The following is a 56,897-nucleotide window of genomic DNA, read 5'->3' on the forward strand; positions in this document are numbered from 1 at the left end:
GGCGCTGTCCGCGGCCCTGATGGCGACGCTGCGCGAAGCCGTCGGCGAGGCGGCGCGGCGGCAGGCCGTCATCGTCCAGGAGCACGTGGGCGACGACGGGCTGGTCGAGCAGGTCCTCGAAACCCAGGCCGAGGCGTTCGGAACCAGCGTCGGGGAACTGCGGTCGAAGCTGGCGGAAGAGACCGCGCGGCGGGAGCCGCCGGCCGCCCCCGAGGACTTCTCGGAGGACCGGGTGCTGCGGAAGGCCGACGCCCCGGAGCCGCCGGCGGCCCCGCCGGCGAGCGGCGGGTCCGCGGGCGACACCTTCCTGCGCACCCTGTACGGCGAGGAGGACTGATGCCCGACGGTGCCGGTGGTTACCAGGTGCGGGTGGACGCGCTGCGCACCTATGCCGGGGTGCTCGGCGAGTACCGCGAGCAGAGCGCGAAGTTCACCGAGAAGGTCGGCCAGGCCGACGTCGGGGACAAGTCCTGGGGCGTGGTGGGCCTGTTCACCAAGCACGGGTACGACGAGACGCTGCACGAGCTGCGGGACCTGCTCGCGTCGATGGCCGACGGCCTGACCTCGGCGCAGGAGAAGTTCACCGACGCGGCGCGCGTCTACCAGGGCGCCGAAGACGATCACCAGGCCTTCTTCGGGCAGGTGGAAGTCCTGCTCGACGGCCCGAAGAAGCCATAGGGGGGCAAGGAAATGGCGGAGTTCCAGGACATCGCGAGCGGTGTCACGGTCAAGCCGGACGACCCGGACACCGTGCTCGGGGTGAACGTCGGCAACGCGGTCCAGGCAACGCCCTTCGTAGGCAGCGCAGTGACCGTCGGCAAGGACGCCGTCTCGGTGGTCAAGGCCGTCGCCGCGCCGCACCCCGACGGCGCGGACATCACGCTCGGGCTCGGCGCGATCGCCACCGACACGACGAGCTTCATCCAGTCGAGCGCGAGCACGATCACCGACATCGCCACCGACCCGCTCGGCTGGCTCGTCGGGCAGGGACTGAACTTCCTGATGAGCGCCGTCCAGCCGATCCAGGACGCGGTCCACTTCGTCAGCGGCGACGGGCCCGCGCTCGGCGTCGCCGCGGAGAACTTCGCCGCGATCGCGACCGGTCTGGACCAGCTGGCGAAGAACTTCGCCGAGGTCGCCGACTCGTCGCTGCGGCAGTGGCAGGGCGACGCGGGGGACGCGGCACGCCGGTCGCTCGGCGAGTTCGCGCACGGCATCGGCGGCGTCTCCGCGAAGTCCGGTGACATGGCGCGGATGCTGCAGCTGAGCAGCATGCTGATGACCTTCGTCGAAGACCTGATCAAGGCGATCCTGACCGAGCTGATCACCTGGCTGATCATGATCTGGGTGCCGGCGCTGGCCGCCGCGGTGCCCACCTGCGGGGCGTCGGTCGCGACGGCCGGCACGGCGTCCGAGGTCAAGCTCGGCACCACCACCGCGAAGACGACGCAGAAGGTGTCGAAGGTCCGCGAGCTGCTGCAGAAGATCCTCGCCTGGCTGCAGAAGATGAAGGCCGAGCTGGCCGCGTCGAAGCTCGGCCAGGTGTTCGCCGGCTCCGACACCGGCAAGGCGCTCGCGAAGATCACCAAGGGCAACGAAGGCCAGACGCTGCTCGAGAAGACCATGGGTGAGAACGGCATGCTCGGCAAGCGCTGGGCCAAGGCCTGGGAGAACCCGGTCAAGGACGCGGCGGGCAACATCCAGTACACGCCGACGATCCTGAAGACCGGGGCCACCGAGGTCCTGAAGAAGGGCGGCGAGGCCGCGGTCAAGGGTGTGCTCGGGTTCGACCCGGCCAACCCCGGCGACAACCCGGCCAAGACGCTCAACGACCACCTCGGCAAGCTCACCAGCCACGTCAAGAACGCCAAGAAGGCCAGCGACTACGGCGAAACGGGCCGGGATCAGCCGGACGACGAGACCCGCGCGGACCTGGACTTCTGACGATGCAGCTCGCCGGTGGCAGTACTGGAGCGGTGATCCTCGGGATCGCCCTCGTCGTGGTGGTGATCGCGGCCGTCGCCGGGCTCTGGTGGCGGTCGCGGACGAAATCCTTGGAGAACCGGAAAGAACACTGGTTCAAGGCCTTCGCGGCCGAGCGCGGAGGCACGTTCCACAGTGGCGTCCCGGGTGAGGAGAGCGCGGCGCCGACGTTCGGCGTCGTCCACCCGACCGGCCGGCCACTGACGGACTGGCCGAGGGAGACCTGGGTCGAGTTCCGCCACCGCGACCGGCCGGTGCTCGGGATCGACGACCAGGAGCCCTACCGGCACTTCGACGACCACACCTACCTGCGCGACACGCACGTCACCCAGGTGCGGGTGCCGGAGTGCCCGGAGCTGCGGATCGTGCCCGGCAAGGCGATGACCATGCCGACGCTGCCGCCGGACTCCCGGCTCGAGGGCGAACTCGCCCGCTGGCTGACGGCGAACCCGCGGTTCGCGCAACGGGACGTCGTCGTCGAACACGGCTCGGCACGTACCTGGGGCCAGGGCTGCGCGACACGGCAGAACCTCGCGGCCGAGGCCGACTACCTCGTCGACCTGGCCGAAAGCCTGCCCGCGGCGCTGTGGGTCAGCGGCGGCGGGACGTCAGGTGCGTGAGCCCGGCCGACAGCGCGAACACCAGGCCGAGGCCGACGACGTACGGTCCGGCGAGCAACGCGAACCCGGCGCCGATGTTGGCGTCGGGTTCGTCGGACGTGGCCCGGAAGCCGATCGCGCCCACCGACAGCAGGACGGCGCCCAGCGTGATCAGCAGGACGGCCACCACTGTGAGGCGCTTCGTGACAGACGTCATGTCCCCATGGTGCCCGGGGTCGGCCGCGCCCGCTGAATTCGGTGGACAGCTTCCCCAGGATGGGGTGGTGGAGTGGAACATCATCGAGGTCCCTGTCACCGACCCGGACGCCATCGCGATCATGCATGAATACATGGACGAAGTCGCTTCGCGGTACTACGGGCGGCCGGCGACCGAGGCCGAGCTCGAGAGCGCGCTGGCCGACGAGCCGGGCACGGACCTGGTCGCGCCGACCGGGGCGTTCCTGCTCGGCCGGCGGGACGGCGTGCTCGCGGGCTGCGTCGGCACCCGCGTCGTCGAGCCGGGGATCAGCGAGCTGACGAAGATGTACGTCAAGCCCGCCCACCGCGGCTCGGGTGCCGCCCCCCGGCTGGTCGCGGCCGCGGAGGACGCGGCCCGGCGGCTCGGCGCACGGCTCATGCGCCTCGACACCCGCGACGACCTCGTCGAGGCCAGGGCCCTCTACGCGCGCACCGGGTACACCGAGGTGGCGCCGTTCAACGACGACAAGTACGCCGAGCACTGGTTCGAGAAGGCCCTCAGCTGAGCCGTCCGGTGCCGGCGGCGACCTCGCCGGGCGCCGGCTTCTGCGACGGCACCTGCGCGTTCTGTCCGAAATGGACGACCTCGCCGGGGCTGCCCGCGAAGCGAGTGCCGCGGCGCCGGTCACCACCTTTCGCCGCCGGCCCGGGCGCGACGGGTTGATCGCACCGTTCTCCCTGTTCTTCTCAGCGGCTGTCAGTTAGCGGAAATGGGCACGCTGAATCACCGGTTCGTCAAGGAACCGTTGGGGTGCAATGGAAAACGTCGTCAGCCAGCGACGTCACGGTTGGTCATAATGGTGCAGCCCCGGCGCCTTAACGCCGGGGCTGCTCGTTGTTTATTCATTACGGAATCCCGGGAACTCCGGATCAGAGTTTGCTGCCGCAGTCCGAGCAGAACATCGCGCCGGCCTTGTTGGTCTCGCTGCCGCAGCCGCCGCAGCGCACCTTCAGCGCCAGCGCCGTGCCGCACGACTGGCAGAACTTGCCGCCCTCGGCCTTGAGGCCGCAGCCCGGGCAGGACACCTTCGCGCGGGTGTCGATGTCGAGGCCGGACGTCCAGTCCTTCTCGCGGGCCCGGTCCCAGATCTGGTCGCGCTGCGCCGAAGCCTGCGCGCGCGAGATCTCCTCGGCGACGCTCGGCGAGCAGCGCAGGCACTGCCCGATCTCCTCGTTCCAGCACTGGTCCTGGCACATCCAGTCGCCGCAGCCGCGGCACTGCCGGAAGCTCGGGGTGATCTCCTTGACCGCCGCGGCCAGCGCGCGGTCCTTGGCGGGCGAGTTCGTCGCGCGGTCGTAGCGCCACTGGTCGGCCGAGTTGCTCAGGTCTCGCAGCGTCCCGCCGAAGAACGAGCCGACAGTGCGAAGCACGCTTCGCCCGGTTTCCATGTTGTCGCGCTGGAACGCGGAACGGAAACCGTTCCCGCAGCGTTCACAGCGGAACTCGAACTGGTACCCCTGCGTGTTCGAGAGGTCCGAGAAGTTGTCCGTGAAGGGCACAGAGTCAGCCACAGCCCATCTTCCCCAGCCGGCCGTGCTCACGGTGACGGAAGATTTGCCGACAACGGCTCGGCTACCGGACGTCACGACGCCGCGGGGCCAGCAAAGCCAGTGGCAGCAAGGCAAGGACACCGCCGACCACCGCCACCAAACCGTAGCCACCCCCCGAAAACAGCTGTCCCGACCCCAAACCGGCCAAAGCGGACGCGGACCAGACCACCGCGTCGACGGCTCCCTGCACCCGGCTGCGCGTCTCCGGCGCGAGGTCGCGGCTCAGCTGCGCGCTGCCGCCGACGAACACCAGGTTCCAGCCGTACCCGAGGAGGAACAACGCCACGGGCAGCCCGGTCGTGTGCGCTGTCGGGGCCGCGATCGCGGTCGCCGAAGCGAGCGCCAGCAGACCGAGGCCCGCGTTGATCGTCACGCGCGGGCCCCAGCGGTCGGCGATCCGGCCGCTCAGCGGCGCCAGCGCGAACATGCCGACCAGGTGCGCGCTCAGCACCCAGCCGACGACGTCGAGGCCGTGCCCGTGGTCCTGCAGCTGCAACGGCGTCATCGTCATCACCGCGACCATCGCCAGCTGCGCGGCGACCATCGCGGCGAGAGGCTTCAGCACCGCGGGCGAGCGCACCGGCCCGCCGGCGCCGAACACCGCGGGCCGTTGCGGAAGCCGCTCCGGGACACCGCGCGGGAGGAACATCGCCGCCAACGCCGCGGCCGCCGTGGCGAACACCGCGACGGCGACCGGCCCCGACAGCGACGGCCAGCCGAACCGCGTCACGACGTTCGCCGCCGGCGCCATCAACGCCGGGCCGACGAGCGCGCCGACCGTGCCCGCCCAGACGACGGTCGAGAGCGCGCGGCCCCGGCGTTCCTCCGGGTACAGGTCCGCGGCGACGTAACGGGAGAGCTGCGCGCCGCCGTTGCCGACGCCGACCAGCAGAATCCCCAGCAGCAACGGGACCAAGGACGTCGTCAGGGCGCCGGCGAACGCGATCAGCGCACCGGCCGCCGCGACGCCGTAGCCCGCCCCCAGGACGCGGCGACGGCCCTGCGCCGGGAGCAGCAGTCCCGCGCCGAGCGCGCCGGCCGCCGTCCCGAGCACACTCGCGACGCTCGGCAGGCCGCTCCACCCCGGACCGCTGCCCGCGGCGACGATCAGCGTCGCCGCGGTGCTCAGCCCGACCGTGGCCGTGTTGAGCAGCGCCACGCCGGTGAACAGCGCCGCCATCGAGCGAGTCCGGCCGGTCGTTGTCAAAGTCCCCATGACCTGCAACTTTAGGGATTCCCGGCCGCCGTTCGAAGGGGCGGTCAACGGCAATTCGGTCGCTGCGGCCGTGGTTCGGAAGGAAGATGGGCCCCATGACCTTTCGTTCGGAAAAGCCGCTGGACGACGTCGACTGGCGGCTGCTCGAAGCGCTGCAGGCGGACGGGAGGTTGTCGTTCAAGGAACTGGGCCGGCGGATCAACCTGTCGGCGCCGGCGGTGGCCGAGCGGGTGCGCCGGCTCGAGGAGACCGGGGTGATCACGGGCTACCGCGCCGACGTCGACGCGCGGCGCGCGGGCCAGCCGCTGCAGGCGTTCGTCGAAATGCGGTGCGCGCTGAGCCGCTGCCTGCTGAAGACGTCGAAGTCCGAGGACTACCCGGAAGTCGTCGAAATCCACCGCCTCAGCGGCGACCACTGCACGATGCTGAAGGTGCGGACGGCGTCCCTGGAGCACTTCGAAGGCCTGCTGGAGCGGCTGGGCACACACGGCGAGCTGCGGTCGTCGGTGGTGCTGTCGACGCAGTACGAGGGCCGGCCGGTGCAGCCGCCGACCGACGACTTCCTCCGCGCGACGACGTCGGAAGGCTGGGTCTCCCCCTGAGCGGCGGCTGATCGCGAGGCGATTTCCTGCTACACGTGCGGTATGCCGATTTCCGCCCGGATACGCACCTTCGCCGTCACCCTCGCCGCCCTGACCGCCATCACCGTCCCCACCCCGGCCCAAGCGACGTCGCGCTCGTTCGTCGCCCTGTCCGACGTCGCGCCGTCGATCCTCCAGGACATCCGCTACGCCACCCGGCACAACTTCGTCGGCCAGCGGGTCGACGGGTACCTCGAACCCACCTGCATCCTGACCCGGCAGGCCGCCGAAGGCCTGCGTGCGGCCCAGGCGCAGCTGCGGCAACGGGGCTACACGCTCAAGGTCTACGACTGCTACCGCCCGCAGCGCGCCGTCGACCACTTCGTGCGGTGGGCGAAGGACCTCACCGACGAGAAGATGAAGGCCGAGTTCTACCCGAACGTCGCGAAGGACCGGCTCTTCGCCGACGGCTACATCGCCGAGAAGTCCGGGCACAGCCGCGGCAGCACCATGGATCTGACGCTCGTCAAGATCCCGCCGCGGCCCCAGCGGCCCTACTTCCCGGGCGAACCGCTGAGGCCGTGCTTCGCGCCGCAGGACCGGCGCTTCCCCGACAACATGGTCGACATGGGCACCGGGTACGACTGCTTCGACCCGCTGGCGCACACCGACAACCCGGCGATCACCGGCATCGAGCGGCAGAACCGCGACCTGCTCCGGACCACCCTGATCGCGGCGGGCTTCCACAACCTGCCCGAGGAGTGGTGGCACTACACCCTGGACAACGAGCCGTTCCCGGACACGTATTTCGACTTCCCGGTGAGCCGCCACGCTCTTCCGTGAACGACGAGCGCCCCCGGTCCACTGTGGACCGGGGGCGCCACGCGTCACCGCGCGCAGTCAGCGGGGTCGACGGGCACCACCGGCGGTGGTGCGTCCCCCTCCTCGGCGGCGATCCCGTCAGGAAGTACAGCCGGTAAGCGGTCCGGGAGCCACGCCCTCGAACAGGAAGTGGCCGTTCTCGTCACTGGTCCGCCGGCCGGTGACCGGGCAGTGCCGGTCGGACACCAGCACGACCTCGGTGCCGGCCGGCCCCCGCGTCATCTCGCCCCGGTCGTCGACGACTCCGATGGTGCCCTCGACGACGGCCTCGGCGCCCGGCACGGCGGCTTCCGCGCGGGCTTCGGCGTGGTTCTCGATGTCCACTTCGCTGTACCCGAAGTCGCAGGCGGCCACGACCTTGCCGCGGTCGAAGGACGCCTGCGGCACCGTCTCGGACACGTCGAACGTCCGGGTCTCCCCGGCGGCGATCGTCACGCCGCGGTTCCACTCGAGAGCACCCCAGCCGGGACCGGTGCCGTTCAGCATGTAGCCGTCACCGACGCGGTTGCACGCGGCCACGATGCCGGTCAGCGGGGTCGAGCCCGAGTTGGCCAGCGTCACGGTGAGGTGCGCCAGGTCGCCCGGCTGGTAGCTGTCCTGGGTGACCTCCAGCGACGCGGTCAAGGCGCCGTTCAACGGCGGCGCGCCGCGGACGAGCAGGTCCGGGGTGTCCGGGGCGATCCGGACGGTCTGCCACCGGACCAGCCAGCCGTCGACGACGGCACCGCCCAGGGTGTAGTCCCCCGCCGGGAGGTCGAAGGTGAACTTCCCTTCGGCGTCGCTCGTGGCCGTGTAGTTCCTGGTGCCGGTGACGTACCGCAGGGTGAGCTCGGCGCCGGCGAGCGGCTCGCCGCCGTCGAGGACACCGTTGCCGTTCCGGTCCGCGTAGAAGACGCCCGTCGCGCGGCCTGGCACCCTCGTGACCGGCACCCGGGAGTCGAACGACCCGACCCCGAAGCCGGTCCCGTCGAACACGGTGCCGCGCAGGGCCGTCGTGGTCTGCTCGGGGTCCCGGACCTGCCCGGAAACCGTCAGCTCGAACGACTGACCGGACTCGATCGTCACTCCCGGCCGGTTCTGGAACGCGCCCCAGCCGCCGTAGGGAACGAACAGGTCGATCCGGTCCGAGGCCGCTCCCGCCGGAACCGCGAACACACTGGTCGACGACGCCATCGCCGTGACGAGCACGGCGAGCAGAACCACCTCTCTTCGCCACAGCGGGCAAAAGGGGAACAGCCTTCGCGGCCGATTGGCCGGTTCCGGACACAACGGGAAAGGCCCCCGCCGGAAACCCGGCGAGGGCCTTTCTCGTGACTCAGCTTCAGCGGAAGTCGCGGCCGAAGTCGTAGTCGTCCAGCGGAACCGCGGCACCGGTGCCCGTACCGAACACGTCCGGGGTGTAGTAACCGTCGTCGTAGGACGGGATCGCGTACGCCGCGACCCGGGCCTCTTCCGTCGGCTGCACCTGGATGTTGCGGTACTTGTTGATGCCCGTACCGGCCGGGATCAGCTTACCGATGATCACGTTCTCCTTGAGGCCCACGAGCCGGTCCGAGCGGCCGTTGATGGCCGCGTCGGTCAGGACGCGCGTGGTCTCCTGGAACGACGCCGCCGACAGCCACGAGTCCGTGGTGAGCGACGCCTTCGTGATCCCCATCAGCACCGGACGGCCCGAAGCCGGCTCGCCGCCTTCGGAGACCGTCGAACGGTTGCGTGCCTCGAACTTGGTCCGCTCGGGCAGCTCGCCCGGCAGGAAGTCCGTGCCACCCGAATCGATGACCGTCACCCGGCGCAGCATCTGCCGGACGATGACCTCGATGTGCTTGTCGTGGATCGACACACCCTGGGCCCGGTACACCTTCTGGACCTCGTCGGTGAGGTGCATCTGCGCCTCACGCGGGCCCATCACGCGCAGGACCTCGTGCGGGTCCGGGGTGCCCTCGAGCAGCTGCTGCCCGACGTTGACGTGGTCACCGTCGCCCAGCGGGCCGTTCGGGGTGTTCGCGAGCCGCTGACGCTTGGACAGCTTGTCGAAGACGATCTCTTCGCCGCCGTCGTCCGGGATCAGCGTGATCTTCCAGAACCGCTCGCTCTCCTCGATGCGCACACGGCCATCGACGTCGGCGATCGGCGCCTTGCCCTTCGGGACGCGGGCCTCGAACAGCTCGGTGACACGCGGCAGACCGGTCGTGATGTCGTCACCGGCCACACCACCCTGGTGGAACGTACGCATCGTCAGCTGCGTACCCGGCTCACCGATCGACTGGGCCGCGACGATACCCACGGCCTCGCCGACGTCGACGAGCAGACCCGTCGCCATCGAGCGGCCGTAGCAGGTCGCGCAGACACCGACGGCCGACTCGCAGGTCAGGACCGAGCGGACCTTGACCTTCGAGATGCCGCTGGAGATCAGCTTGTCCAGTGCCGGGTCGCCGATGTCGTCCGCCGCGTTCAGCACGACGTTGCCCTTGGCGTCCACCGCGTCCGTCGCGAGGTTCCGCGCGTACACCGACGTCTCGACGTGCTGGTCGCGCAGCACCTTGCCGTCGCCGATGTCCTCGCCGATCGGCATCATGATGCCGCGGGTCGTGCCGCAGTCGACCTCGCGGACGATGACGTCCTGCGAGACGTCCACCAGACGCCGGGTCAGGTAACCCGAGTCGGCGGTCCGCAGCGCCGTGTCCGCCAGGCCCTTCCGGGCACCGTGCGTCGCGATGAAGTACTCCGCCACCGACAGGCCTTCACGGAAGTTGGCCTTGATCGGACGCGGGATGTACTCACCCTTCGGGTTCGACACCAGACCACGCATGCCGGCCAGCGACCGGACCTGCGTCATGTTGCCCGCCGCGCCCGACTTCACGATCATGGCGATCGGGTTGTCGTCCGGCAGCGCCGTCTCCATGATCTTGTGGACCTCTTCGGTGGCCTGCGTCCACACCTTGACGAGCTCGTTGTTGCGCTCGGTGTGCGACAGCTGACCACGCTGGTAGCGCTTCTCCACCTGGGAGGCCTTGCCCTCGTACTCGTCGAGGATGGCCTTCTTGCCCACCGGGGTGAGCACGTCCGAGATGGCGACGGTGACGCCCGAGCGAGTCGCCCAGTAGAAACCGGCGTCCTTGAGCCGGTCCAGGGTCTGCGCGACCTGCGTCATCGAGTAGCGCTCGGCGAGGTCGTTCACGATCGCGGCCTGCCGCTTCTTCGGCATCGGCTCGTTGATGAACGGGTAGTCCGCCGGCAGCAGCTCGTTGAACAGGACCCGGCCGAGCGTGGTCTCGGCGAGCCACATCTTGCCCGGCTCCCAGCCCTTCTCCGCGAGCCGCGCCTCGTCGGCCTTCGCCGGCTGACGGTCGGTGACGCGGATCTTGATCGGGGCGTGCAGGCTCAGCGCCTTGCGGTCGAAGGCCATGATGGCCTCGGCCGGCGACGAGTACGCGTTGCCCGCGCCCTCGGCGTTCTCGGTGAGGCGGGTCAGGTGGAACAGACCCGTCACCATGTCCAGCCGCGGCATGGCGAGCGGACGGCCCGACGCCGGCGACAGGATGTTGTTCGCCGACAGCATCAGGATCCGGGCCTCGGCCTGCGCCTCGGCCGACAGCGGCAGGTGCACCGCCATCTGGTCACCGTCGAAGTCCGCGTTGAACGCCTCGCAGACCAGCGGGTGCAGCTGGATGGCCTTGCCCTCGACCAGCTGCGGCTCGAAGGCCTGGATGCCGAGGCGGTGCAGGGTCGGTGCGCGGTTCAGCATCACCGGGTGACCGGTGATGACCTCTTCCAGCACGTCCCACACCTGCGGGCGCGAGCGCTCCACCATCCGCTTGGCGGACTTGATGTTCTGCGCGTGGTTCAGGTCGACCAGCCGCTTCATGACGAACGGCTTGAACAGCTCGAGCGCCATGTCCTTCGGCAGACCGCACTGGTGCAGCTTCAGCTGCGGGCCGACGATGATGACCGAACGGCCCGAGTAGTCCACGCGCTTGCCGAGCAGGTTCTGGCGGAACCGGCCCTGCTTGCCCTTGAGGAGGTCCGACAGCGACTTCAGCGGCCGGTTGCCCGGGCCGGTGACCGGACGCCCGCGGCGGCCGTTGTCGAACAGCGCGTCGACGGCCTCCTGCAGCATCCGCTTCTCGTTGTTGACGATGATCTCGGGCGCGCCGAGGTCGATCAGCCGCTTGAGGCGGTTGTTGCGGTTGATCACGCGGCGGTACAGGTCGTTCAGGTCCGACGTCGCGAACCGGCCACCGTCGAGCTGCACCATCGGGCGCAGGTCCGGCGGGATGACCGGGACGGCGTCGAGCACCATGCCGCGCGGGTCGTTGCCGGTCGCCTGGAAGGCCGCGACGACCTTGAGCCGCTTCAGCGCGCGGAGCTTCTTCTGCCCCTTGCCGTTGCGGATGGTGTCGCGCAGGTTGTCGGCCTCGGCCGCGACGTCGAACTCGGCGGCCAGCTTCTGGATGGCCTCCGCGCCCATGCCGCCGGTGAAGTATTCGCCGTAGCGGTCGACGAGCTCGCGGTAGAGCAGCTCGTCGGCGATCAGCTGACGGGTGTCGAGCTTCGTGAAGGTCGTCCAGACCTCTTCGAGGCGGTCCAGCTCGCGACCGGCGCGGTCACGCAGCTGACGCATCTCGCGCTCGCCGCCTTCCTTGACCTTGCGGCGGACGTCGGACTTGGCGCCCTCCGCCTCCAGCTCGGCCAGGTCGGCTTCCAGCTTCTGGGCGCGGGACTCGATGTCCGCGTCACGCTTGGTCTCGAGGTTCTTGCGCTCGACGCCGATCTCGTTCTCGAGGGTCGGCAGGTCGTTGTGGCGCAGCTCCGTGTTCACGCCAGTGATGACGTAAGCAGCGAAGTAGATGATCTTCTCGAGGTCCTTCGGCGCCAGGTCCAGCAGGTAGCCCAGGCGGGACGGAACACCCTTGAAGTACCAGATGTGGGTGACCGGGGCGGCCAGCTCGATGTGGCCCATCCGCTCGCGGCGCACCTTGGCGCGGGTCACCTCGACGCCGCAGCGCTCACAGATGATGCCCTTGAAGCGGACGCGCTTGTACTTGCCGCAGTAGCACTCCCAGTCCCGGGTCGGGCCGAAGATCTTCTCGCAGAAGAGGCCGTCCTTCTCGGGCTTGAGCGTGCGGTAGTTGATGGTCTCCGGCTTCTTCACCTCACCGAAGGACCACTGGCGGATGTCGTCAGCGGTGGCAAGGCCGATGCGGAGCTCATCGAAGAAATTGACGTCCAGCACGTCTTTGCATCCCCTTGGGGTTGATTCGACTAGAGGGGTTGGCGGGCGAGCTGGGACCTGTGTCCTCCTTGGGAGGCAGGTCCCAGCTCAGCTCGCGATCAGTGCACGACGTCGTCCACCGAGGGCGACTCGTTGCGGGACAGGTTGATGCCGAGGTTGGCCGCGGCGCGCTCGAGGTCCTCGTCGTCGGAGTCGCGCATCTCGATGGCCGCACCGTCGCTGGAGAGCACCTCGACGTTCAGGCACAGCGACTGGAGCTCCTTGAGGAGCACCTTGAACGACTCCGGGATGCCCGGCTCGGGGATGTTCTCCCCCTTGACGATGGCCTCGTACACCTTGACGCGGCCGACCACGTCGTCCGACTTGATCGTCAGCAGCTCCTGCAGCGTGTAGGCAGCGCCGTACGCCTGCATCGCCCAGCACTCCATCTCACCGAAGCGCTGGCCACCGAACTGCGCCTTACCACCCAGCGGCTGCTGCGTGATCATCGAGTACGGACCGGTGGAACGGGCGTGGATCTTGTCGTCGACCAGGTGGTGCAGCTTCAGGATGTACATGTAGCCGACCGCGACCGGGTACGGGTACGGCTCGCCGGAGCGGCCGTCGAACAGCGTGGCCTTGCCGTTCTCCTTGACCATGCGCTCGCCGTCACGGTTCGGCTTGGTCGCCCCGAGCAGCCCGGTGAGCTCCTCTTCCTTCGCGCCGTCGAACACCGGGGTCGCGGTGTTCGTGCCGGGCGCGACGTCGTAGAGCTCCTCGTTGAGGTTCTTCGCCCAATCCGGGTTGCCCTTGATCTCCCAGCCCTGCGAGGCCAGCCAGCCCAGGTGCAGCTCGAGGATCTGGCCGATGTTCATCCGTCGCGGCACACCGTGCGTGTTCAGGATGATGTCGACGGGCGTGCCGTCCTCCATGAACGGCATGTCCTCGGCCGGCAGGATCTTGCCGATGACGCCCTTGTTGCCGTGGCGCCCGGCGAGCTTGTCGCCCGGCTGGATCTTGCGCTTCTGGGCCACGTAGACGCGGACCAGCTCGTTGACACCCGGGGGCAGCTCGTCGTCGTCCTCGCGCGAGAACACGCGGATGCCGATGACCTTGCCGGTCTCGCCGTGCGGCACCTTCAGCGAGGTGTCGCGGACTTCGCGGGCCTTCTCACCGAAGATCGCGCGGAGCAGGCGCTCTTCCGGCGTCAGCTCGGTCTCGCCCTTCGGCGTGACCTTGCCGACGAGGATGTCGCCGTCACGGACCTCGGCACCGATGCGGATGATGCCGCGCTCGTCGAGGTCCGCGAGGACCTCTTCGGAGACGTTCGGGATGTCCCGGGTGATCTCCTCGGCGCCCAGCTTCGTGTCGCGGGCGTCGATCTCGTGCTCCTCGATGTGGATCGACGTGAGCACGTCGTCCTGCACCAGGCGCTCCGAGAGGATGATCGCGTCCTCGTAGTTGTGGCCCTCCCACGGCATGACCGCGACGAGCAGGTTCTTGCCGAGCGCCATCTCACCGTTCTCGGTGGACGGACCGTCGGCGATGACCTGACCCTGCTCGACCCGGTCACCCTCGTTGACGATCGGGCGGTGGTTGAAGCAGGTGCCGTGGTTCGAGCGGCGGAACTTGTACAGTCCGTAGCTCTTCCGCGTGCCGTCGTCGTGCATGATCGTGATCAGGTCCGCCGAGAGCTCCTCGATGACACCCGACTGCTCGGCGACGAGCACGTCACCGGCGTCGACCGCGGCACGCAGCTCCACCCCGGTGCCGACGTACGGCGCCTGGTTGCGGAGCAGCGGCACGGCCTGGCGCTGCATGTTCGCACCCATCAGGGCGCGGTTCGCGTCGTCGTGCTCGAGGAACGGGATCATCGCCGTCGCGACCGAGACCATCTGCCGCGGCGAGACGTCCATGTAGTCGATGTCGAGCGGGTCGATCAGCTCGACCTCGCCGCCCTTGCGGCGGGCCATGACCCGGTCTTCGACGTAGGTGCCGTCTTCGGTGATCGGTGCGTTGGCCTGCGCCTTGACGTACCGGTCCTCCTCGTCCGCGGTCAGGTAGTCGACCTGGTCGGTGACCCGGCCCTCGACGACCTTGCGGTACGGCGTCTCGATGAAGCCGAACGGGTTGACCCGCGCGTAGGAGCAGAGCGAGCCGATCAGGCCGATGTTCGGGCCTTCCGGCGTCTCGATCGGGCACATCCGGCCGTAGTGCGACGGGTGGACGTCCCGGACCTCCATGCCGGCGCGCTCACGGGACAGACCACCCGGGCCGAGGGCCGACAGGCGACGCTTGTGCGTCAGGCCCGACAGCGGGTTGTTCTGGTCCATGAACTGCGACAGCTGCGAGGTGCCGAAGAACTCCTTGATCGCCGCGCCGATCGGGCGGATGTTGATCAGGGTCTGCGGGGTGATCGCCTCGACGTCCTGCGTGGTCATGCGCTCACGCACGACCCGCTCGGTGCGCGACAGGCCGACCCGGATCTGGTTCTGGATCAGCTCGCCGACGGTGCGCAGGCGACGGTTGCCGAAGTGGTCGATGTCGTCGGTCTCGACCGGGATCTCGGTGCCGTTGTCGGCGTCCATCCGGTCCTCGCCGGCGTGCAGCCGGACCAGGTACTCGATGGTCGTGACGATGTCCTCTTCGGTCAGCGTCCCGGTGTCGTAGGGCGTCGACAGGCCGAGCTTCTTGTTGACCTTGTACCGGCCGACCTTGGCCAGGTCGTAGCGCTTCGCCTTGAAGAACAGGTTCTCCAGCAGGGTCTGCGCGCTCTCCTTCGTCGGCGGCTCGCCCGGGCGCAGCTTGCGGTAGATGTCGAGCAGGGCCTCGTCGGTGCCGGCCGTGTGGTCCTTCTCGAGGGTCGCCAGCAGCGTCTCCGAGAAGGAGAAGCGCTCGCGGATCGCCTCGGTGGTCCAGCCGAGCGCCTTCAGCAGCACGGTGACCGGCTGGCGGCGCTTGCGGTCGATCCGGACGCCGACGGTGTCGCGCTTGTCGACGTCGAACTCGAGCCACGCGCCGCGGCTCGGGATCACGCGGACGCTGAAGACGTCCTTGTCGGTCGTCTTGTCGACGTCCTTCGAGTAGTAGACGCCGGGCGAGCGGACCAGCTGGGACACGACGACACGCTCGGTGCCGTTGATGATGAAGGTGCCCTTGTCGGTCATCACCGGGAAGTCGCCCAGGAAGACCGTCTGGCTCTTGATCTCGCCCGTGTTGTTGTTGACGAACTCCGCCGTGACGAACAGCGGGGCCGCGTACGTCATGTCCTTGTCCTTGCACTCCTCGATCGAGGCCTTGACCTCGTCGAAGCGCGGAGCGGAGAAGGACAGGGACATCGAGCCGGAGAAGTCCTCGATCGGGGAGATCTCGTTGAGGACCTCTTCGAGGCCGCCGACCGGGTTTTCTTCACCTTCTTCGACACGGCGTTCGAACCACGCTTCGTCCCCGGTGAACCACTGGAACGACTGGATCTGGACGTCGAGCAGGTTGGGGGTGTTGAGCGGTTCGCGAATCTTTGCGAAGGAAACCCGCTTGGGCGCGCCGGGGATTCCCGTGGACTCCGAGCGAGATTCAGCCGAGGTGGTCGCAGCAGTGGCCTGGTTCGCGGGAGAGACTGCCAAGATGCGTCCTTCCGGGGACAATGAGCGGTGACGGCCGCCATAGCAACAGCTATCAGCGACTGTCAAGGGTGCCGTGTGCCCACTATCCTAACTACCGGCTCCGGGCAGCCTGAAAGAGGGCAGCGCAAAGAGGCAGTCTAGCCCGAACGGCGCGGTCTGTCCAGGGGGCGCTCCCGATGGGGCCCAGCCTGCTTCGCGACGTCTTCAGGTATGCCTCCAGGCGAGCCGGTGGTCCCTCCCGCAAGGGCTTCCGGTTTCGCCGTTCGGGAGTAAGCGTGAACCCACCGGGCGCGAGAGTCAAGATGCCACACGGGGGTCCCGCCGGTTGGCGCAGCGTGGAAGTAGGTCTGCGGAGCGTGAGCGGCCGAATATCCTCCCAGTTACCGGCGAGTAGCGCCACCACTAGGGGCTGGACCTGGGGATTTACCACGATCTTCGGGCACGCGGCTGGTGTTCCGGACCACTTCGGACGGCCCCGGGTTCCCCCATCGGCGGCGTGTCGCGGCCGTTCCGGTGAGCGGTCCGGACACGGCGCGGGCGACGTCACACCCGCACCAGGCGCCCCGCCCGCCACGGCGCCGCCGGACGCTGATGGGCGCCGCCGAGGCTCCCCGCGCGGTCCGGTGGTCTTGCTCGGAGGGCGCCGGTGCCGACGGGTCGTGGGAGGCCGCTCAGGCCCTGCTTCGGCGGGCCGGCTCGGGTCGTCCGAAGCCCGCCGTTCTCCGGGGATGAGGCGAGCGGTCGTACCGGCCCGGTCAACGGGGCCTGCCGCCGTCGGGGAAGCGGCTCGCCGGCCCGCTCGGGTGGGTCGGACCGCGCCGCACAACACCCGCTTTCCGGTCTTCGGCGAGCACGCTCGCCCGCTGTCCGGCAGGAAGCACCGGACGCCTTGCCCTCGGTCGGGCGGTTGGGCGGTCGCTCGGGCGGGTGGGCGGGTGACGGCTCGCCTGCCATCCAGAGGCAGGGCGAGCTGTCAGCCAAGTCGCGCCGGCCTGTTCGGCAGGGCCCCACGCCGCACGCCGGCCCTCCACGTGACGGCGAGCACCCCCTGCCACCACCGGGCGCTCAGTCCTACCCGCCCGCCTCTACCGCGGCTCACACACCCGGACACCAGGTCTCCGAGACCGGCCCGCGGCTCGCGGAGCCGCACGGGGCACCACACACACAAGCCCGTCGATGGAAGCCGCCGACCGTGGGGCGCTCAGTCCTGCCGGGCGAGGCCGGCCCACTCCGGCAGCGGCTCGCACGCCTCCAGCCACTGGTCCGGGATCGGCGTCCCGTCCGCGGCCAGGACGCCGCCCACGATGGCGGCCACCGTGTCGACGTCCTCGGCTACCTGGGCCGCCGTCCAGAGGGCGTCGGTGAAGTTGTCGCCGAAGCGCGCCGCGATCCACAGGGCCAGCGGGACCGTGTCGTGCGCGGCCATCTCGCGGCCGGTGCCGAGCTTGGCGGCGGCGTCGCGGGCGTCGGAGAACTTCAGGGCCAGCGTCAGCCCGTCGCGGACGCGGCCGGGCGGGACGAGCGGGATCACCCCGTCCAGCAGGTCCGCGCCGGCCAATCCGGGAGACGCCGCCCGCAGCGCGGCCGCCGCCGCGACGGCCACCGCGCCCGCCACCCCCTCGAAGTGCGAGTGCGTGACCACCGCGGACAGCTCGGCTTGGCGCAGCGCCTGCGGCAGGTTGTCGCAGAACCACGCGCCCAGCGGCGCCACGCGCATCGCGCCGCCGCTGCCCCAGGAGCCGTGGCCGTCCTGCTCGGCGACCTCCGGCCACGGCTGCCCGTCCTTGATCCGGTTCAGGCGCCACTCCGCCCCGGGACCGTAGCCGCGGCCGGGGTCGAAGTGCGCCGCGAACCCGGCGGCCAGTTCGTCCTGCTCGATGTGGCCGCGCCGGGTCAGGACGGCGAAGATCGAACACGCCATCTCGGTGTCGTCGGTCCAGTTCCACGGCGCGGCCGGCAGTCGCCGGCCGGCGACGTCCGGGTGGTCGCCGGGCAGAAGAATCTGCGCACCGAAGGCGTCACCGACGGCGAGGCCGACGAGACTGGCGTGCGCCTGCTCGAATCCCATCGGCCCACCGTAGCGGCGGGACTACCGCCCGCTGACCACCGGCGGCGCCGCGAAATCGACGAGCGGCACCGCCCGTCGCCCGGCGGCTTACTTGGTCGGCGACGGCGAAGCGGGCGGCGACGCCGGGGCCGAGGACGGCGCCTGGGTGGCCGCGGGGACCTTGGGCGCGTTGTACGTGTCCATGTCCGTGATCTTCCACTTGTCGCCCTGGAGCTGGGCGTTCAGGTGGAGCTGCGCGGTGCCCGCGGTCGTCTTCTTGGTGTCCGTGCGGGTCGAGGTCTGGTCGACGAAGACCATCACCTTCGCCAAGTCGTCGTTGAGCATGATCACCGCGGCGCGGGTGACCTTGCACGTGACGATCATCTTCTGGGCCGGCGCGAGCCGCTTCACCTCGCCCATCAGCGAGTTGTACTTGTTCCGGACGTCGTCGTTGGCGAGCAGGTCGTTCGCCGCGTCCTCGGTCTTCTTGATGTTGTTGAAGTCGTAGGAGAACAGGGACTCGGCCGCCTTCGAGACGGCGTCCTTCACCTGCGCGGTCTTCGCGACGTCCAGCAGCGCGGTGTTGCTGGTCGCGTTCGAGACCTGGACTTCCTCCGACTTGAACCAGTACGCCAGCCCGCCCAGGATCAGCGCGACGAGCACCAGCGCGCCGGCCACGAGGTACGGCTGCTGCGTCCGGGACTTCGCGGGCCCCGCCGGCTGGTCGCCGGACTCCTCGGGCACCTCTTCGACCTCGGTCGGCTTCGCGATCCCGGTGTCACGCTTCTTCCGCCGCGGCGCCGGGCGGGCCGGCTCGGCCTCGACCGGGGCGTCCGCGGGAGCCGTCTCCGGCTCACCCGTGAGCGCGTCGACCTTCGGGTCCTCGTCGGTGCCGATCGCGGCGAACACCGCGGTGTCCTCGGCGGGCGTCGGGTCGATCCGCCCGCCGGCCGCTTCGAACGGCTCCTCGGCGGGGGGCTTCGCGACGGGCCGGGGCAGCGGCCGCGGTGCCGGACGCGGGCGCGGCTTGCGCGTCTCGGCCGGCGGCGAAGCGGACGACGCAGCGGGCGCGGCGGGCGGGGTGGCCGGCGGCACGGCGGGGAGCTGACCGGTCCGCTCGGCGGGCGACTCGTCCGTCGAGGGCTTGCGCAGCCCGGCCACGCGGGGCCGGCGCACCGGCGGGGTGCTGCGGGGCGGCTGACGGCGGGAGGGGGGCACTACGAAGCTCCTTCTGAGTGACGCTCTACTGGCCGGCCGCGACGAGGGGGACGCTGTCGATGCCGGACAGCTTCCAGTCCTCGCCCACACGGGTCATCGACACTTCGAGGCGCAGCGGCTTCGCGCTGCTCTTGTCCCCCTGCGTGACGGTCGTGGCGATCGCGGCGAGGAAGCTGGCCTTGCCTTCGTGGTCGTCGAGCTCCTCGACGGCGATGTCCTGGACGTCCGTGGTGACCTTGGTCTTGGCGTCCGAGAGAGCCTTGCGGAACGTCGGCGCCGACTGGTCGATCTGCTGCGACATCGTGGCGTCCGAGACCGACTTCTGCCGGGCGAAGAAGCCGTCCAGGTCCTGGTAGTCGACCTCGGTGTAGGCCTTCAGCGCGTTGGTGCCCGCCTTGACGACGGCTTCGCGCGAGGCGGCCAGGCCGGCGTTGGAGTCGGACGCGGCCGCCCACCACTGGATCCCGAAGAGCGCGGCGGCGATCAGCGCGGCCAGGGCCAGTGCCGCGGCCCCGAGCACCAGGATCCGCGAAGAGGATTCGTTCGGCGCCACCACCGGCGACGCCCCGGATTCCTCTTCGGGTTCCGCCACCGCGACGGCGGTCCGCTCGTCCGAACTCATAACGCTCCAGGGTAGGTAACGGTCATCAAATCCGCGTCAGGCGAGCCCGAGCAGCGAACCCAGGCTGTTCAGGCTGACGCCGGGGCTGCCCACGATGCCGGGCACGCCCCGGGTGTTCCGCTCCTCGGCCAGCTCCTCGGCCGGCCGGTTCGCGTTCGCCGCGACGTCGCTGTTGCTCGGCGCGACCGGGACCCCGCCGTACGGCGCGTTCTGCGCGCCGCGCACGTTGATCGGGCTGCCCTTCGGTTCGGCACAGTACGCGTCTTCCTTCGCCGGCTTCGCCGAAAGGTCGGCCCCGGTCCGGTACTGCTGGTAAGGGATGTAGCCCTTGGTGCACGCCGGCGGGTTGAAGAGGTTGAGCACCAGCCCGAGGTGCGCGGTGCCGTCGCCGGGCGCGACGCTGCTGGCCGCGCCGGCCAGCGCCGGGTAGGTCACCAGGCCCTGTTCGATGCCGTCCAGCCGGGTCACGGTCAGGTTGGCCGTGGTGAGCAGGTTCGCCGTCAGCGCGCCGAGGCCGGGCCCCGACTCCTGCAGCACCTGGCTGATCTGCGTCGCCACCTGCGGCGTGATGCCGATGAGCTTGCGCAGGTCGCCGTCGGAGTTCTTCAGCGTGCCGGTCAGCTGGTTGAGGCTCTTGCTGAACGACGCGAAGTTCGCCGCCTCGTCGTTCTGCGTGTCGAGCACCTGGCCGCCGGCGTCGAGCAGCTGGATCGTCTGCGGCAGGTACTGCTGAGCCGTCGTGGTGAAGCTGCGCGCGGTGTCGAGCAGCTTCTGCAGGTCGCCGCCGGTGCCGCGGAACGCGTCGTAGGACTCGTCGACGACGGTGCGCAGCGAGTCGACCGGGACCGACGCCGCGAGCGAGTCGAGGTCGCCGATCAGCCGGTCGGTGCTGACCGGGGTGGTCGTCTTGGTCGCCGGGATCACCGAGCCGCCCGCGAGGTACGGGCCTTTGTCGGCCTTCGGCCGCAGGTCGACGTACTGCTCGCCGACGGCCGAGCGGTTGGCGACGACGGCGTCGAGGTCCGCGGGGACCTGCGGCGCCGACGGGTCGATGTTGAGGTCGGCCTCCAGCCCGGTCTGGGTGAGCCGCAGCTCCCCCACCCGGCCGACGTTGAAGCCGCGGTAGGTCACCTCGGCGTTGGTGAAGATGCCGCCCGACTCGTTGAGCTCGAGCTTCACCGTGTAACCGCTGTTGCCGAACACCGTGCCGAGCCCGGCGAACCGGATCAGCGCGTACACGATCGCGGCGATGGAGATGATCGCGAACGCGACCAGCTGGAACCTCGTCCTGCGCACCAGCATCAGCCGTTACCTCCCGACAGGAGACCGAAGAGCCCGGACAGGCCGGACGTCTTCCCGGGTTGACCCGACTGACCGCTTTCACCCGGGATGGGCAGCGGTGGCGGCTGGTTGGCGGGCGTGCCGTCCACCCCGCCGGTCAGGCCCGGGAGCGGGAGCTGGCCGTTGAGGATGTTCTGCCGGCTGTTGCCCAGGTTGCTGACGATGGTCTGCAGGTTCAGGTCGACCTTGGCGTAGAGGTTGAAGTAGTCGCCCTTGACGCCGTTGACGGCCTGGTCGCTGAACGGGAACGTCAGCAGGATCTGCAGCGCCTTCGGCAGGTCGTTGCCCGCCTCGCCGAGCTTCTGCAGCGTCGGCGTCAGCGCCTTCAGGTCGGCGACGAGGTCCTTCTGCGACGCGTTCACCGTCTCGGTGGCGACGCCGGAGAGGTTGTCCAGCGCGTTGAGCATGGTGACGAGCTGGCCGCGCTGCGACTCGAGCACACCGAGGCCGGGCCCGAGGTTGTCGACCGCGCCGACCAGCTTGTCCTTCTGGTCGTTGAGCGTCGAAGAGAGCCGGTTCAGCCCGTCGATGGCCCGGGTGATGTTCTTCGACTGGTTGTCCAGGTTGGTGACCAGCAGGTTCGCGTTGTCCAGCAGCGCCTTGATGTCCGGCTCGCGGCCCGACGTGGCGTTGTTGAGCTCCTTGGTGATGGTGTTGAGCTGGTCGACACCACCGCCGTTGAGCAGCAGGGACAACGCGCCGAGCAGCTCTTCGACCTCGACGCTGCGGTTCGTCCGGGCCAGCGGGATCGTCGCGTTGTCGGCGAGCTTGCCCTGGGCCTGGTCGTCACCGGGCGACGCGAGCTCGACGTACTTCTCGCCGAGCAGGCTGGACTGCTTCACGTTGGCCAGCGCGTTGGCCGGCAGCTTGACGTCGCCGTTGACCTTGAGGGTCACCAGCGCGTGCCAGCCGTCCTTGGTGAGGCCGACGTTCTCGACCTGCCCGATCGGCACCTCGTTGACCTTCACGCCCGCCTTCGGCGTCAGGTCGAGGACGTCCCGGAACTCGACGTTCACCGTGTACGGGTGGTCGCCGAGGTCGGCGCCGCCGGGCAGCGGCAGGTCGTAGATGCCCTTGAACGAGCAGCCGGTGAGCACCAGCGCAGACGCCGTCACCAGCGCTCCGACGGTCAGCAGCTTCCTCACTGGCCACCTCCGTAGAGCTGCCCGGCGATGGGCAGCGGCAAGGGCGGCAGCTGACCGGACTGCAGGGCCTGCAGGGTCTGCGCCAGGGACGGCAGCGGGATCACCTTGTCGACCACGCCGGCGATGTTCTCGCAGGCGTTGCCGAGCACGTCCGGGATGCTGTTGGTGCCGACCTGCTTGAGCAGCCGGCAGATCATCACCAGCGGCGGCTGGGTCAGCTCGTTGAGGTTCGGCCGGGCGTCGAGCGTGCCGGCCGCGCCGTTGTAGGTGTTGACCAGGTTGCTCAGGCCGACCGGCGCGACGTCGAGGATCTCGGCGAGCGAGCTGCGCTGGTCGACGAGCACGTTGGTGATCCCGGCCAGTTTGTCCACATTGGACTTGAGCCGGTCGTGGTTCTGGTCGATGAACGCCTGCACCGAGGTGAGCGTGGTGCCCAGCTGCTGCACGGTCGCGGCCAGGTTGTCCTTTTCGGACGCCAGGTAGCCGCTGACGTCGGCGAGCTGGCCCTCGAAGTTGCGGACCTGGCCGTCGGAGTCGGCCAGCGACTGCGAGAACTTGCCGAGGTTCTCGACCGTGGAGAACAGGTCGTCCTTGTTGCCGGCCAGCGTGCCGGCCGCCTGGCCGAGCTTGGTGATCGTGTCGTGCAGGGCCTGGCCGTTGCCGTCGACGTTGGCCGCCGCGGTGTTCAGCAGGTTCGACAGCGACCCCTGCTTGTTGACGCCGTTCGGGCCGAGGGTCTCGCTGACCTTGGCCAGGCTGGCGGCGAGCTGGTCGACCTCGAGCGGCACCTCGGTGCGGTCGAGGCCGATGACCGCGCCGTCGGAGATCCGCGGGCCGCCGGTGTAGGCCGGGGCCAGCTGGACGTAGCGGTCCGAAACCAGCGACGGCGCCACGATCAGCGCCTTGGCGTCGGCCGGGACGGCGACCGAGCGGTCGTACTCGAACTCGACCTTCACCTGGTTGCCCATGGGCTGGATCTTGGTGACCGTGCCCATGTCGACGCCGAGCATCCGCACGCTGTTGCCCTCGTACAGGCCGACGGTGCCGGCGAAGTACGCGGTCAGGTGGTTGCGGCCGGCGTCCTTGAGCGTCCACCAGATCCCGCCGGCGACGACGAGCGCGAGGACGATCGCGATGGTGAAGGCCCGGGTCAGGGACTGGCCGAAGCGGGTGTCACTCATTTCGTGTAGCACCCCTCTTCGTTGAGCGGACCGAACGACGGCAGGACCAGGCCGCAGATGTAGTTGTCGAACCAGCGGCCGTTGCCGATGGTGTTGGTGAAGACGCGGATGAACGGCGCGAACTTCGCGATGCCCTGGCCCAGCGCGTCCTGGTTGCGCTGCAGCATCGACGTCAGCTGGTCGAGCTGGGTGAGCACCGGGTCCAGCTGCTTGCCGTTGTCGTCGATCAGGCCCTGCAGCTGCGTCGCGAGTTCGCGGGAGCCGTTGAGCAGCGCCGTGATCGCGTCCTCGCGCTTGGCCAGCTCGCCGAGCAGCGCGTTGCCGTCGGTGAGCAGCTTCTGCACCTCGGCGTCGCGGTCGACCAGCGTCTGCGACACCTCGCGGGTGTTGGCCAGCAGGTTCGACAGCTGGCTGTCGCGCGAGGCGATCGTGTCGGACAGCTTCGACAGCCCCGACAGCGCGCCCTTCACGTCCTGCGGCGTGTTGGCGAAGGTCCCCGAGATGGTGTCGAAGCTCTGCGCCAGCTGCTTGGTGTCGATGTCGTCGACGGTCTGCGAAAGCCCGCGGAAGGCGTCGAGGACGTCGTAGGGGGCCATCGTGCGGTCGCGCGGGATGGCGGCGCCCGGGTTCAGCGCGCCCTCCCCCTGCGGGTCCAGCGACAGGTACTTCTGGCCGAGCAGCGTCTTGATCTTGATCGCGGCACTGGTCCGGTCGCCCAGCCAGGCGTCCTTGACCTTGAACGAGACCTTCACCGACGCGCCGTCGAGCTCGATGTCGCTGATCTTGCCGACCTTGACGCCGGCGATCCGGACGTCGTTGTCGGTCTGCAGCCCGGACGCCTCGCTGAACTCGGCGGTGTAGGTCGTGCCCCCGCCGATCACCGGCAGGTCCTCGGAGTTCAGCGCGGCGATGAACGCGAGCGCGAGGACGGCGATGCCGACCAGCGCGATCGGGACGGGGTTGCGCTTCTGGAAGGACTTCATCCCGTGCACCTCGCCCGGTTGAGCGGCACCAGCGGGATCGGGACGTTGTTGATCAGTGGCGGCAAGCTGACGCTCCCGGAGAACTCGCAGGCGTAGAAGTTGAACCAGGAGCCGTAGTCCGCGGTGCGGGTCAGCGTGCTGACCTTCTCCGGCAGGAACTGGATGAAGTGCTCCAGCTCCGGCTCGTTCTTGTTGAGCTTGTCGGTCAGCGTGCCCAGCGCGCTGATGTCGTTCTTCAGCGGTTCGCGGACCTCGCCGAGCAGACCGGACGTCGTCTGGGCCAGGTTGCCGAGGCTCTCGATCGCGTCGCCGATCGGCTTGCGGTCCGCGGCCAGCCCGGACACCAGCTGCTGCAGCTTCACGATCAGGTCGTTGAGCTGCGGGGTGTGCGCGTTGACCGTGTCGAGCACCGAGTTGAGGTTGTCGATGACCTGGCCGATGACCTGGTCCTTGTCGGCGATCGTGGTGGCCAGCGACGCGGTGTGCGACAGCAGGCTCTCCACGGTGCCGCCCTCACCCTGCAGGACCTGGATGACCTCGTAGGACAGCTTGTTGACGTCGTCCGGGTTGAGCGCGGTGAACAGCGGCTTGAAGCCGTTGAACAGCTCGGTCAGGTCCAGCGCCGGCTGCGTCCGCTCCAGCGGGATGGTGCCGCCGGGGCCGAGCGTCTTGCCGGAGCTGTCGGCACCCTCGCCGAGCGAGACGTAGCGCTGGCCGACCAGGTTGCGGAACTTGATCTGCGCGGTCACCCCGGCGGGCAGCTGCCGGCCGGCGTCGACCTCGAACTCGACCTCGGCCTGGCGCTTGTCGACGATCTTGACGTCCTTGACCTGCCCGACCCGGACGCCGGCGATGCGGACGTCGTCGTTGGGCAGCAGGAGCGTCGCGTCGGTGAAGCGCGCCTTGTAGGCGTTGGTGCTGGTCGTGTTGATGTTGGCGATGCTGATCCCGAGGATCGTCGTGAACAGCACGGTGACGACCACGAAGACGCCGAGCTTGATCAGCGGTGCGAGCAGACCCCTCATTTGACCGTCACCTCCGCGCCGCGGTAGAGCGGGCCGACGAGCAGCGCGCTCCAGCTGGGGACGTCCGCGGCGTTCATGCCGAGCTGCGGGCCCAGCAGGTCGGCCAGGAAGCCCTGCTCCGCCGTCGAGTAGGCCAGATTGCCGCCGGAGCCGTTGCCGCCGGTCGCGTCGGCCTTGAAGTTGGCCGGGTTGAGGCCCTCACCGACGGTCTTCGGGGCGGTCTGGTGCTTCGTGCCGTCCTGGAAGGCGCCGTCCGGCGGCTCCGAGGGGAACGGGTTCGGCAGCTTGTCCGAGTCGTAGCACCGCGGGCCGCGCTTGTCGTCGAACCGCGGCTCTTCCTTGCCCGCCTCGTACGGCGCGCGCGGCACGACGACCTCGATCGTCGCGTGCAGGCCGGGCTGGTTGGTGCCCTTGCCCAGCGCCTGGTCGATCAGCGGGACGTTCTTGGCCATCTGGGAGATCACGCAGGGGTACTCCGGCGCGTACTTCGCCAGCAGCTCGGCCGTCGGCCGGGCGGTGGAGGCGAGGGAGATGATGTTGTCCTTGTTGTTCTGCAGGAACGTCTGCAGGTCCACGGAAGCCTGGGTCAGGGTGCCGTAGAGGTTCGACAGGTTCTGCTGCTGGTCGACCACCGTGCGGGTGGTCGTGCTCAGGTTGTCGAGGCTCTGCACCAGGTCCGGCGCCGAGTCCTTGAGGTGGTCGGAGAACTCCGCGAGTGCCTTGAGGTTGTGCTGCAGCTCCGGCTCGTGCGGGTTCAGCTCGCCGATGTAGCTGCCCAGCTGCGTCAGCGTGTCGCCGAGCTGGTCGCCGCGGCCGGACAGCGCGGTCGAGATCGCGGTGAGCGTCGCCGACAGCTTCTGCGGCTGGACCGCCTGCAGCACCGGGAGCAGGTGCGAGAACGCCTGCTCCAGCTCGACCGCGCTCGACGTCCGGTCCTGCGGGATGACGTCGCCGGTGGCCAGCGTCTTCGACGACGGCTTGGCCGGGATCTCCAGCGAGACGAAGCGCTCACCGAAGAGCGTCTTCGGCAGGAACCGGGCCGAGACGTTCTCCGGGATCAGCTTCGCCGACTCGGGGTTCAGGGCGAGCGTCAGCTCCGCGCCGTCGGCGGTGGCCGAGATGTCCTTGACCGAGCCGACGATCAGCCCGCGGACCTTGACGTCGGACTGCTGGATCAGCTGGTTGCCGATCTTGTCGGCCTGCAGCTTCACCGTGACGAACGAGGTGAACGCCTTGTCGTAGAGCGCGATCGAAAGCGCCACGCCGCCGACCATCACGGCGACCAGGAGCAGGCCGAGCAGCCTGCGTCGCAACGTGGTCATCCCGCGATCCTTACCGTGACGTCGGTTCCCCAGATGGCGAACCCGATGAAGAAGTTCATGATCGAGACCGTGACGATCGAGAGCCGGACCGCCTTGCCCACCGCGACGCCGACACCGGCCGGGCCGCCGGTCGCCCGGTACCCGAAGTAGCAGTGCGACAGGATGATCAGGACGCTGAAGAGCAGCACCTTGATGAACGAATAGAGCACGTCCTGCGGTGGCAGGAAGAGATCGAAGTAATGGTCGTAAGTACCGGCCGACTGGTTGTAGATGTAGATCACGACCAGTCTCGACGCGAGGTACGAGCTCAGCAGCCCGATGATGTAGAGCGGGATGACCGCGACGAACCCGGCGATGATCCGGGTCGTCACCAGGTACGGCAGGCTCGGCACGCCCATCACCTCGAGCGCGTCGATCTCCTCGGAGATCCGCATCGCGCCGAGCTGCGCGGTGAACCCGGCGCCGACCGTCGCGCTCAAGGCGAGCCCGGCGACCAGCGGCGCGATCTCGCGGGTGTTGAAGAACGCCGTCAGGAAGCCGGTGAAGGCCGACGTCCCGATGGAGTTCAGCGCCGAGTAGCCCTGGAGGCCGACGAGGACACCGGTGAACAGCGTCAGGCCGACCATCACGCCGACCGTGCCGCCGATGACCGCCAGCGAGCCGGAGCCGAAGCTCACCTCGGCCAGCAGCCGGAGCACTTCCTTGGTGTAGCGGCGCAGGGTCCGCGGCGTCCACAGCAGCGCGCGGCCGTAGAACGACATCTGGTCACCCAAGGTGTCCAGTGTCTGGAGGGGTCGGTTGGCGACGCGTTTCGCGCCCTGGAGGAACGTCATGGCGCTAGTCCAGCTTTCCGGGCACGATCTGCAGGTAGATCAGGGTGATCACGAAGTTCACGACGAACAGCATCAGGAACGTGATGACCACCGACTGGTTCACCGCGTCCCCGACGCCCTTGGGGCCGCCGGAGGGGTTCAGACCCCGGTAGGACGCGACGACGGCGGCGATGAACCCGAAGATCAGCGCCTTCAGTTCACCGACCCACAGGTCGGGCAGCTGGGCCAGGGCCGAGAAGCTCGCCAGGTACGCACCCGGCGTCCCGCCCTGCAGCACGACGTTGAAGAAGTAGCCGCCCAGCACGCCGATGACGCTGACCATGCCGTTGAGCAGCAGCGCGACGAGCATCATCGCGAGGGTGCGCGGCACGATCAGCCGCTGCACCGCGGAGACGCCCAGCACCTCCATCGCGGCGATCTCTTCGCGGATGGTGCGCGCCCCGATGTCAGCACAGACGGCGGAGCCGCCCGCGCCCGCCACCAGCAGCGCGGTGACCAGCGGACTGGCCTGCTGCACGGTGGCGAGCACGGAGCCCGCGCCGGTGTAGGACTGCGCGCCCAGCTGGCGGGCGAGCGAACCGAACTGCAGCGAGATGACCGCGCCGAAGGGGATGGCCACCAGGGCCGTCGGCAGGATCGTCACACTCGCGATGAACCAGGCCTGCTGGATGAACTCCCGCAGCTGGAACGGGCGCTGGAAGATGCCACGAACGATGTCGAGGCCGAGGGCGAACAGGTTCCCGGTTTCGCGGAGGATGCCGATCCCGGGGATCTTCGCCTGTGAAGCGGGAGAACTCACCTGCCACCTGGCCCGTTGTTCGGCGGCGGTGGCATCCGGTGCGAGCCACCGGGTCTCGGCTGCTGGCCGCCGGGGATCCGGGCCACCTGCTCGGCGGGCAGCTGGCCGTGGTGCTGGTCCGGCACGCCGTCACCCTGGCGCGCGCCGGCCGGGACCTGCTGCTGTTGCTGCTGCTGGGCCCGGGCCACCTGCCGCGGGCTGACGCCGTAGTGGCGCTGCTCCTCGGGGCTCAGCGAAGCGATGATGCCCTGCTGCGCGGCGTCCGGCAGCCGGTGCATGATCTCCATGACCCGGTCCTTGCGGCGGACCGCGCCCATCCGCTGCGGCACTCCCGGCGTCGTCTGCATCTGCGGCGGCACACCCGAGATGTCCTCGACGCCACCGGCGTGGTGCCCGGCGTCGAACATCGCCTGCTCGGCGGCCATCTGCGCGGAGTCCTTCTCCTCGGACATGCCGATCGGACCCTGCATCTTGCCGTTGAGGAACTGCTTGACGACCGGCTCTTCGCTGGTCAGCAGCACCTCGCGCGGGCCGAACATGACCAGTTCCTTGCGGAAGAGCATGCCCAGGTTGTCCGGCACGGTCCGGGCCAGGTTGATGTTGTGCGTGACGATCAGGAACGTCGCGTCGATCTGCGCGTTGACGTCGAGGAACAGCTGCGAGATGTAGGTGGTGCGGACCGGGTCGAGGCCGGAGTCCGGCTCGTCGACCAGGATGATCTCGGGGTCCAGCACGAGGGCGCGGGCCAGGCCGGCGCGCTTGCGCATCCCGCCGGAGATCTCGCCCGGCAGCTTCTTGTCGGCGCCGGCGAGACCGGTCATCTCGAGCTTCTCGCGGACGATCTGCCGGATCTCGGTCTCGGACTTCTTCGTGTGCTCCCGCAGCGGGAACGCGACGTTGTCGTAGAGGTTCATCGAGCCGAACAGCGCGCCGTCCTGGAAGAGGACGCCGAAGAGCTTCCGGATCTCGTAGAGCTTGTGCTCGGAGCAGGTGACGATGTCCACCCCGTTGATCACGCAGCGGCCGCGGTCGGGCTTGAGCAGCCCGATCATCGACTTGAGGAACACCGACTTGCCGGTTCCCGACGGACCGAGCATCGCCGACACTTCGCCCGGAGGCAGCGTCAACGTGACGTCCCGCCAGATGGCCTGCTTACCGAAGGACTTCGTCAGACCTTCGATGACCACCTCGGCACCCATCGCACCTCCAGGAGCTGTTCCGCGTCATTGCGCCCGCTGCCACACCCATGCCACCCACGTCGGCGGCGGGTGCGGGCCTGGCACCCCATGAACCCGCGTCAACCAGGTGCAACGAGCTGAGTGCGAACAGGTTACTCACGAGTTTTCTTTTCTGGCCAGCCCCGACGGCATCGTCATCCCGCCGTGATCGGCAACAGGCAGCAACTTAGTCCACGGATTGCGTGGTCGCAGGGCAACCGAACCCCGAACCCACGATTTAGGGACCCGGGGGCCGAACGGACACCACTCCTAGGGGATCCGACACGAAAGGGGCGGGCACCCGGTGGGTGCCCGCCCCTTCACGAGGTGGTGCAAGGCGCTTGCGCGCCCGGGATCACTTGATGGAGATCTTGGCGCCCGCAGCCTCGAGCTTCTCCTTGGCGGCCTCGGCGGCCTCCTTGTCGACCTTCTCCAGGAGGGCCTTGGGAGCGGCCTCGACCAGCTCCTTGGCCTCCTTCAGGCCCAGACCCGAGACGACCTCACGGACGACCTTGATGACCTGGATCTTCTTGTCGCCCGCGCCCTCGAGGATGACGTCGAACTCGTCCTGCTCCTCGACCGGGGCGGCAGCGGCGGCGGCGGGGCCGGCCATGACGGCGGCCGGCGCGGCGGCGGTGACGTCGAAGGTCTCCTCGAACTCCTTCACGAACTCGGACAGCTCGAGGAGGGTGAGCTCCTTGAAGGCGTCGATCAGCTCGGCGGTGCTCAGCTTCGCCATGATGGCTTCCTCTCAGAAAAACGAACTAAAAAACGTTCGGGGTGGGGGGTGGATCAGCTCTCGGCGGGTGCTTCGGCTGCTTCGGTACCGGTGGCGTTGCGCTGCTTCTCCTCCAGCGCGGCAGCCAGGCGGGCGACCTGGGACGCCGGCGCCTGGAACAGCGCGGCGGCCTGGGACAGCTTCGCCTTGAACGCGCCCGCCGCCTTGGCGAGCAGGACCTCACGGCTGTCGAGATCGGCGATCTTGTTGATCTCGTCCACGGACAGCGCTTTGCCGTCCATGTAGCCGCCCTTGATCACAAGCGCGTTGTTGTCCTTCGCGAAGTCGCGAAGCGCCTTGGCGGCGTCGACAGCTTCACCCTCGACGAAGGCAATGGCGGTCGCGCCGACGAACAGGTCTTCGAGCCCCGTGACGCCGGCGTCCTCAGCGGCACGCTTGACGAGGGTGTTCTTAGCGACCCGGTACTTGGCACTGGTGCCGAGAGCGCGGCGCAGCTGGGACAGCTGGGACACGGAGAGGCCGGTGTACTGGGTAACGACGGTGGCCGAGCTGTTGCGGAAGCTCTCCGCGATCTCGGCGACGGCCGCCACCTTGTCGGGCTTCGCCATGGTCGCCTCCTCTCTTGGCTAGTGTTTCCACTGGCCCGAAGAGCCCCCGAAACGACGAAACGCCCTCGCGCAACAGGCGCGGGGCGTTGTACGGCACACAAAGTGCCGAGCCTCGTTCCTCCTGCGCGGGCCGCCCGGCAATGCGGGGCCTTCGTTCCTCGTGTCCGTGGGGGCACTCGGATAACCAGCGGTCTTCGGTAGAACCGTGGACAACTATACCTGGTGGGTTCGACGGCCGTTGTCCGCCCCCTCCCCTGACCTGCGTTTAGGGCGGCTGGGGGTTCCTTCGTGAGCTTCGGCGGGCATCATGGTCACGTGGCGGAGCAGCGTGATGACGGAAAGCCGGGCGCGGAAGTCGAACCGGCGGGCTCGAACACGCCCGCCACTCCGCCTTCTCCGCCACCGATCGACCAGGCGGAGCTGGAGCAGTTCCGCCAGTTCCAGCAGTTCCAGGACTACCTGCGATTCACCCAGACCCAGCAGGGCAACCAGCCTGCCCCAGCCCAGGGGGCGGGGCAGGTCCAGCCGTATTCGGCCACGCAGTATTCGGGCGGCGGCCAGCCACCGCTGCCGCCGGGCCCGTCACGTGAGGTCGTCCCGGCCGAGCGCCACCCACGGCGTCCCGCACCGAAGTGGCTGACGTGGCTGGGCAAGAAGGTCATCGCCTGGGTGCTGGCGTTCGTGGTGCTGGCGGTGGCCGGAACGTGGCTGTACAACCACTTCTTCCCCAGCGACGCGGGAAAGACGTCAGCGGAACTCGCCCAAGAGGGCGGCGGGACCTACCACACGAACCACATCTACTCGACGAACCCTTACGAGGCTGTGCGGTTCGTTTACCACAACATCGCCCAAGGCCGCGTGGACGACGCGTGCGGCCGCTTCCAGAACGAGGGCCAGCACGACATCCAGACCCAGTTCGCCCAGGACATCGCCCAGACGTTCCGCCAGAACGCCGCCCAGACCGACTGCAAGAAGGCCGTCGAGTTCCTCTCGTCCCAGGTGACGAACAAGAACGACTACGCCGAGTCGTTGCCGTCGTATGTTTCGGAACCTCTGCCGGGCAACACCGTCACCATCGATTCCTGCACCTTCGACATCAAAGCCGGCCCCGCGCTGGGGGTCTTCACGGTCACGAAGGTCGAGAAGGACCAGTGGCTGATCACCGGCCACGCCATCGGCCCGGCGAAGTGCAGCGGCGTCCCCTCCACGACCACGCCCACGGGCTGAAGCCGGATCGTCTCAGCGCGGGTGCGGGGCCGACAGGAACGACACCAGGGCCTCCGAGAACGCCGGGGCCATGACTGCCGTCATGTGGTCGCCTGGGATGCGGACCAGGCGTGCTCCCGCGATCGCCGCCGCCAGGCGTTCCGGCTCTGCGGCCAGGACGTCCTGGTCGCCCGCCAGCACCAGCGTCGGGACGCCGATTGCCGACACGTCCACGACTCCCTCGCGTGACGCCAGTGCCACCGCCGCCAGGGCCTGGCGGTCGCCGCCGACCGCGTCGGCCAGGAGGCGGAACGGGACTCCGGATGGCGGGACCGTTGTCGGGTCTTCCGCCAGCAGTGCCGAGGCGATCTCCGCCGGCTTCACCACGCGGAGGTCGACGCCGCCGAAGTCGACGATGCCTGAGCCCACGCCCCCCGTTGCCAGGCGGCGGATGCGTTTGTCCGCCGCCGTTGCGGCCAGGGCGATGATCGCGCCCATCGAGTAGCCGACCATCGAGACCTCGTCGAGGGCCAGCTCGTCCAGCAGCGCGGAGACGTCGCGGGCCATCGTGGCTTCGGTGTAGCGGGACTCGTCGTGCGGCTTCTCGGAACGGCCGTGGCCGCGGGCGTCGAGGGAGATGACCGTGAAGCCGGCCTTGCGCAGGGCGGCGACGACGCCGGTGGCGATCCAGTTCGCGTTCGTGTCGGCGGCGAAACCGTGCTGCAGCAGCACCGGGCGGGCGGCTTGGGCGGCACCGTCGCCCTCCCACACGGTGTAGTTCAGCTGGAGCCCGTCGAACGACGCGAATGTCGGCATGACGTCCATAAGACACGAAAAAAGGGCGCCCCCGCAGCAAGCGGGGGCGCCCTTTCCGGTGATGTCCGACTCAGACGTTCGCGTCCTCGGAGAGGAGGTTGCGGGTCCGCAGCGGGTCGACCGGGATGCCCGGGCCCATCGTCGTGGTGAAGGTGACCTTCTTCAGGTAACGGCCCTTCGCCGACGACGGCTTGGCGCGGAGGATCTCGTCCAGCGCCGCCGCGTAGTTCTCGACCAGCTTCTCGGTGTCGAAAGAAGCCTTGCCGATCACCAGGTGCAGGTTGGCCTGCTTGTCGACGCGGAAGTTGATCTTACCGCCCTTGATGTCCTGGATCGCCTTCGTGACCGCCGGGGTCACGGTGCCCGTCTTCGGGTTCGGCATCAGGCCACGCGGGCCGAGGATCCGGGCGATGCGGCCCACCTTGGCCATCTGGTCCGGCGTCGCGATCGCGGCGTCGAAGTCGAGCCAGCCACCCTGGATGCGCTCGATCAGCTCGTCGGTGCCGACCGCGTCGGCGCCGGCGGCTTCGGCCTCGGCGGCCTTGTCGCCGACGGCGAAGACGATGACGCGGGCGGTCTTACCGGTGCCGTGCGGCAGGTTCACGGTGCCGCGGACCATCTGGTCGGCCTTGCGCGGGTCCACACCGAGACGCATCGCGACCTCGACGGTCGCGTCCATCTTGGTCTTGGAGGTTTCCTTCGCCAGCTTCGCGGCGTCGAGAGGCGCGTACAGCCGCGCCTTGTCGATCAGCTCCGCAGCCTGGCGGTAAGCCTTGCTGTGCTTGGTCATGCTTCTGTCCTTAACTTCTCAAAACGGATCAGTGTGGTGACGAGCCGCACCGGGCTCTCCCACGGGGCGCGAAATCGCGCCGGTTTCTGGACCGAGCGATTCGATCGGCCCCTCGGGCCGAGCGGATCGGGAGGGAAGAAATCGGCTTCAGGCGATTTCGCCGCCTCGACGGAGTCGAGGCAGAAGACTCAGACGACCGTGATGCCCATGGAACGGGCGGTGCCGGCGATGATCTTCGCCGCCTGGTCGATGTCGTGCGCGTTGAGGTCGGTCTCCTTGGTCTTGGCGATCTCGCGGACCTGGTCCCAAGTGACCTTGGCGACCTTGGTCTTGTGCGGCTCGCCGGAGCCCTTCTCGACACCAGCGGCCTTGAGCAGCAGGCGCGCGGCCGGCGGCGTCTTCAGCTTGAAGTCGAACGACCGGTCTTCGTACACGGAGATCTCGACCGGGACGACGTCCCCACGCTGCGACTCGGTCGCGGCGTTGTAGGCCTTGCAGAACTCCATGATGTTGACGCCGTGCTGGCCCAGAGCCGGGCCGACCGGCGGAGCGGGGTTGGCCGCGCCCGCCTTGATCTGCAGCTTGATGATCGCCGCAAGCTTCTTCTTCTTGGGTGGCATTTCTTTTCCTGTCCTGTACTACGTTCCCCGCGTACCTGCCGTGGACGTGGGGACTGCGACCGCGCGGCGGTCGTCAGATCTTGGAGACCTGCGTGAACGACAGCTCGACCGGGGTCTCCCGGCCGAAGATCGACACCAGGACCTTCAGCTTCTGCCCGTCGACGTTGACCTCGGAGATCGTCGCCGGCAGGGTCGCGAACGGGCCGTCCATGACCGTGACCGACTCGCCGATCTCGAAGTCGACCTCGACGGCCGGGCCGCCGAGCGGAGCCGCGGACGTACCGGACTCGCCCTTGCCGCCCTTCGCCGGGGCTTCCTTCTCGACGCGCGGGGCGAGGAACTTCAGCACCTCGTCCACGGTCAGCGGCGATGGCCGCGAAGTGGCGCCGACGAACCCGGTGACACCCGGCGTGTTGCGCACCGCGCTCCACGAGGCGTCGTTCAGGTCCATCCGGACCAGGATGTAGCCGGGCAGCACCTTGCGCTGCACCTGCTTGCGCTGGCCGTTCTTGATCTCGGTGACCTCTTCGGTCGGGACCTCGATCTGGAAGATGTAGTCCTCGACGTCCAGCGTCGTGGTCCGGGTCTCGAGGTTGGTCTTCACCTTGTTCTCGTACCCGGCGTAGGAGTGCACGACGTACCACTCGCCCGGCGCGGCCACCAGCTCGGCGCGCAACGTGGCGACCGGGTCGTCGTCCGCCGCGGCGGGCTCGGCCTCGGTGTCGTCCGAGGCCACCTCGCCGGCGTCGGAGTCTCCGGCGTCGTCGGAGTCAGTGGCGTCTTCGGCGTCTTCCTCGGAGGCGGCTTCGTCGACCTCTTCGGCTTCGGGCACGTCGACGGGCTCCAAGTGCGCGGACTCCTCGTCACCGAGTGCCGCGTGCACCTGCTCGTCGGAAAGCTCGGTCAGCTCCTGACCGGCTGTTGTGCCGTTGTCGGAGGTCACGTTCCGTCCTCTCAGTTGATCATTGCCGGGGTCAGGCCGGGACCTGAAGCCCCATCGGCGCGCGCCGGGGCGCGTCAGCCGAATACGTGGCCGATGCCCCACTTGAACAGCAGGTCCAGGCCACTCACCAGGGCCACCATGAACACCACGAAGACCAGCACGACCGCGGTGTAGGTGACCATCTGCTTGCGGTTGGGCCAGATGACCTTGCGCAGCTCCGCCCACACCTCGCGGATGAAGCGCACCAGCCGCGCGAACACGGAGGCCTTCTTCGGCTTCTGGTCCCGCTTGGGAGTCGCGGCGCCCTTCGCGTCGGGGGCGGTCTTCTCCCCCGACTTCCCGGCCGGCCGGGTCTTGTCGTCCGCACGTGCCGCGGACTTGCCCGCCGGACGAGCGGTCTGGCGGCGTTCACGCCTGGCTGCGGCTGTGACCGGGCGGGACTGGCTCTCGGGCTTGGACCCGGTGCCGTCCTGCTCCTGCTCGCCGCCGCTGGCGTCGCTGTCGCTCACGACCACTCCTTCGCTCCACCAGTTCCGTTACGCAGGGGTGACAGGACTTGAACCTGCAACCTGCGGTTTTGGAGACCGCTGCTCTGCCAATTGAGCTACACCCCTGTGAGGTCCCGATCGCTCGGGGCCCCGTGGACGCCTTCCAGCATCCCCACCATCCAGGCGGGGATGACCGTAGTGCTTTCCAAGTCCCGAAGTCTACGGCAAGCCTCACGGGAGCCCGCAACCGCGCCCCCCGATCGACCGCCGAACCCCGGTCGGCCAGCGGAAAACCTCCCGCCGACCTGGTGATCATGCCAGGATGTCCGCCATGACGAGCAACCCGGTGAGCGGGACACGACTCGGGCTCGCCCTGCCCCAGTACGGCGCACTCGCCGATCCCGCCGCCGTCGCGCGCTTCGCCGTCGCCGCGGAGGACCTCGGCTTCGGGTCACTGTGGGTCGGCGACCGGATCCTGACGCCGCTCGAGCCGTCGGACCTCTACCCGGGCGGCGGGACGCCGGAGCACCCGTACCCGGAGGAGTTCAAGACCTTCGCCGACCCCTTCACGACGCTGGCGACGGCGGCGGCGGTGACGCGCACGGTCCGCTTGGGGATGAGCGCCCTGACCGGGCCCGTCTATTCCCCCGTCCTGCTCGCCAGGGCGCTGACCTCGCTCGACCTCGCCAGTTCGGGACGGCTGGACGTCGGCCTCGGGCTCGGCTGGCTGCGCGAGGAGTACTTCGCGACGGGCGTGCCGTGGGAGGGCCGTGGCCGGCGGCTCGACGCGGTGCTCGACGCGCTCGAGGCGATCTGGACCGGGGACCCGGTGGCGCACGACGGCCCGCAGTGGCGGATCGCGCCGTCGACGGTCGGCCTGCGCCCGGCGCAGGACCCGCGGCCGCCGGTGCTGCTCGGCGGCTTCGCACCGCCGGCGCTGGCCCGCATCGGCCGCCGCGCGGACGGCTGGCTGGCCGGCTGGATGCCCCGGCAGTACCTGAAGGGCCTCTGGGCGGTCGCGCTCGAAACGGCCGAAAAAGCCGGCCGGGACCCCGGCACCCTGCGGCGGGTACTGCGGATCAACCCGCGCGCGGGCACCAGGGTCGAGTCGGTCGCGGACGTCCTGCCGTGCCTGGACGTGGCCCGCGAAGAGGGCATCACGGAGGTGCTGGTCGACCTGCACTACGTCGCGAAGGACGTCGACCACGCACTGGAGCTGGCCGGCGAACTGGCCGGCTGAGCCCTCAGGACTCGCTGTCGGCGAGCGTGGCGAGCGCCTGCGCCTTGGCCGCGTACTTCCAGTTGGCGAGGTCGCGGATCGTCTTGATCTTCAGTTCGGCGAGCAGTTCGTCGTGCTTCGGCGTGAGCCCCTCGAGCGCGGACGGCGGCGCGTCCAGCAGCTCCTTGATCGACTTGTCCTCGTAAGCCTTGTCGACGAGCTTGTTCAGGTTCAGGCCCACAGCGCTATTCCTGCCTTCCTCGGTTTCGACTACGGAACGGGCCCCACCCTCGCTGTGATCGTCGTCTCACGCAACCCTCGTTCCCTCACTCAGGTTCACCCACTCAAAGCCGGATAGTTCTAGTACAGTTAGAACTATGCTCGTTCGGATCGATCCGAGTTCGCCCGTCCCGCTCTTCGAACAGGTGGCGGGTTCCCTCCGCCGCGCCCTCGCCGAGGGGAGCCCGGCGCAGGGTGACCAGCTGCCGCCGGCCCGGGAGCTGGCGACGTCGCTCGAGATCAACGTCCACACCGTGCTGCGGGCGTACGCGCTGCTTCGCGACGAAGGCCTCATCGACCTGCGAAGACGGCGTGGTGCGGTCGTGCTCGGCGGCGCGCCGTCGCGAGCGCGGCTCACCGAGCTGGTCGCGGAAGTCGTCGACGAGGCGAAACGTGCGGGCGTCGGCCTGGACGAGCTCACCGGGGTGATCAAGGAGAAGTACTCATGACCAAGCTGATCCGGGTCCTGACCGCGACGGCCGTGCTGCCGGGTGCGGTCCTGGCCGTCGCCGCCGTCCTCGCGAGCGCGTGGCGGGACCGGCTGCCCGACCCCCTCGCGACGCACTGGAGCGACGGGCCCGACAACGCCGACTCACTCGGGCTGTTCGTCACCGTGTGCCTGGCGCTCGGCGTGGTCGTGACCGCGGTCATGGTGGTGATCGCCGTCGTCGCGCTGCGCAACGGGCGACCGCTGCCGCGGCCGGCCGTCGGGCTGGGCGCCGGGCTCGCCGTGATGCCGTCCGCCGTCCTCCTGTCGACGCTCGTGCTGAACCTCGACGCGCCGGACTGGCACCAGGCCCGCGGCGGCGCCCTCGTCCTGCTCTTCCTGCTGGGTGTGGCCGTGCTCGGCGTCGTGGCGGCGTTCGCCGGCGGCCTGCCCACGCCGCCCCGCGAGCACCGGGCCGGGACGAACCGGCCGAGTGTCGGGCTCCAGCCGGGGCAGCGGGCGTTCTGGTCGGGCCGGGCGGCGAACCCGGCGATGCTCTGGGCGCTGCTGGCGATCCCCGGCGCGATCGCGTTCCTGCCCGCTGGGCTCCCGTGGCCGACGGCCGTCTGGATCGGCTTCGTGGGCGCGGTGGTCGCGGCGTTGACGTACCGGCTGCGGGCGAAGGTGGACGGCACGGGCGTGACGATCCGCTTCGGCCTCCTCGGCTTCCCGTGGCGGCACCTCGAGCTGAGCGACGTCCGCGAGGCCACCGTGCGCGAGCTGACGACGTTCGGCGACGGCGGGCTCGGCCTGCGCTTCAACTCGGTCACCGGCACGACGGCGTACAAGGTGCGCGGCGGCCCGGCGCTGGAGCTGACCCTGGCGAACGGCCGGACCGTGCTGGTGAGCGTCGACGACCCGGAAACCGGCGCCGGCCTGGTGAACGACCTGATCGCGCAGGGCGTCACCCGGATTGACTAGGTGCGCGGAGCACGACGGCCGGTAGAAACGGACTAGTGGCGAAAAAGAGCGGTGGCGGCGGCTGCCTCGTGGTCGTGCTCGTGGTCGGGTTGCTGATCTTCGGGTACTACAAGTGGCAGCACGGCTCGTCGGCGGCGCCACCGGACGGCGCGGACACCGGCGGCGGCAGCGGCCGCTACGTCGCCCTGGGGGACTCGTACACGTCTTCGCCGCGCACCGGCGGGCAAGCGGGCCAGCCGGCGGGCTGCGAGCGCACGGACGACAACTACCCGCACCTCGTGACGGCCAAGGTGAAGCCGGCCGAGTTCGCCGACGTCAGCTGCGGCGGCGCGACGACCGCGAGCCTGAGCGGCACGCAGAAGACGTCCAACGGATCGAACCCGCCCCAGCTGGACGCGGTCAATGGGAAGACCACGCTGGTGACGCTCGGCATCGGCGGCAACGACGTCGGCTTCCTGGGGATCGCGCCGTCCTGCGCGACAGCGCACCCGTCGGCGTCCCCCTGCAAGGACAAGCTGACGGCGGGCGGGCACGACCAGATCGCCGAGCGGATCGCGAGCACCGCGCCGAAGGTGGGCGCGGTGCTCGACAAGATCCACGCGAAGGCGCCGCAGGCGAAGGTGATCGTGGTCGGCTACCTCACGGTCCTGCCGGACGGCGACGGCTGCTGGCCCGCGCTGCCGTTCGGCTCGGGCGACGTCGCGTACTTCCGCGACGGGCTCGCGAACCTGAACTCGATGCTCGAGGACCAGGCGAAGTCCCACCGCGCGGGCTACGCCGACACGGCCACGCCGGGCAAGGGCCACGACGTGTGCGCCGACTCGGACAAGCGCTGGGTGGAGGGCCTGCTGCCGGCCTCGCCCGCCGCGCCGATGCACCCCAACGCGCGCGGCGAGCAGGGCATGGCCGACGTCGTGGTGACCCTGCTGAAGCTGCCGTAGCTGTCCGTGAAGGCCTCCTTGAGGGACTCAGAGTCCCTCAAGGAGGCCTTCACGGACAGCCGGGTACCGCGGCGGTCAGACGCGGACCAGGGCCTGGGGCTTGCCCAGCACGGTCTTGCCGTCGGACTTCACCACGAGGTCGATGCGGGCGATGCCGTCGTCCTGCAGGGCGCCGACCTTGCCCGTGATCTCCACCAGCGCGCCGTCGGGCGTGTTCGGGACGACCACCGGGCGCGTGAAGCGGGCGCTGAAGTCGACCAGGCGGCCCGGGTCGCCGAGCCAGTCCGTCACGACGCGGCCGGACACGGCCATCGTGAGCATGCCGTGCGCGATGACGTCGGGGAGGCCGACCTCCTTCGCGAACGCCTCGTTCCAGTGGATCGGGTTGAAGTCGAGCGCGGCCCCGGCGTAGCGGACCAGCTGGTCGCGGGTGATGCGGACCTCGAGGGCGGGCAGTTCGTCTCCGACGTTCACGCGTCCTCCCCCCGCACCACGAGCTGCGCGCGCGTGGTGGCGATGTGCGCGCCGGCGCTGTCGGTGATCTCGGCGCGCAGGTTGATGAAGTCGTTGCCGGCCCGGGCCATGATCCGGTCGATGTGCGTCGTCAGCAGCAGCACGTCGCCGGCGTGGGCCGGGCGGCTGTAGGAGAACTGCTGGTCGCCGTGCACCATCCGCGAGTAGTCGAGGCCGAGCTCGGGGTCGGTGACGATCGCGTTGATCGAGGCGAGGTTGATGATCGTGAGGAACGTCGGGGGCGCGATGACGTCCGGGTGACCGGCGCCGCGCGCTGCCTCCGGGTCCCGGTAGACCGGGTTCTGGTCGCCGATCGCGTCGGCGAACTCCCGGATCTTCTCCCGGCTCACTTCGTAGCTGGTCTGCGGCGGGTAAACCCGTCCGGTGAACGACTCGTCCAAGGGCACCGGTGGAGGCTACCAACAGCAAGAAGCCGCCCCGGTGGTCCAGGGCGGCTTCGTGAAAGCTGGTGAGAACGCGCTACGTCAGCGGGTTTCCTTGTGCGTCCGGTGCGTACCGCAGTTCGGGCAGAACTTCTTCATCTCCAGGCGATCCGGGTTGTTGCGCCGGTTCTTCTTGGTGATGTAGTTGCGGTGCTTGCACTCTTCGCACGCCAGCGTGATCTTGGGTCGCACGTCGGTGGCAGCCACAGCGTTTCCTTCTCTCTCAGGTCCCGGGGCGAGCCCCAGTCGTTACCGCGTAGCGGTGGCCGGACTTGAACCGGCGACACAGCGATTATGAGCCGCTTGCTCTGCCAGCTGAGCTACACCGCCCTACATGACCCAAGCCGCGACACGCAGGCGTGACGCGGCTGAGGTCGTGAGCCCCTTTACGGAATCGAACCGTAGACCTTCTCCTTACCATGGAGACGCTCTGCCGACTGAGCTAAAGGGGCCTGTGCCTCTCGCGAGGACTTGGAAAGATTACCAAGTCCCTTCACCCGGCCGTGCAACCGGGGTCCCGTTAGGGCAAAACCTCAGGTCAGCAGGGTCAGGACGGTCTCCGAGTGCCGCCCCGGCGAGCGCGCGGTGCGGGCCTGCAGCCACGCCTCCAGGCGGTCCTCCGGCAGCGGCCGCGAGATGAGGTAGCCCTGGGCGACGTCGCAGCCCATCGCCTCGAGCTGGTCGCGCGCGACGTCCTCTTCGACGCCTTCCGCGACCACCGTCAGGCCCAGCGAGTGGCCCAGCTCGACGATCGAGCGGACCACGGCCAGGTCGCCGAGGTCGGTGCCCATGCCGAGGACGAAGCTCTTGTCGATCTTGACCTGGTCGACCGGCAGCTGCCGCAGGTAGGCCAGCGACGAGTAACCGGTGCCGAAGTCGTCGACGGCGAGCGTGATGCCCAGCGAGTGCAGCTCGCGCAGGATCGGCAGTGCCTTCTGCGGGTCGGACATCACGCCGGACTCGGTCAGCTCGAACGTCAGCAGCTCGGGCGGGATGCCCACGCGGTCCAGCTCGCGGGCCACCTTGTTCGGGAAGTCCTCGTCGGCGAGGTTGCGCACCGACAGGTTGACCGCCACCGAGATCCGCAGGCCCTCGTCGAGCCACTTGCGGCAGCGCTTGAGGGCCTCGCCGAGCACGAACGACGTCAGCACGCCGATCAGGCCGGCCGCCTCGATGGCCGGGACGAACTCGTCCGGGCCGAGCCGGCCGAACTCCGGGTGCACCCAGCGCACCAGCGCCTCGACGCCGGCCACCTGGCGGTTCGGCAGGGTGATCTTCGGCTGGTAGTGGACGCTGACCTGGCCGTCTTCGAGGGACTGCCGGAACTGCGTGACCATCTGGAAGCGACGCAGGAAGATCTGGCCCATGCTCGGCACGTAGCCGCGGACCTCTTCGCCGCCCTTGGTAGCGCGAACAGCGACGTCGGCGCGCTGCAGCAGGCCTTCGATGTCGACGGCGTCGCCCGATTCCTCCGCGGACGTCGTCGCGTAGCCGATCATCGCGTTGGCCTCGACCGAAAGCCGGTCCACCGGGTACGGCGCGGACAGCTCTTCGCGCAGCCGCTCGGCCGCGTGGTGGGCGTCCTCCGGCGGGGTGCCGACGAGCAGCGCCGCGAACGACGCGCCCTCGAGCCGGGCGAGCGGGACGTCCGGGCCGAGCGCGTCGCGGATGCGGCGGCCGGCGGCGATGACCATCCGGTCGGCCCAGGCGTAGCCCAGCGCGTCGGAGACCGTCGAGAAGACGTCGAGGTCGATCCGCAGCACCACGGCGTTCGCGAAGTCCCGCAACGGTTCCTTCGCCACCTGCCGGAAGCCCGGCCGGTTGAGGTGCCCGGTGAGCGGGTCGTGGTAGGCGTCGTGGCGCAGGGTCGCGAGCAGCCGCCGGTTGTCCAGCGACGTCGCGAGGTGGCTGGCCATCGTGCCGAGCAGCTGGACGTCGTACTTGCCGAAACCGCGCCAGCGGGACAGCCGGTCGTGCGCCTCGACGACGCCGAGCAGCTGGTTCGCGCTGCGCAGCGGGACGACAAGCGCCTCCTGCGCGCCGCGGTCGAGCAGCGCCGCGCGGACGTCGGGGTTGGCCTCGGTGATCCGGAAGTGCCGGACGTGCGCGCCGGGCAGGCGCAGCAGCGGGTCGTCGGCGCCCGGGTCGGCGGCGGGCAGGTCGTCGCCCGCGACGACCACGCGCATGGTGTCCTTCGGCTCCAGCCGCAACCGCAGCACGACGCGGCCGGCGGCGAGCTGGTCCTTGATGCGCTCGGCGATCGTCGCCCACTCGCGGACGTCGACGCCGCCGACGAGCTCGTCCGCGCGGCTGGCCGGGCGGGCCGCGGCCTGCTGGCCGGAGCGGGCGACCATCAGGCTGACGTCCGAGAGCGCTTCCATGTCCCGCTGCTCGCGCAGCAGGTCGGAGTAGGCCCAGTACAGGGCGGTGAGGCCGAGGAAGACGGCGAGCACCAGCGGCCACGCCTTGGGCGTGTTCGAGATGACGAGGTAGCCGGAGAGGCCGACCGACGCGTTGACGAACCCGACGACCAGGATCCGCGCGGTGAGCCGGACGGCGGTGCTGACCCGCATCCGGCGGCGCAGCACACGCACCGCGGCGAGCGCGAGCAGCGTGCTGACGAGCGGCGCGGTCAGCGTGCCGGCGAGCGCGGCGACCCAGGGGATCTCGCGGCCCGAACCGGCGCCGACGGCGAACTTCACCAGACCGGCGACCGCGAAGGCGCCGGTGATCTCGAGCAGGAACGCGCCCGCGTTGTAGAGGACACGGCCGGCAACCTTCCGCGCGAGCAGTGTGCCGATGCCCGCGACCAGGTGCGCGGCCAGCACGACTTCGAACGGCGCGATGAAGAAACCGATGACGAGCGGGATCTCGGTGAAGGAGATGGTCCACGAGATGCCGCTGCGGACGTCGACGTTGATGCCGAGCTGCTCGGCGAGCAGGAACGCGACCGCGAGCACCGGGCCGATCCACAGCAGCTTGCTGTCCCAGTGGAACGGCAGCCACGAGCCGACCGCGAACGCCGCGACGAGTCCCAGGCTCAGGACCGCGAAGGTGTAGACGCGGAACCGGCGTTCGTCGGTCCGCGCCTCGGCGGAGGCCGCGGGGAGCGGCGCGGCCTCGGGACCGTCCGGCCCGGGCTGCGCCACGGCGTCGCCGCGCGCGTTGGTCTCCGGCATCCGTTCTTCCCTCCCGGCTTGCCCACTGGTCCCTGATCCGTGACGTCAGGTGTGGACAAGGGCCATACCGTACCCCGTAGGGCGTACTCATGTCCCTTTCGAGACAGTAGGAGATCACCCCAGGGTTAACAATGCCTCGATAGCGCTGACCTGCGTGGACCAAGGGGTGAAACCTCGGATGCCCCCTTCCCCGAGACGCCCTCTACGCGTTCCGGGCCGGGTAGCGCTTGAATGTGCCCCATGCACAGCGATGTGATTGCCACCGAACACGCGGCGCGGCTCGCGGCGGTGGACCCCCTCCTCCCCGGCTCCTCCCCCTTCGAGAGCACCGAAAACGCCGTGGTGCTGGACGTCGACCTCGGCGACTCGGCCGCTACCGGGCTCGCGTCCCGCGTCCAGGTGGACCGCGACGCCCCCAACGCGCCGTGGCGCGCGCTCACCGAGCACCGGCTCGACCTCCACCTGGCGGGCCCGCAGCCGGCCGCCGCGCTCGACGCCCTCCTCACCCGATGGGATGAACATCTGCGCGCGGTCGCCGAACCGGGCGACACCGAGACCGCGGCGGTCCTCCCGCGCGCCAGCCGGGACGCCGCCGGCACGCGCGAAATGCTGCACCACGGCTTCGCGCCGCTGCGCGTGGTCGCGGTCCGCCCGGCCGACCGGATGATCCCGGAGGGCCCGCGTGGCACCCCCGGCGTCAAGATCCGCCGGGCCGAGCCCGGCGACCTCGAAACCGCCGTGGCGCTGGGGATGGAGCTGCACTCCTTCGACGCCCAGTACGGCACGGTGAACCTGCGCGAAGGCGTCGCGGACATCCTGGCCAAGGACCTCGCCGAGCAGCTCAACCGGCCGGAACCGCCGCTGTGGATCGCGGAGCTGTACGGCCGCGCGCTCGGCATGGTGAACGTCCAGCACCCGGGCGAGACCGGCTGGATCAGCGACCGTGTCGCCGCCGAGCGCGTCGGCTACCTCTCGTCCTTGGCCGTCGCCGAAGCGGCGCGGTCGTCCGGCGTCGGCACCGCGCTGTCGGCCCACGCCCACCAGGTGCTCGACGAGGAGGGCACCGACGTCGTCCTGCTGCACCACGCCGCGGCGAACCCGCTCTCGACGCCGTTCTGGTACGCCCAGGGTTACCGCCCGCTGTGGACGTACTGGCAGCGTCGCCCAGCAGTTCGGTGAGCTACTGGCGGATTACCCGTCGCACTCCGTCCTTATAGGCTGGCGCCAGGATTCGAGGGACGGGGAACCGAAGTGAACGAGCGGGACGCCGCGCCCAGAGCACCCGAGGGCGTCGACACCGAGAAGCCGTCCGCGGCCCGGATCTACGACTGGTACCTCGGCGGTACCCAGAACTGGGCCGTGGACCGCGAGTTCGGGCGGCGGATGGAACAGCAGTGGCCGCTCGTGCGCCCCGGTTCCAAGCAGAACCGCGAGTTCATGAACCGCGCCGTGCGCGCGGCCCTCAAGGCGGGCATCCGGCAGTTCATCGACCTCGGCTCCGGCGTCCCGACGGCCGGCAACGTCCACGAGGTCGTCGAGGCCGAGCTGCCCGACGAGCACGACGCGACGGTCGTCTACGTCGACTACGAGCCGGTCGCCGTCGCCCACGCGACGCTCATCCTCGAAGAGGAGGCGGCGACCGACTGGGCCGGCATCGTCCAGGCCGACATGCGCGACGCCAAGGCCGTGCTGCGCGCGGAAGAGACGAAACGGCTCATCGACTTCTCGAAGCCGGTCTGCGTGATGATGATGGCGGTGCTGCACTTCGTCGGCCCGGACGACGACCCGCACGGCCTGCTCAAGGCCTACCGCGACGCGCTCGCGCCGGGCAGCTGGCTGGCGATCTCGCAGATGAGCGAGGGTGACGGCGAGGGCGAGTCGCTGGCCGGGCTGCGCTGGTTCGTCGAGCAATACCGCAAGACGAGCAATCCGGTGTGGCTGCGCACCCGCGAGGAGATCGTGCCGCTGTTCGGCGACTGGCCCCTCCTCGAGCCGGGCATCGTGCACCTGCCGGACTGGCGGCCCGACCGGAAGCTGAACGCCCTGGAAGCCGAAGCCCGCCCGTACGCGTGGTGCGGCATCGGTGAGAAGCCCCTCGCATGAGTCCGGAGGACACCACCTCCGCTGAGGGTGGTGGCGGGGGCACGGGAGGAGCGCCGATCGCCCCGGCCGGAGTGGACACGGAGAAGCCGTCCGCGGCGCGCGTCTACGACTGGTACCTCGGCGGCGACCACCACTGGGCGGTCGACCGCGAGTTCGGCCGTCGCATGGAGAAGGTGTGGCCACTGATCCGGCCGATCTCGCGGCAGAACCGGGCGTTCATGAACCGCGTCGTCTCGGCGGCGATGGACGCCGGTGTCCGCCAGTTCGTCGACCTCGGTTCCGGCGTGCCGACGGCGGGCAACGTGCACGAGATCGTCCGGGAGCTGCTGCCCGACGGTGAACGGGCGTCGGTGGTGTACGTCGACTACGAGCCGGTGGCCGCCGCGCATTCCCGGCTGATCCTGGAAAAGGAAGACGCGACGGGCTGGGCCGGCCTGGTCGAGCGGGACATCCGGCGGCCGGCCGCGATCTTCGCGGACGACGTGACCCAGGACCTGATCGACTGGTCGCGGCCGGTGTGCCTGCTGATGATCACGGTGATGCACTTCGTCGGCCCGTCCGACGATCCCGATGGCCTGATGGCGACGTACCGGGCGAAGCTGGCGCCGGGCAGCTGGCTGGCTCTGACGCACGGCACCTGCCGCGACGACGCCCCGCCGGCTCGCGCGGCCGAGGTGAAACGATTCATCGACGCCTACCGCGACACGACGAACCCCGCGTGGCTGCGCACGGCCGAAGAACTGCTCCCCTGGTTCGGCGGCTGGCCGCTGCTCCCGCCGGGGATGACATCGTTGCCGGACTGGCGCCCCGACGAGCGTCCGACGGTGCTGGATCTCGAGACCCGGCCGTTCGCCTGGTGCGCGGTGGCGCGCCGCCCAAGCCTCTGACCTGCACTTTTGCTGATCGCTGTGGGCGAACGCACCATCGGAAACAAACACACCCATCGGAGAGTTGAGCTAGGCAGACTCAACTACCCGAGGAGTGCACATGTCCGACACCCGCCTCCTGCCCGTGCTCCCGCTCGATGACGACGTCGTGCTGCCGGGCATGGTCGTCCCGCTCGACCTCACCGACACCGAGACACGGGCCGCGGTGGAGTCCGCCCAGGCCGGCACCCCGAGCCAGGCAAGCTTCCCCGGCATCCGGTCGACCGGCGGCAGCAAGGCCGAAGTCCTGATCGTGCCGCGCGTCCACGGTGAGTACGCCGAGTACGGCACCGTCGCCACGGTCGAGCGCATCGGGCGCGTGCCCGGCGGCAAGGCCGCCGTGCTGCTGCGTGGCACCACCCGCGCGCTCGTCGGCCGGATGGCCGACGGTCCCGGCGCCGCCCGCTGGGTGCACGCCGAGGACGCCCCCGAAACCACCGACGACCAGACCGCGAAGCTCGCGGCCGAGTACAAGGCCGTCGTCATCTCGATCCTCCAGCAGCGCGGCGGCTGGCAGCTGATCGACGCCGTCCAGCAGGTCGAAGACCCGTCCGCGGTCGCCGACCTGTCCGGCAACGCGCCGTACCTCGACACCGACCAGAAGGTCGAGCTGCTCACCACGCTCGACGTCACCGCGCGACTGGAGAAGTCGCTCGAGTGGAGCAAGGAGCACCTGGCCGAGCTCGAGGTGACCGACACGATCCGCAAGGACGTCTCCGAAGGCATGGAGAAGCAGCAGAAGGAGTTCCTACTGCGCCGCCAGCTCGAAGCGATCCGGAAGGAGCTGGGTGAGCTCGACGGCTCCACCGACGACACGGACTACCGCGCCCGCGTCGAAGGCGCCGAGCTGCCCGACGCCGTGAAGAAGGCCGCGCTGGCCGAGGTGGACAAGCTGGACCGGACGTCCGAGCAGTCCCCCGAGGGCGGCTGGATCCGGACCTGGCTGGACACCGTCCTGGAGCTGCCCTGGAACGAGCGCACCGAGGACAGCTACGACATCGCCGCCGCGCGCGCCGTGCTCGACGCGGACCACGCGGGCCTCGACGACGTCAAGGAACGCATCATCGAGTACTTGGCCGTGCGCAAGCGTCGCGCGGAATCGGGTCTCGGCGCAGTCGGCGGACGCCGGTCCGGCGCGGTGCTCGCCCTCGCGGGCCCTCCCGGGGTCGGCAAGACGTCGCTGGGCGAGTCCGTCGCGAAGGCCATGGGCCGCAAGTTCGTCCGGGTCGCTCTCGGCGGCATCCGCGACGAGGCGGAGATCCGCGGCCACCGCCGCACCTACGTCGGCGCGCTGCCCGGCCGGATCGTCCGCGCCATCAAGGAAGCCGGCTCGATGAACCCGGTCGTGCTGCTCGACGAGATCGACAAGGTGGGCGCCGACTACCGCGGCGACCCGACGGCGGCGCTGCTCGAAGTGCTGGACCCGGAACAGAACCACACGTTCCGCGACCACTACCTCGAGGTCGAGCTGGACCTGTCCGACGTCGTGTTCCTGGCGACGGCCAACGCGCTCGAGACCATCCCCGGCCCGCTGCTGGACCGGATGGAGCTCGTCACGCTGGACGGCTACACCGAGCACGAGAAGGTCACCATCGCCCGCGACCACCTGCTCCCCCGCGAGCTGGAGCGCGCCGGCCTGAGCACGGACGACGTCGCGCTGACCGACGCCGCGTTCAGCCGGATCGCCGCCGAGTACACCCGCGAGGCGGGCGTGCGCGACGCGAACCGCACGATCGCGAAGGTGCTGCGCAAGATCGCCACGAAGGTGGCGCTCGACCAGGCCACCCTGCCGCTCACGATCGACGATTCCGACCTTCCGGACTACCTCGGCCGGCCGCGTCACCTGCCGGAGTCGTCGCTGCCCGCGTCGACCCAGCGGACCGCGACCCCGGGTGTGGCCACCGGTCTGGCGGTCACCGGCGCCGGCGGTGACGTCCTCTACATCGAGGCGTCGCTGGCGGACCAGGAGTCCGGCGCGTCCGGGCTGCAGCTGACCGGCCAGCTCGGCGACGTGATGAAGGAGTCCGTCCAGATCGCGCTGTCCTACCTGCGCTCACACGGCGCGGAGCTGGAACTTCCGGTCGGTGACCTGAAGAACCGCGGCATCCACGTCCACGTCCCCGCGGGCGCGGTGCCCAAGGACGGCCCGTCGGCCGGCGTCACGATGACGACGGCGCTGGCGTCGCTGCTCTCGGGCCGCGTCGTCAAGGCGGACGTCGCGATGACCGGCGAGGTGTCCTTGACCGGACGCGTCCTGCCGATCGGCGGCGTCAAGCAGAAGCTGCTGGCGGCCCACCGGGCCGGGATGAAGACGGTGATCATCCCGCAGCGCAACGAGCCGGACCTCGACGACGTCCCGGCCGAAGTGCTGTCCCAGCTGGACGTCCACGCGGTGGCGAACGTGCGCGAGGTCCTGGACCTCGCCCTGACCCCGGCTTCGACGCCGGTTGCCCAGGCGGCGTAACCCCGAACGCCGCCACCTGAACGGCCGGTTTCCCTCTCCCCCAGGGAAACCGGCCGTTTCCTATGCCCGGACCGGAGCGGTCGACTCGCGTTCGACCAGTGAGACGTCGATCGTCACCGGATGCTTCGGGCGTTCGCTCTTCTCGATCGAGTCCATCAGGATGGACACCGCCGTGGACGCCTTGCGCGCGATGTCCTGCGACACCGTCGTCAGCTTGGGCGTCACGTAGTTGCACAGGTCGAGGTCGTCGAAGCCGACCACCGAGACGTCCTCCGGGACCCGGACGCCCGCCTCGGTCAGGCCGTGGACGATGCCGACCGCGAGGATGTCGGCCGTCGCGAACAGGGCCGTCATGCCGGGGTGCCGGTCCTTGAGCACGAGCCCGAGTTCGCGGCCTTCCGCGTACGTCGTGTTGACGGTCTCCACCAGGTCTGGGCGCTCGACGCCGACGTCCGCGAACGCCTGGCTGAAGCCCTCGAAGCGTTCGTGGACCACGCCGACGCCGCTGAACGCCGGGCCGGCGAACAGGATCCGGCGGTGGCCCAAGTCAAGCAGGTGCCGGGCCGCGAGCCGGGCACCCGCGAAGTCGTCGGAACGCGTTCCCGTCGTGAGGCGGTTCGCCGAGTAGCTGTCGATCGCGACGACGTGGACCGCGCCGATCGTCTTCTTGGTCAGGTTGCCGACCTCCTCGTCGAGGAAGCCCAGCAGGATCGCGCCGTCGAGGCTCCACGACCGCAGCGCCTCGGCGACCTCGTCCGGGTGGGCGACGCCGCGCAGCAGCAGGTGGTAGCCGTACTTGCGCAGCTCGCGCTCGATCAGGCCGACGATCGCCATGGTGTGCGGGCTGATCATCAGGCTGTCCTCGTCGGCGGCCGGCACCAGCAGGCCGACCAGCCGGGACGCCTTCGTCGCGAGGCTGCGGGCCGACGCGCTCGGGACGTAGCCGAGCTCGGCCGCGATGCGCTGGACCTTCTCGATGGTCCCGGGTGAGACGCGCGCGCGGTTGCCGTTCATCACGTTCGACACGGTCATCATGCTCACGCCCGCCTGCTCGGCGACCTCCCGCAGCGTGACGCGCACCCTCGGACTCCTCTCGCTCACCCCGGGCCCCAAGGTTACGGGACCGGCCGTTGACAACCGGCCGGGGACGACATTACCGTCTATCGAGGTATAGCGCTAAACCTAATCGCCGCGGACCTGGGTCCGCACCCTTCGCCGCGCTCCGGAAACCGTTGAGCCAGAACGGGAGTCCCGTGACCACCGACCTCTCGACCAGCCCGCTGACCACACCCGCCGAGCAGGCGGCGCCGTGGTGGCGCGGTGCGGTCATCTACCAGATCTACCCGCGCAGTTTCGCCGACGGCAACGGCGACGGCACCGGCGATCTCGCCGGCGTCCGCACCCGGCTGCCCCACCTCAAACGCCTCGGCGTGGACGCCATCTGGTTCACGCCCTGGTACTCCTCGCCGCTGGCCGACGGCGGGTACGACGTCGCCGACTACCGCGTCATCGACCCGGCGTTCGGCACCCTCGACGAGGCCGAACAGCTGATCGCCGAAGCCGCCGGGCTGGGCATCAAGACCATTGTGGACATCGTCCCCAACCACGTCTCGGACCAGCACGAGTGGTTCAAGGCCGCACTCGCCGCCGGACCGGGATCGCCGGAGCGCCAACGGTTCTGGTTCCGCCCGGGCCGCGGCGAACACGGCGAGCTGCCGCCGACGGACTGGGAGTCCAGCTTCTCCGGCGGCACCTGGACGCGCACCACGAACCCGGACGGCACGCCCGGCGACTGGTACCTGCACCTGTTCGCGCCCGAGCAGCCGGACCTCAACTGGAACCACCCGGACGTCCGCGCCGAGCACGAGCGCGTGCTGCGCTTCTGGTTCGACCGGGGTGTCGCGGGCATCCGCATCGACTCCGCGACCATGCCGGTCAAGGACCCCGCGCTGCCCAACGAGGTGACGCCGGACGCGCACCCGTTCGTCGACCGCGACGAGATCCACGACATCTACCGCAGCTGGCGGGCCGTCGCCGACTCCTACGCCGAGCCGCGCGTCCTGGTCGGCGAGGTCTGGCTGGCCGACCCGCACCGCTTCGCCCGCTACCTGCGGCCGGACGAGATGCACACGGCGTTCAACTTCGACTTCATGATGCGCCCGTGGGACGCCGGCGAGCTCCGCACCGCCATCGTGTCCACTTTGGACGCCCACGGCCCGGTCGGCGCGCCCCCGACGTGGGTGCTGTCGAACCACGACGTCACCCGCGCGGCCACCCGCTACGGCCGGGAGGACAGCTCGTTCGGGTTCGTCGCCCGGGCCTTCGGCATCCCCACCGACCTGGCGAAGGCGCAGCGCCGGGCCCGTGCGGCCGCGCTGCTGTCGGCGGCGTTGCCCGGCTCGCTGTACGTCTACCAGGGTGACGAGCTGGGCCTGCCCGAGGTCGAGGACCTGCCGCTGGACGTCCTGCAGGACCCGATGCACTTCCGCTCCGGCGGCACCGACCCCGGCCGTGACGGCTGCCGCGTCCCGCTGCCCTGGACGTCCGACGCGGACAGCGCGTTCGGCTTCGGCGGAACCCCCTGGCTGCCCCAGCCCGCGAACTGGGGTGACTACTCGGTCGAGCGGCAGGACGGCGATCCGCGGTCGATGCTGACGCTCTACCGCACCATGATCGCGCTGCGCCGGTCCGAGCCCGCGCTGCGTGGCGAGGAGTTCGCCTGGGCGGCCGAAGACGGCGACGACGTCCTCGCCTTCCGCCGTGGCAAAGACCTGCTTTGCCTGGTCAACTTCGGCGAAACCGCGATCGACCTGCCCTCCCACCTCGAAATCCTGCTCGCCAGCGGCGAGCTGGCCGACTCCCAGTTGCCCACCGACACAGCCGTCTGGCTGCGAGTCCAGTAACCCGCGTCGAAACCGCTAGGAGTGACGATGAAGTCCTCGAAGATCACCGCGGTGTGCCTGTGCGCCGCCGTCGTGCTGACCGCCTGTTCCGGCACCGACGAAACCACGACCGCCGACGGCAAGACCGTCGTCAAGGTGTCCATCGAACCGGGCCTCGACCAGGGCGCGGTCGCCGCGTTCACCACCCGCGTGACCCAGTTCGAAACCGCGAACCCGAAGATCGACCTGGTCCCGCAGGAGTTCAAGTGGGACGCGACGACGTTCACCGCGCAGCTGGCCGGCGGCACCCTCCCCGACGTCCTGACCATGCCGTTCACCGACGGCCGCGGCCTGATCGAACGCCGTCAGCTCGCCGACATCAGCGGCCTGGTCGACCAGCTGCCGTACGCGAAGAAGTTCAACCCTGAGGTCGCGAAGGCGGGTTCGGCCGACGACGGCAAGATGTGGGCCGTCCCGATCGCCGCGCACGGCCAGGCGCTGCACTACAACCGGACGCTGTTCAAGCAGGCCGGCCTCGACCCGGACAAGCCACCGTCCACTTGGGACGAGATCCGCACGGACGCGAAGCAGATCGCCGAGAAGACCGGCCAGGCCGGGTACGCCCAGCTGACCACCGACAACACCGGCGGCTGGATCCTCGCGACGCTCGACTACGCCTTCGGCGGCCGCACCGAGCAGCTGAGCGGGGACAAGGCGACGGCGACGCTGAACACGCCGCAGATGGCCCGCGCGCTGCAGACCATCCACACCATGCGCTGGGACGACAACAGCATGGGCGCCAACTTCCTCTACGACTGGAACGGCATCAACCAGGACTTCGCCGCGGGCCGCATCGGGATGTACGTCTCCGGCGGCGGCAACTACGGCTCGCTGAAGGCGCAGAACGCGATCAAGGCGGACGACTACGGCGTCACGGCCCTGCCGCTGGACGGCCCGAACGCCGGTGTCCTCGGCGGCGGCACGCTCGCGGGTGTCAACGCCAAGGCGAACGACGCCGTCAAGGCCGCGGCCGTGAAGTGGATCGACTTCTACTACCTGAGCAAGCAGGCCGACCAGGCCGCGGCCGTCGCCGACGCGAAAGCGACCGCGGACTCCGGTGAAGCCGTCGGCTCGCCCGAGCTGCCGGTGTTCGACAAAGCGACCTTCGACCAGCGGATGGGCTGGATCGCGCAGTACGTCAACGTGCCGGTGAAGCAGCTGACGCCGTACACGGACAAGATGTTCGGCCAGCCGCTGATCCCGGAGCCGACGCGGTCCACCCAGCAGGTCTACGGCCTGCTCGACCCGGTGGCGCAGAAGGTCCTGACCGACCGCGGCGCGGACATCCCCGCCCTGCTGGCCGACGCGCAGACGCAGGCCCAGGCGTTGCTGGACAAGCCGTGACGCTCACGGCGGCCCGGCCGGCGACGGCGACCTCGCGCTCGCCGGCCCGGGCCCGCCGCCGGCGCACGCCGCTGACGTGGGTGCGCGGCGGCGGCCTCGGCACCGTGCTGTTCCTGCTGCCGATGCTGGCGGTGTTCGGGCTGTTCTCGTGGCGGCCGATCGGCCAGGCCGTCGTGATGAGCTTCCAGCAGACGAACCTCGTCTCCGACCCGGTGTTCGTCGGGCTGGACAACTATCGCGCGGTGCTCAGTGATCCGCAGCTGTGGAACGCCGTCGGCAACACGCTGTGGTTCGCGGTGCTCGCGCTGCTGCTCGGCTACCCGATCCCGCTCGTCGCCGCGGTGCTGATGAGCGAGGTCCGCCGGGCGAAAGGCCTCTACAGCGCGCTGGCCTACCTGCCGGTGGTGATCCCGCCGGTCGTGGCCGTGCTGCTGTGGAAGTTCTTCTACGACGCAAGCCCGAACGGCGTGTTCAACACCGTGCTGGGCGCCGTCGGGATCAGCCCGGCGCCGTGGCTGCAGTCGGCGTCGACGGCGATGTTCTCGCTGGTCGCGGAGGCGACGTGGGCCGCGGTCGGCGCCACGATCATCATCTACCTCGCCGCACTGACCAGCGTCCCGCCCGAGCAGTACGAGGCGGCCGAGATCGACGGCGCGTCGGTCTGGGGCAAGGTCTGGCACGTCACGCTGCCGCACCTGCGCGGGGTCCTGCTGATCACGTTCATCCTGCAGATCGTCGGGACGGCCCAGGTGTTCCTCGAGCCGTTCCTGTTCACCGGCGGCGGCCCGGCGCGCTCGACGACCACGATCCTGCTGCTCGTCTACGACTACGCCTTCGCCGACAGCCTCGGCGGCGACTACGGCGCCGCGACCGCGTTGAGCGTCCTGCTCGCCCTGGTCCTGGGCCTGTTCTCCGCCGGGTACTTCCGCCTCACCCGCTCCTGGAGCAAGTCATGACGCGCGCCCTGCTCTCGCCGTCGGACTGGCGGCGGCCCGCCGTCCGCCGCACCACCCGCACCCTGCACGCACTCCTGCTGGCGGCGTTGTTCCTGGCCGGGCTGGGGCCGATGCTGTGGCTGGCGAAGGCGGCCGTCACGCCGACGCAAGACACGCTGCGCGACCCGCTGGCCCTGTGGCCGCACGGGATCGACCTCGCCAACCTCTCGACGGCGTGGACGCGCGTGCAGATCGACAAGTACTTCCTCAACACCGTGTGGGTCGCCGCCGGGTCGTGGCTGGTGCAGCTGATCGTCGCGACGACGGCCGGGTTCGCTCTGTCGGTGCTGCGGCCGCGCTACCGGCGGGTGCTCACCGGGGTCGTCCTGACGACGTTGTTCGTGCCGGCGATCGTCCTGCTGGTGCCGCTCTACCTGTCGATGGTCGACTTCTCGCTGATCAACTCGTTCTGGGCGGTCTGGCTGCCTTCGGGCGCCAGCGCGTTCAACATCCTTCTGGTGCAACGGTTCTTCGACAACCTCCCGCGTGAGGTTTTCGAAGCCGCGCGCGTTGACGGCGCGGGCCCGCTGAGGTTGTTCTGGTCGGTCGTGCTGCCGATGTCGCGACCGATCCTCGGCGTCGTCTCGGTGTTCGCGATCGTGGCGGCCTGGAAGGACTTCCTGTGGCCGATGCTGGTTCTGCCCGATCCGGCAGTCCAGCCGCTCTCGGTCCGGCTCCCGGCGTTGCAGAAGTTCGTCGAGCTCGACGTCTTCCTCGCCGCGCTCGCTATTTCGACGGTGATTCCCGTCGTGTTGTTCCTCGTGTTCCAGCGGATGTTCCTGCGCGGCAACGCGCTGGGCGGAGCCGTCAAGGGCTGACTCTCTGGTTGGGAGAAAACAGATGCGCAGATCCCCTGTTCTGGCCGTCGCGGTACTCACTTTCACTGCGGTGGTGTCCACGGTCCCGGCGCACGCCGCGACCACCCGTCTCGAAGCCGAATCCGCCTCGCTCTCCGGCGGTACGGTCGTCGAAACCGATCACACCGGTTACAGCGGCAGCGGGTTCGTCGGCGGCTTCACCGACGGCCACCGCGGCACCGCGCGGACGACCTTCGCCGTCTCCGCCGCTTCGGCGGGTTCGTACACCCTGGCGCTCGGCTACGCGAACGGCACCGGCTCTTCTCGAACCCTCACCCTGACCGTGGATTCCACGGCACAGCAGATTTCCCTGCCCGCAACAGCTTCCTGGGACAGCTGGGGCTCGGCGAGCGTGGCCGTCCCGCTCGGCGCGGGCGCGCACAGCGTGTCCTACACCTTCGGCTCGGGTGACAGCGGGAACGTCAACCTGGACCGCCTCGACGTGACGCCGTCCGCGACCGGGCAGGCAGGGCCGCTGTTCGAAGCGGAGAACGCGACGCTGTCCGGCGGCGCGGTCGTCGCGACCGACCACCCCGGCTACAGCGGGACCGGATTCGTCGGCGGGTACACCGACGGGAACAAGGGAGCCGCGCGGACGTCGTTCGCGGTCAAGGTGACGACCGCCGGGCCGCAGTCGCTCGCGCTCCGGTACGCGAACGGCACCGGTGCCGCCATGACGCTTTCGCTCTATGTCGACAGTGTCCGGCAGCGGCAGGTGTCGCTGCCCGCGTCGGCGAACTGGGACACCTGGACGTCGGCGACCGAGTCCGTGACGCTGACCGCGGGTGACCACACGGTGGCGTACGCCTTCGACAGCACCGATTCCGGCAACGTGAACCTGGACAGCCTGACCGTGACCGCTTCGGTGCCCGCCGGACCGGGCGAGGCGGAAGCGGCGTTCCTCTCCGGTGGCGCGACCGTCGGCGCGACGACCGCCGGCTACACCGGTCCGGGCTATGTGACGGGCTTCGCGACGACAGGCGCGCGTCTGGTGCGCACCTTCGCGATGGCGTCGGCGGGAACGGCGACCGCGACGATCCGGTTCAGTGGTGCAGGCACCCTCGCGGTGTCGGCGAACGGCCGCGACGCCGGGACCGCGTCCCTGCCCGCCGGCACCGGCTGGCGGACGGCGACGGTCTCGGTGCCGGTCCGCGCCGGCGTCAACACGCTGCAACTGGCCGGGACCGGCAGCGACGTCCTGGTCGACAGCGTCGTCGTCGCGAACGAGACGGCACTGGCCGCGCGTGGCGCGACGACGCCGTACACCGAGTACGAGGCCGAAGCCGGGTCGACGACCGGGACCGTGCTCGCCGCGGACCGGACGTTCCACACGGTCCAGGCCGAGTCGAGCGGCCGCCGCGCCGTGCGGCTGGGCGCGACCGGACAGTCCGTGAGCTTCTCGCTGACCAAGCCCGCGAACGCCGTCACGCTGCGGT

The 56,897-nt window shown here is 69.7% G+C and carries 52 protein-coding genes and 3 tRNA genes (2 of these 55 running past the window's edge); 21 read left to right on the forward strand and 34 right to left on the reverse strand.

Annotated elements, in window-relative coordinates:
• The 4 genes in view from OG494_RS33480 to OG494_RS33495 are tightly spaced (at most 12 nt apart) and all read left to right on the forward strand, a layout consistent with a single transcriptional unit that may run on beyond the window.
• A protein-coding gene (locus tag OG494_RS33480; protein WP_328445545.1) for a YbaB/EbfC family nucleoid-associated protein crosses the window boundary here: on the forward strand, positions 1–337 show its 3' portion. The gene continues 224 nt to the left of window position 1, outside the view; only the last 337 of its 561 coding nucleotides appear in the window; the start codon falls outside the window, past its left edge; it ends in the stop codon at positions 335–337.
• Positions 337–678: an ESX-1 secretion-associated protein gene (locus OG494_RS33485; protein ID WP_328445547.1), complete on the forward strand. Its 342-nt coding sequence runs from the start codon at positions 337–339 to the stop codon at positions 676–678. The genes OG494_RS33480 and OG494_RS33485 overlap by 1 nt, the downstream gene beginning before the upstream one ends.
• Before the next feature lie 12 nt (positions 679–690).
• Entirely contained in the window at positions 691–1,944 is a 1,254-nt protein-coding gene (locus OG494_RS33490; RefSeq protein WP_328445549.1) for a hypothetical protein, read from the forward strand.
• 2 nt (positions 1,945–1,946) lie between these two features.
• Positions 1,947–2,603 (forward strand): hypothetical protein, encoded by a 657-nt coding sequence (locus OG494_RS33495; protein ID WP_328445551.1) that lies wholly within the window; start codon positions 1,947–1,949, stop codon positions 2,601–2,603.
• Here OG494_RS33495 and OG494_RS33500 read toward each other — a convergent pair.
• Positions 2,575–2,799, reverse strand: coding sequence for a hypothetical protein (locus OG494_RS33500; RefSeq protein WP_328445552.1), 225 nt, complete (start codon positions 2,797–2,799; stop codon positions 2,575–2,577). The genes OG494_RS33495 and OG494_RS33500 overlap by 29 nt on opposite strands.
• 67 nt (positions 2,800–2,866) lie before the next feature.
• Here OG494_RS33500 and OG494_RS33505 point away from each other — a divergent pair, with 67 nt between their 5' ends.
• The gene (locus OG494_RS33505) at positions 2,867–3,346 is read left to right on the forward strand and encodes a GNAT family N-acetyltransferase (protein ID WP_442874315.1); all 480 of its coding nucleotides are present in this window, start codon (positions 2,867–2,869) and stop codon (positions 3,344–3,346) included.
• A 364-nt stretch (positions 3,347–3,710) separates the two neighbouring features.
• On the opposite strand, the gene OG494_RS33510 is transcribed toward OG494_RS33505, so the two are convergent.
• Together OG494_RS33510 and OG494_RS33515 are read right to left on the reverse strand one after the other, a co-directional pair.
• On the reverse strand, positions 3,711–4,352 hold the full coding sequence (locus OG494_RS33510; RefSeq protein WP_328445553.1) for a zinc ribbon domain-containing protein: 642 nt from the start codon (positions 4,350–4,352) through the stop codon (positions 3,711–3,713).
• 61 nt (positions 4,353–4,413) lie between these two features.
• A complete protein-coding gene (locus tag OG494_RS33515) occupies positions 4,414–5,607 on the reverse strand; it encodes an MFS transporter (RefSeq protein ID WP_328445554.1) in 1,194 nt (397 codons plus the stop codon).
• Positions 5,608–5,702: 95 nt separating this feature from the next.
• On the opposite strand from OG494_RS33515, the gene OG494_RS33520 reads away from it, so the two are divergent.
• Together OG494_RS33520 and OG494_RS33525 are read left to right on the forward strand one after the other, a co-directional pair.
• Positions 5,703–6,209: an Lrp/AsnC family transcriptional regulator gene (locus OG494_RS33520; protein ID WP_328445555.1), complete on the forward strand. Its 507-nt coding sequence runs from the start codon at positions 5,703–5,705 to the stop codon at positions 6,207–6,209.
• Between the two features lie 42 nt (positions 6,210–6,251).
• Positions 6,252–7,031 (forward strand): M15 family metallopeptidase, encoded by a 780-nt coding sequence (locus OG494_RS33525; RefSeq protein ID WP_328445557.1) that lies wholly within the window; start codon positions 6,252–6,254, stop codon positions 7,029–7,031.
• Positions 7,032–7,148: 117 nt separating this feature from the next.
• On the opposite strand, the gene OG494_RS33530 is transcribed toward OG494_RS33525, so the two are convergent.
• The 17 genes from OG494_RS33530 to rplJ all read right to left on the reverse strand — a co-directional run bounded on the left by OG494_RS33530 (position 7,149) and on the right by rplJ (position 30,985).
• Positions 7,149–8,273 (reverse strand): prealbumin-like fold domain-containing protein, encoded by a 1,125-nt coding sequence (locus OG494_RS33530; protein ID WP_328445559.1) that lies wholly within the window; start codon positions 8,271–8,273, stop codon positions 7,149–7,151.
• A 118-nt stretch (positions 8,274–8,391) separates the two neighbouring features.
• Complete coding sequence (locus tag OG494_RS33535) at positions 8,392–12,303, reverse strand: DNA-directed RNA polymerase subunit beta' (RefSeq protein WP_328445561.1); 3,912 nt, start codon at positions 12,301–12,303, stop codon at positions 8,392–8,394.
• 98 nt (positions 12,304–12,401) lie between these two features.
• Positions 12,402–15,905 (reverse strand): DNA-directed RNA polymerase subunit beta, encoded by a 3,504-nt coding sequence (gene rpoB / locus OG494_RS33540; RefSeq protein WP_328445563.1) that lies wholly within the window; start codon positions 15,903–15,905, stop codon positions 12,402–12,404.
• Positions 15,906–17,106: 1,201 nt separating this feature from the next.
• On the reverse strand, positions 17,107–17,973 hold the full coding sequence (locus tag OG494_RS33545; protein ID WP_328445565.1) for an ADP-ribosylglycohydrolase family protein: 867 nt from the start codon (positions 17,971–17,973) through the stop codon (positions 17,107–17,109).
• Between the two features lie 87 nt (positions 17,974–18,060).
• Positions 18,061–19,113: a hypothetical protein gene (locus OG494_RS33550; protein WP_328459102.1), complete on the reverse strand. Its 1,053-nt coding sequence runs from the start codon at positions 19,111–19,113 to the stop codon at positions 18,061–18,063.
• A gap of 82 nt (positions 19,114–19,195) precedes the next feature.
• The gene (locus tag OG494_RS33555; RefSeq protein ID WP_328445566.1) at positions 19,196–19,792 is read right to left on the reverse strand and encodes a hypothetical protein; all 597 of its coding nucleotides are present in this window, start codon (positions 19,790–19,792) and stop codon (positions 19,196–19,198) included.
• Between the two features lie 36 nt (positions 19,793–19,828).
• Complete coding sequence (locus OG494_RS33560; RefSeq protein ID WP_328445567.1) at positions 19,829–21,094, reverse strand: MlaD family protein; 1,266 nt, start codon at positions 21,092–21,094, stop codon at positions 19,829–19,831.
• Complete coding sequence (locus tag OG494_RS33565; RefSeq protein ID WP_328445568.1) at positions 21,094–22,278, reverse strand: MCE family protein; 1,185 nt, start codon at positions 22,276–22,278, stop codon at positions 21,094–21,096. The genes OG494_RS33560 and OG494_RS33565 overlap by 1 nt, the downstream gene beginning before the upstream one ends.
• Positions 22,275–23,459, reverse strand: coding sequence for an MCE family protein (locus OG494_RS33570; protein WP_328445570.1), 1,185 nt, complete (start codon positions 23,457–23,459; stop codon positions 22,275–22,277). The genes OG494_RS33565 and OG494_RS33570 overlap by 4 nt, the downstream gene beginning before the upstream one ends.
• Positions 23,456–24,442, reverse strand: coding sequence for an MCE family protein (locus tag OG494_RS33575; protein ID WP_328445572.1), 987 nt, complete (start codon positions 24,440–24,442; stop codon positions 23,456–23,458). The genes OG494_RS33570 and OG494_RS33575 overlap by 4 nt, the downstream gene beginning before the upstream one ends.
• On the reverse strand, positions 24,439–25,467 hold the full coding sequence (locus tag OG494_RS33580; RefSeq protein WP_328445574.1) for an MCE family protein: 1,029 nt from the start codon (positions 25,465–25,467) through the stop codon (positions 24,439–24,441). The genes OG494_RS33575 and OG494_RS33580 overlap by 4 nt, the downstream gene beginning before the upstream one ends.
• Positions 25,464–26,789: an MCE family protein gene (locus OG494_RS33585; protein WP_328445576.1), complete on the reverse strand. Its 1,326-nt coding sequence runs from the start codon at positions 26,787–26,789 to the stop codon at positions 25,464–25,466. Before OG494_RS33585 ends, OG494_RS33580 begins: the two co-directional genes overlap by 4 nt.
• The gene (locus OG494_RS33590; RefSeq protein ID WP_003060266.1) at positions 26,786–27,622 is read right to left on the reverse strand and encodes an MlaE family ABC transporter permease; all 837 of its coding nucleotides are present in this window, start codon (positions 27,620–27,622) and stop codon (positions 26,786–26,788) included. The genes OG494_RS33585 and OG494_RS33590 overlap by 4 nt, the downstream gene beginning before the upstream one ends.
• Positions 27,623–27,626: 4 nt before the next feature.
• A complete protein-coding gene (locus tag OG494_RS33595) occupies positions 27,627–28,421 on the reverse strand; it encodes an MlaE family ABC transporter permease (RefSeq protein ID WP_323329492.1) in 795 nt (264 codons plus the stop codon).
• Positions 28,418–29,620 (reverse strand): ABC transporter ATP-binding protein, encoded by a 1,203-nt coding sequence (locus OG494_RS33600; protein ID WP_328445582.1) that lies wholly within the window; start codon positions 29,618–29,620, stop codon positions 28,418–28,420. The genes OG494_RS33595 and OG494_RS33600 overlap by 4 nt, the downstream gene beginning before the upstream one ends.
• Positions 29,621–29,993: 373 nt before the next feature.
• Positions 29,994–30,377: a 50S ribosomal protein L7/L12 gene (gene rplL, locus OG494_RS33605; protein WP_328445584.1), complete on the reverse strand. Its 384-nt coding sequence runs from the start codon at positions 30,375–30,377 to the stop codon at positions 29,994–29,996.
• Between the two features lie 53 nt (positions 30,378–30,430).
• Entirely contained in the window at positions 30,431–30,985 is a 555-nt protein-coding gene (gene rplJ, locus OG494_RS33610) for a 50S ribosomal protein L10 (protein WP_328445586.1), read from the reverse strand.
• Between the two features lie 315 nt (positions 30,986–31,300).
• Here rplJ and OG494_RS33615 point away from each other — a divergent pair, with 315 nt between their 5' ends.
• The gene (locus tag OG494_RS33615) at positions 31,301–32,212 is read left to right on the forward strand and encodes a hypothetical protein (protein ID WP_328445588.1); all 912 of its coding nucleotides are present in this window, start codon (positions 31,301–31,303) and stop codon (positions 32,210–32,212) included.
• Between the two features lie 12 nt (positions 32,213–32,224).
• Here OG494_RS33615 and OG494_RS33620 read toward each other — a convergent pair whose 3' ends face one another.
• The 6 genes from OG494_RS33620 to OG494_RS33645 all read right to left on the reverse strand — a co-directional run bounded on the left by OG494_RS33620 (position 32,225) and on the right by OG494_RS33645 (position 35,974).
• Positions 32,225–33,007, reverse strand: a complete 783-nt coding sequence (locus OG494_RS33620; protein WP_328445590.1) for an alpha/beta fold hydrolase — start codon at positions 33,005–33,007, stop codon at positions 32,225–32,227.
• 70 nt (positions 33,008–33,077) lie between these two features.
• Positions 33,078–33,797: a 50S ribosomal protein L1 gene (gene rplA, locus OG494_RS33625; protein WP_328445592.1), complete on the reverse strand. Its 720-nt coding sequence runs from the start codon at positions 33,795–33,797 to the stop codon at positions 33,078–33,080.
• 188 nt (positions 33,798–33,985) lie between these two features.
• Positions 33,986–34,417 (reverse strand): 50S ribosomal protein L11, encoded by a 432-nt coding sequence (rplK, locus tag OG494_RS33630; RefSeq protein WP_328445594.1) that lies wholly within the window; start codon positions 34,415–34,417, stop codon positions 33,986–33,988.
• Between the two features lie 73 nt (positions 34,418–34,490).
• Entirely contained in the window at positions 34,491–35,360 is an 870-nt protein-coding gene (gene nusG / locus OG494_RS33635) for a transcription termination/antitermination protein NusG (RefSeq protein WP_328445596.1), read from the reverse strand.
• Positions 35,361–35,434: 74 nt separating this feature from the next.
• A complete protein-coding gene (gene secE, locus OG494_RS33640; RefSeq protein ID WP_328445598.1) occupies positions 35,435–35,875 on the reverse strand; it encodes a preprotein translocase subunit SecE in 441 nt (146 codons plus the stop codon).
• 26 nt (positions 35,876–35,901) lie between these two features.
• A tRNA-Trp gene (locus tag OG494_RS33645) sits at positions 35,902–35,974 on the reverse strand.
• A gap of 205 nt (positions 35,975–36,179) precedes the next feature.
• Here OG494_RS33645 and OG494_RS33650 point away from each other — a divergent pair.
• Positions 36,180–37,088 (forward strand): TIGR03619 family F420-dependent LLM class oxidoreductase, encoded by a 909-nt coding sequence (locus tag OG494_RS33650; protein WP_328445600.1) that lies wholly within the window; start codon positions 36,180–36,182, stop codon positions 37,086–37,088.
• A gap of 4 nt (positions 37,089–37,092) precedes the next feature.
• Here the strand turns inward: OG494_RS33650 and OG494_RS33655 are convergent, their stop codons facing one another.
• Positions 37,093–37,308, reverse strand: a complete 216-nt coding sequence (locus OG494_RS33655) for a hypothetical protein (RefSeq protein WP_284747826.1) — start codon at positions 37,306–37,308, stop codon at positions 37,093–37,095.
• 136 nt (positions 37,309–37,444) lie between these two features.
• On the opposite strand from OG494_RS33655, the gene OG494_RS33660 reads away from it, so the two are divergent.
• The 3 genes from OG494_RS33660 to OG494_RS33670 are packed head-to-tail and all read left to right on the forward strand — an operon-like array spanning position 37,445 to position 39,695.
• The gene (locus OG494_RS33660) at positions 37,445–37,795 is read left to right on the forward strand and encodes a GntR family transcriptional regulator (protein ID WP_328445603.1); all 351 of its coding nucleotides are present in this window, start codon (positions 37,445–37,447) and stop codon (positions 37,793–37,795) included.
• Entirely contained in the window at positions 37,792–38,754 is a 963-nt protein-coding gene (locus tag OG494_RS33665) for a hypothetical protein (RefSeq protein WP_328445605.1), read from the forward strand. Before OG494_RS33660 ends, OG494_RS33665 begins: the two co-directional genes overlap by 4 nt.
• 35 nt (positions 38,755–38,789) lie before the next feature.
• A complete protein-coding gene (locus OG494_RS33670) occupies positions 38,790–39,695 on the forward strand; it encodes an SGNH/GDSL hydrolase family protein (RefSeq protein ID WP_328445607.1) in 906 nt (301 codons plus the stop codon).
• A gap of 75 nt (positions 39,696–39,770) precedes the next feature.
• Here the strand turns inward: OG494_RS33670 and OG494_RS33675 are convergent, their stop codons facing one another.
• From OG494_RS33675 to OG494_RS33700, 6 genes are all read right to left on the reverse strand, one after another.
• Positions 39,771–40,169 (reverse strand): MaoC family dehydratase, encoded by a 399-nt coding sequence (locus OG494_RS33675; RefSeq protein WP_328445609.1) that lies wholly within the window; start codon positions 40,167–40,169, stop codon positions 39,771–39,773.
• Complete coding sequence (locus OG494_RS33680) at positions 40,166–40,615, reverse strand: MaoC family dehydratase N-terminal domain-containing protein (protein WP_328445611.1); 450 nt, start codon at positions 40,613–40,615, stop codon at positions 40,166–40,168. Before OG494_RS33680 ends, OG494_RS33675 begins: the two co-directional genes overlap by 4 nt.
• A 78-nt stretch (positions 40,616–40,693) precedes the next feature.
• Positions 40,694–40,858 carry a 50S ribosomal protein L33 gene (rpmG, locus tag OG494_RS33685; protein ID WP_005152047.1) on the reverse strand — a complete coding sequence of 55 codons (165 nt, stop codon included), beginning with the start codon at positions 40,856–40,858 and terminating at the stop codon, positions 40,694–40,696.
• A 50-nt stretch (positions 40,859–40,908) separates the two neighbouring features.
• Positions 40,909–40,981: transfer RNA gene (locus OG494_RS33690), tRNA-Met, on the reverse strand.
• Between the two features lie 49 nt (positions 40,982–41,030).
• Positions 41,031–41,103, reverse strand: a tRNA-Thr gene (locus tag OG494_RS33695).
• A gap of 81 nt (positions 41,104–41,184) precedes the next feature.
• Complete coding sequence (locus OG494_RS33700) at positions 41,185–43,830, reverse strand: putative bifunctional diguanylate cyclase/phosphodiesterase (RefSeq protein ID WP_328445613.1); 2,646 nt, start codon at positions 43,828–43,830, stop codon at positions 41,185–41,187.
• A gap of 240 nt (positions 43,831–44,070) precedes the next feature.
• Here OG494_RS33700 and OG494_RS33705 point away from each other — a divergent pair, with 240 nt between their 5' ends.
• The 4 genes from OG494_RS33705 (at position 44,071) to lon (ending at position 49,323) form a co-directional block, all read left to right on the forward strand.
• Positions 44,071–45,009 carry a GNAT family N-acetyltransferase gene (locus OG494_RS33705; RefSeq protein ID WP_328445615.1) on the forward strand — a complete coding sequence of 313 codons (939 nt, stop codon included), beginning with the start codon at positions 44,071–44,073 and terminating at the stop codon, positions 45,007–45,009.
• A 72-nt stretch (positions 45,010–45,081) separates the two neighbouring features.
• Complete coding sequence (locus tag OG494_RS33710; protein ID WP_328445617.1) at positions 45,082–45,933, forward strand: SAM-dependent methyltransferase; 852 nt, start codon at positions 45,082–45,084, stop codon at positions 45,931–45,933.
• The gene (locus OG494_RS33715; RefSeq protein WP_328445618.1) at positions 45,930–46,820 is read left to right on the forward strand and encodes an SAM-dependent methyltransferase; all 891 of its coding nucleotides are present in this window, start codon (positions 45,930–45,932) and stop codon (positions 46,818–46,820) included. The genes OG494_RS33710 and OG494_RS33715 overlap by 4 nt, the downstream gene beginning before the upstream one ends.
• A 100-nt stretch (positions 46,821–46,920) precedes the next feature.
• Positions 46,921–49,323 carry an endopeptidase La gene (gene lon, locus OG494_RS33720; RefSeq protein WP_328445619.1) on the forward strand — a complete coding sequence of 801 codons (2,403 nt, stop codon included), beginning with the start codon at positions 46,921–46,923 and terminating at the stop codon, positions 49,321–49,323.
• A gap of 60 nt (positions 49,324–49,383) precedes the next feature.
• Here the strand turns inward: lon and OG494_RS33725 are convergent, their stop codons facing one another.
• Complete coding sequence (locus OG494_RS33725) at positions 49,384–50,403, reverse strand: LacI family DNA-binding transcriptional regulator (RefSeq protein WP_328445620.1); 1,020 nt, start codon at positions 50,401–50,403, stop codon at positions 49,384–49,386.
• 173 nt (positions 50,404–50,576) lie between these two features.
• On the opposite strand from OG494_RS33725, the gene OG494_RS33730 reads away from it, so the two are divergent.
• The 5 genes from OG494_RS33730 to OG494_RS33750 form a co-directional block, all read left to right on the forward strand.
• On the forward strand, positions 50,577–52,226 hold the full coding sequence (locus tag OG494_RS33730; RefSeq protein WP_328445622.1) for a glycoside hydrolase family 13 protein: 1,650 nt from the start codon (positions 50,577–50,579) through the stop codon (positions 52,224–52,226).
• A 27-nt stretch (positions 52,227–52,253) separates the two neighbouring features.
• Entirely contained in the window at positions 52,254–53,609 is a 1,356-nt protein-coding gene (locus OG494_RS33735; protein WP_328445624.1) for an ABC transporter substrate-binding protein, read from the forward strand.
• Positions 53,606–54,565 (forward strand): carbohydrate ABC transporter permease, encoded by a 960-nt coding sequence (locus OG494_RS33740; RefSeq protein WP_328445626.1) that lies wholly within the window; start codon positions 53,606–53,608, stop codon positions 54,563–54,565. Before OG494_RS33735 ends, OG494_RS33740 begins: the two co-directional genes overlap by 4 nt.
• A complete protein-coding gene (locus OG494_RS33745; RefSeq protein WP_328445628.1) occupies positions 54,562–55,422 on the forward strand; it encodes a carbohydrate ABC transporter permease in 861 nt (286 codons plus the stop codon). The genes OG494_RS33740 and OG494_RS33745 overlap by 4 nt, the downstream gene beginning before the upstream one ends.
• Positions 55,423–55,495: 73 nt before the next feature.
• Positions 55,496–56,897: the 5' portion of a carbohydrate-binding protein gene (locus OG494_RS33750; RefSeq protein WP_328445630.1), read on the forward strand. It continues 1,394 nt past the right edge of the window; 1,402 of the gene's 2,796 nt are visible here — the first part of the coding sequence; it begins with the start codon at positions 55,496–55,498; its stop codon lies off the right edge, out of view.

It is taken from the genome of Amycolatopsis sp. NBC_00438, from assembly GCF_036026695.1.
Lineage (GTDB): Bacteria > Actinomycetota > Actinomycetes > Mycobacteriales > Pseudonocardiaceae > Amycolatopsis.

What these genes read in the sequence shown, in the direction of transcription:
- OG494_RS33700 (WP_328445613.1), bottom strand. Translation starts at nt 43,830, where the DNA reads ATGCCGGAGACCAACGCGCGCGGCGACGCCGTGGCGCAGCCCGGGCCG.
- rplL (WP_328445584.1), bottom strand. Translation starts at nt 30,377, where the DNA reads ATGGCGAAGCTGAGCACCGCCGAGCTGATCGACGCCTTCAAGGAGCTC.
- OG494_RS33520 (WP_328445555.1), top strand. Translation starts at nt 5,703, where the DNA reads ATGACCTTTCGTTCGGAAAAGCCGCTGGACGACGTCGACTGGCGGCTG.
- lon (WP_328445619.1), top strand. Translation starts at nt 46,921, where the DNA reads ATGTCCGACACCCGCCTCCTGCCCGTGCTCCCGCTCGATGACGACGTC.
- OG494_RS33580 (WP_328445574.1), bottom strand. Translation starts at nt 25,467, where the DNA reads ATGAGGGGTCTGCTCGCACCGCTGATCAAGCTCGGCGTCTTCGTGGTC.
- OG494_RS33665 (WP_328445605.1), top strand. Translation starts at nt 37,792, where the DNA reads ATGACCAAGCTGATCCGGGTCCTGACCGCGACGGCCGTGCTGCCGGGT.
- OG494_RS33620 (WP_328445590.1), bottom strand. Translation starts at nt 33,007, where the DNA reads ATGCCGACATTCGCGTCGTTCGACGGGCTCCAGCTGAACTACACCGTG.
- OG494_RS33560 (WP_328445567.1), bottom strand. Translation starts at nt 21,094, where the DNA reads ATGCTGGTGCGCAGGACGAGGTTCCAGCTGGTCGCGTTCGCGATCATC.
- OG494_RS33735 (WP_328445624.1), top strand. Translation starts at nt 52,254, where the DNA reads ATGAAGTCCTCGAAGATCACCGCGGTGTGCCTGTGCGCCGCCGTCGTG.
- OG494_RS33650 (WP_328445600.1), top strand. Translation starts at nt 36,180, where the DNA reads ATGACGAGCAACCCGGTGAGCGGGACACGACTCGGGCTCGCCCTGCCC.
- OG494_RS33715 (WP_328445618.1), top strand. Translation starts at nt 45,930, where the DNA reads ATGAGTCCGGAGGACACCACCTCCGCTGAGGGTGGTGGCGGGGGCACG.
- OG494_RS33555 (WP_328445566.1), bottom strand. Translation starts at nt 19,792, where the DNA reads ATGAGTTCGGACGAGCGGACCGCCGTCGCGGTGGCGGAACCCGAAGAG.
- rplA (WP_328445592.1), bottom strand. Translation starts at nt 33,797, where the DNA reads ATGACCAAGCACAGCAAGGCTTACCGCCAGGCTGCGGAGCTGATCGAC.
- OG494_RS33660 (WP_328445603.1), top strand. Translation starts at nt 37,445, where the DNA reads ATGCTCGTTCGGATCGATCCGAGTTCGCCCGTCCCGCTCTTCGAACAG.
- OG494_RS33585 (WP_328445576.1), bottom strand. Translation starts at nt 26,789, where the DNA reads ATGACCACGTTGCGACGCAGGCTGCTCGGCCTGCTCCTGGTCGCCGTG.
- OG494_RS33495 (WP_328445551.1), top strand. Translation starts at nt 1,947, where the DNA reads ATGCAGCTCGCCGGTGGCAGTACTGGAGCGGTGATCCTCGGGATCGCC.
- OG494_RS33490 (WP_328445549.1), top strand. Translation starts at nt 691, where the DNA reads ATGGCGGAGTTCCAGGACATCGCGAGCGGTGTCACGGTCAAGCCGGAC.
- OG494_RS33545 (WP_328445565.1), bottom strand. Translation starts at nt 17,973, where the DNA reads ATGGGATTCGAGCAGGCGCACGCCAGTCTCGTCGGCCTCGCCGTCGGT.
- OG494_RS33600 (WP_328445582.1), bottom strand. Translation starts at nt 29,620, where the DNA reads ATGGGTGCCGAGGTGGTCATCGAAGGTCTGACGAAGTCCTTCGGTAAG.
- OG494_RS33500 (WP_328445552.1), bottom strand. Translation starts at nt 2,799, where the DNA reads ATGACGTCTGTCACGAAGCGCCTCACAGTGGTGGCCGTCCTGCTGATC.
- OG494_RS33745 (WP_328445628.1), top strand. Translation starts at nt 54,562, where the DNA reads ATGACGCGCGCCCTGCTCTCGCCGTCGGACTGGCGGCGGCCCGCCGTC.
- rplK (WP_328445594.1), bottom strand. Translation starts at nt 34,417, where the DNA reads ATGCCACCCAAGAAGAAGAAGCTTGCGGCGATCATCAAGCTGCAGATC.
- OG494_RS33525 (WP_328445557.1), top strand. Translation starts at nt 6,252, where the DNA reads ATGCCGATTTCCGCCCGGATACGCACCTTCGCCGTCACCCTCGCCGCC.
- OG494_RS33485 (WP_328445547.1), top strand. Translation starts at nt 337, where the DNA reads ATGCCCGACGGTGCCGGTGGTTACCAGGTGCGGGTGGACGCGCTGCGC.
- OG494_RS33590 (WP_003060266.1), bottom strand. Translation starts at nt 27,622, where the DNA reads ATGACGTTCCTCCAGGGCGCGAAACGCGTCGCCAACCGACCCCTCCAG.
- OG494_RS33515 (WP_328445554.1), bottom strand. Translation starts at nt 5,607, where the DNA reads ATGGGGACTTTGACAACGACCGGCCGGACTCGCTCGATGGCGGCGCTG.
- OG494_RS33575 (WP_328445572.1), bottom strand. Translation starts at nt 24,442, where the DNA reads ATGAAGTCCTTCCAGAAGCGCAACCCCGTCCCGATCGCGCTGGTCGGC.
- OG494_RS33570 (WP_328445570.1), bottom strand. Translation starts at nt 23,459, where the DNA reads ATGAGTGACACCCGCTTCGGCCAGTCCCTGACCCGGGCCTTCACCATC.
- OG494_RS33705 (WP_328445615.1), top strand. Translation starts at nt 44,071, where the DNA reads ATGCACAGCGATGTGATTGCCACCGAACACGCGGCGCGGCTCGCGGCG.
- rplJ (WP_328445586.1), bottom strand. Translation starts at nt 30,985, where the DNA reads ATGGCGAAGCCCGACAAGGTGGCGGCCGTCGCCGAGATCGCGGAGAGC.